48 protein-coding genes are annotated in these 46,358 nt (G+C 30.0%); 15 read left to right on the forward strand and 33 right to left on the reverse strand.

Annotated elements, in window-relative coordinates:
* Positions 1 to 181: 181 nt before the first annotated feature.
* On the reverse strand, positions 182 to 901 hold the full coding sequence (locus B5F09_RS09710) for an N-acetylmuramoyl-L-alanine amidase (protein ID WP_239404309.1): 720 nt from the start codon (positions 899 to 901) through the stop codon (positions 182 to 184).
* A 335-nt stretch (positions 902 to 1,236) separates the two neighbouring features.
* Here B5F09_RS09710 and B5F09_RS09715 point away from each other — a divergent pair, with 335 nt between their 5' ends.
* Together B5F09_RS09715 and B5F09_RS09720 are read left to right on the forward strand one after the other, a co-directional pair.
* Positions 1,237 to 1,764: a GNAT family N-acetyltransferase gene (locus B5F09_RS09715; protein ID WP_087300863.1), complete on the forward strand. Its 528-nt coding sequence runs from the start codon at positions 1,237 to 1,239 to the stop codon at positions 1,762 to 1,764.
* A 21-nt stretch (positions 1,765 to 1,785) separates the two neighbouring features.
* Positions 1,786 to 2,151 (forward strand): hypothetical protein, encoded by a 366-nt coding sequence (locus tag B5F09_RS09720; protein WP_204215289.1) that lies wholly within the window; start codon positions 1,786 to 1,788, stop codon positions 2,149 to 2,151.
* Here the strand turns inward: B5F09_RS09720 and B5F09_RS09725 are convergent.
* From B5F09_RS09725 to B5F09_RS09785, 14 genes are all read right to left on the reverse strand, one after another.
* The gene (locus B5F09_RS09725) at positions 2,127 to 2,549 is read right to left on the reverse strand and encodes a hypothetical protein (protein WP_087300860.1); all 423 of its coding nucleotides are present in this window, start codon (positions 2,547 to 2,549) and stop codon (positions 2,127 to 2,129) included. The genes B5F09_RS09720 and B5F09_RS09725 overlap by 25 nt on opposite strands.
* Positions 2,550 to 4,058 (reverse strand): DNA methylase, encoded by a 1,509-nt coding sequence (locus B5F09_RS09730; RefSeq protein WP_087373877.1) that lies wholly within the window; start codon positions 4,056 to 4,058, stop codon positions 2,550 to 2,552.
* A 215-nt stretch (positions 4,059 to 4,273) separates the two neighbouring features.
* Entirely contained in the window at positions 4,274 to 4,678 is a 405-nt protein-coding gene (locus B5F09_RS09735; RefSeq protein ID WP_087300854.1) for a PH domain-containing protein, read from the reverse strand.
* A 187-nt stretch (positions 4,679 to 4,865) separates the two neighbouring features.
* Positions 4,866 to 5,033, reverse strand: coding sequence for a hypothetical protein (locus B5F09_RS15210; protein WP_239404310.1), 168 nt, complete (start codon positions 5,031 to 5,033; stop codon positions 4,866 to 4,868).
* Positions 5,034 to 5,064: 31 nt separating this feature from the next.
* Positions 5,065 to 5,439 (reverse strand): hypothetical protein, encoded by a 375-nt coding sequence (locus tag B5F09_RS09745; protein WP_087373879.1) that lies wholly within the window; start codon positions 5,437 to 5,439, stop codon positions 5,065 to 5,067.
* A 359-nt stretch (positions 5,440 to 5,798) separates the two neighbouring features.
* The gene (locus tag B5F09_RS09750) at positions 5,799 to 6,716 is read right to left on the reverse strand and encodes a YhcG family protein (RefSeq protein WP_204215291.1); all 918 of its coding nucleotides are present in this window, start codon (positions 6,714 to 6,716) and stop codon (positions 5,799 to 5,801) included.
* Positions 6,682 to 6,822: a hypothetical protein gene (locus B5F09_RS15030; protein WP_204215293.1), complete on the reverse strand. Its 141-nt coding sequence runs from the start codon at positions 6,820 to 6,822 to the stop codon at positions 6,682 to 6,684. The genes B5F09_RS09750 and B5F09_RS15030 overlap by 35 nt, the downstream gene beginning before the upstream one ends.
* A gap of 472 nt (positions 6,823 to 7,294) precedes the next feature.
* Positions 7,295 to 8,131, reverse strand: a complete 837-nt coding sequence (locus B5F09_RS09755) for a sialate O-acetylesterase (RefSeq protein WP_087155189.1) — start codon at positions 8,129 to 8,131, stop codon at positions 7,295 to 7,297.
* 372 nt (positions 8,132 to 8,503) lie between these two features.
* Complete coding sequence (rpsI, locus tag B5F09_RS09760) at positions 8,504 to 8,896, reverse strand: 30S ribosomal protein S9 (protein ID WP_087300849.1); 393 nt, start codon at positions 8,894 to 8,896, stop codon at positions 8,504 to 8,506.
* Between the two features lie 17 nt (positions 8,897 to 8,913).
* The gene (rplM, locus tag B5F09_RS09765) at positions 8,914 to 9,351 is read right to left on the reverse strand and encodes a 50S ribosomal protein L13 (RefSeq protein WP_087300847.1); all 438 of its coding nucleotides are present in this window, start codon (positions 9,349 to 9,351) and stop codon (positions 8,914 to 8,916) included.
* Between the two features lie 352 nt (positions 9,352 to 9,703).
* Complete coding sequence (locus B5F09_RS09770) at positions 9,704 to 12,262, reverse strand: family 16 glycosylhydrolase (protein WP_087373880.1); 2,559 nt, start codon at positions 12,260 to 12,262, stop codon at positions 9,704 to 9,706.
* Positions 12,263 to 12,610: 348 nt separating this feature from the next.
* Positions 12,611 to 13,351: an alpha/beta hydrolase gene (locus tag B5F09_RS09775; protein ID WP_087373882.1), complete on the reverse strand. Its 741-nt coding sequence runs from the start codon at positions 13,349 to 13,351 to the stop codon at positions 12,611 to 12,613.
* Entirely contained in the window at positions 13,351 to 13,593 is a 243-nt protein-coding gene (locus B5F09_RS09780; protein WP_087300841.1) for a hypothetical protein, read from the reverse strand. The genes B5F09_RS09775 and B5F09_RS09780 overlap by 1 nt, the downstream gene beginning before the upstream one ends.
* A 5-nt stretch (positions 13,594 to 13,598) precedes the next feature.
* The gene (locus B5F09_RS09785; protein ID WP_087373884.1) at positions 13,599 to 14,279 is read right to left on the reverse strand and encodes a ThiF family adenylyltransferase; all 681 of its coding nucleotides are present in this window, start codon (positions 14,277 to 14,279) and stop codon (positions 13,599 to 13,601) included.
* Between the two features lie 135 nt (positions 14,280 to 14,414).
* On the opposite strand from B5F09_RS09785, the gene B5F09_RS09790 reads away from it, so the two are divergent.
* Positions 14,415 to 14,651, forward strand: coding sequence for a helix-turn-helix domain-containing protein (locus B5F09_RS09790; RefSeq protein WP_087300837.1), 237 nt, complete (start codon positions 14,415 to 14,417; stop codon positions 14,649 to 14,651).
* Positions 14,652 to 14,691: 40 nt separating this feature from the next.
* Here the strand turns inward: B5F09_RS09790 and thrB are convergent, their stop codons facing one another.
* Together thrB and thrC are read right to left on the reverse strand one after the other, a co-directional pair.
* Positions 14,692 to 15,585 (reverse strand): homoserine kinase, encoded by an 894-nt coding sequence (thrB, locus tag B5F09_RS09795; RefSeq protein ID WP_087300835.1) that lies wholly within the window; start codon positions 15,583 to 15,585, stop codon positions 14,692 to 14,694.
* Positions 15,586 to 15,594: 9 nt separating this feature from the next.
* Positions 15,595 to 17,076: a threonine synthase gene (gene thrC / locus B5F09_RS09800; RefSeq protein WP_087300833.1), complete on the reverse strand. Its 1,482-nt coding sequence runs from the start codon at positions 17,074 to 17,076 to the stop codon at positions 15,595 to 15,597.
* A gap of 330 nt (positions 17,077 to 17,406) precedes the next feature.
* On the opposite strand from thrC, the gene B5F09_RS09805 reads away from it, so the two are divergent.
* From B5F09_RS09805 to B5F09_RS09815, 3 genes are read left to right on the forward strand one after another with little or no spacing between them, the layout of a single operon-like run.
* Positions 17,407 to 18,561 (forward strand): homoserine dehydrogenase, encoded by a 1,155-nt coding sequence (locus B5F09_RS09805; RefSeq protein WP_087300830.1) that lies wholly within the window; start codon positions 17,407 to 17,409, stop codon positions 18,559 to 18,561.
* A 1-nt stretch (position 18,562) separates the two neighbouring features.
* On the forward strand, positions 18,563 to 19,807 hold the full coding sequence (locus B5F09_RS09810; protein ID WP_087300827.1) for an aspartate kinase: 1,245 nt from the start codon (positions 18,563 to 18,565) through the stop codon (positions 19,805 to 19,807).
* 6 nt (positions 19,808 to 19,813) lie between these two features.
* Positions 19,814 to 20,848: an aspartate-semialdehyde dehydrogenase gene (locus B5F09_RS09815; protein WP_087300826.1), complete on the forward strand. Its 1,035-nt coding sequence runs from the start codon at positions 19,814 to 19,816 to the stop codon at positions 20,846 to 20,848.
* A 563-nt stretch (positions 20,849 to 21,411) separates the two neighbouring features.
* Here the strand turns inward: B5F09_RS09815 and B5F09_RS15035 are convergent.
* Positions 21,412 to 21,621 (reverse strand): hypothetical protein, encoded by a 210-nt coding sequence (locus B5F09_RS15035; protein ID WP_204215295.1) that lies wholly within the window; start codon positions 21,619 to 21,621, stop codon positions 21,412 to 21,414.
* 292 nt (positions 21,622 to 21,913) lie between these two features.
* Here B5F09_RS15035 and B5F09_RS15215 point away from each other — a divergent pair, with 292 nt between their 5' ends.
* The 3 genes from B5F09_RS15215 to B5F09_RS09835 all read left to right on the forward strand — a co-directional run bounded on the left by B5F09_RS15215 (position 21,914) and on the right by B5F09_RS09835 (position 25,455).
* Positions 21,914 to 22,375 carry a TVP38/TMEM64 family protein gene (locus B5F09_RS15215; protein WP_239404311.1) on the forward strand — a complete coding sequence of 154 codons (462 nt, stop codon included), beginning with the start codon at positions 21,914 to 21,916 and terminating at the stop codon, positions 22,373 to 22,375.
* Positions 22,376 to 22,666: 291 nt separating this feature from the next.
* Positions 22,667 to 23,371, forward strand: a complete 705-nt coding sequence (locus tag B5F09_RS09830) for a response regulator transcription factor (protein ID WP_087300822.1) — start codon at positions 22,667 to 22,669, stop codon at positions 23,369 to 23,371.
* A gap of 11 nt (positions 23,372 to 23,382) precedes the next feature.
* A complete protein-coding gene (locus B5F09_RS09835) occupies positions 23,383 to 25,455 on the forward strand; it encodes a sensor histidine kinase KdpD (RefSeq protein WP_087373887.1) in 2,073 nt (690 codons plus the stop codon).
* Between the two features lie 15 nt (positions 25,456 to 25,470).
* Here B5F09_RS09835 and B5F09_RS09840 read toward each other — a convergent pair whose 3' ends face one another.
* The 11 genes from B5F09_RS09840 to B5F09_RS09890 all read right to left on the reverse strand — a co-directional run bounded on the left by B5F09_RS09840 (position 25,471) and on the right by B5F09_RS09890 (position 36,239).
* The gene (locus B5F09_RS09840) at positions 25,471 to 26,370 is read right to left on the reverse strand and encodes a DegV family protein (protein WP_087373889.1); all 900 of its coding nucleotides are present in this window, start codon (positions 26,368 to 26,370) and stop codon (positions 25,471 to 25,473) included.
* Between the two features lie 103 nt (positions 26,371 to 26,473).
* Positions 26,474 to 28,174, reverse strand: coding sequence for an ATP-binding protein (locus B5F09_RS09845; protein ID WP_239404312.1), 1,701 nt, complete (start codon positions 28,172 to 28,174; stop codon positions 26,474 to 26,476).
* Positions 28,158 to 28,841, reverse strand: coding sequence for a response regulator transcription factor (locus tag B5F09_RS09850; RefSeq protein ID WP_087300816.1), 684 nt, complete (start codon positions 28,839 to 28,841; stop codon positions 28,158 to 28,160). The genes B5F09_RS09845 and B5F09_RS09850 overlap by 17 nt, the downstream gene beginning before the upstream one ends.
* Positions 28,842 to 28,851: 10 nt before the next feature.
* Positions 28,852 to 29,511, reverse strand: a complete 660-nt coding sequence (gene phoU / locus B5F09_RS09855) for a phosphate signaling complex protein PhoU (RefSeq protein ID WP_087300814.1) — start codon at positions 29,509 to 29,511, stop codon at positions 28,852 to 28,854.
* A gap of 9 nt (positions 29,512 to 29,520) precedes the next feature.
* On the reverse strand, positions 29,521 to 30,276 hold the full coding sequence (gene pstB, locus B5F09_RS09860) for a phosphate ABC transporter ATP-binding protein PstB (RefSeq protein WP_087373891.1): 756 nt from the start codon (positions 30,274 to 30,276) through the stop codon (positions 29,521 to 29,523).
* A gap of 1 nt (position 30,277) precedes the next feature.
* Complete coding sequence (gene pstA / locus B5F09_RS09865; protein ID WP_087373893.1) at positions 30,278 to 31,144, reverse strand: phosphate ABC transporter permease PstA; 867 nt, start codon at positions 31,142 to 31,144, stop codon at positions 30,278 to 30,280.
* Positions 31,137 to 32,069: a phosphate ABC transporter permease subunit PstC gene (pstC, locus tag B5F09_RS09870; protein WP_087300808.1), complete on the reverse strand. Its 933-nt coding sequence runs from the start codon at positions 32,067 to 32,069 to the stop codon at positions 31,137 to 31,139. Before pstC ends, pstA begins: the two co-directional genes overlap by 8 nt.
* Positions 32,070 to 32,078: 9 nt before the next feature.
* Complete coding sequence (locus B5F09_RS09875; RefSeq protein ID WP_239404313.1) at positions 32,079 to 32,927, reverse strand: phosphate ABC transporter substrate-binding protein; 849 nt, start codon at positions 32,925 to 32,927, stop codon at positions 32,079 to 32,081.
* Between the two features lie 125 nt (positions 32,928 to 33,052).
* Positions 33,053 to 34,048, reverse strand: a complete 996-nt coding sequence (locus B5F09_RS09880; RefSeq protein WP_087373896.1) for a YafY family protein — start codon at positions 34,046 to 34,048, stop codon at positions 33,053 to 33,055.
* A 9-nt stretch (positions 34,049 to 34,057) separates the two neighbouring features.
* The gene (locus B5F09_RS09885) at positions 34,058 to 34,678 is read right to left on the reverse strand and encodes a hypothetical protein (RefSeq protein WP_087373898.1); all 621 of its coding nucleotides are present in this window, start codon (positions 34,676 to 34,678) and stop codon (positions 34,058 to 34,060) included.
* A 193-nt stretch (positions 34,679 to 34,871) separates the two neighbouring features.
* Positions 34,872 to 36,239: a PTS sugar transporter subunit IIC gene (locus B5F09_RS09890; protein WP_087373900.1), complete on the reverse strand. Its 1,368-nt coding sequence runs from the start codon at positions 36,237 to 36,239 to the stop codon at positions 34,872 to 34,874.
* Between the two features lie 271 nt (positions 36,240 to 36,510).
* Between B5F09_RS09890 and B5F09_RS09895 the strand changes: the two genes are divergently transcribed.
* The 3 genes from B5F09_RS09895 to B5F09_RS09905 all read left to right on the forward strand — a co-directional run bounded on the left by B5F09_RS09895 (position 36,511) and on the right by B5F09_RS09905 (position 38,789).
* Complete coding sequence (locus tag B5F09_RS09895) at positions 36,511 to 37,236, forward strand: 6-phosphogluconolactonase (protein ID WP_087300801.1); 726 nt, start codon at positions 36,511 to 36,513, stop codon at positions 37,234 to 37,236.
* A 123-nt stretch (positions 37,237 to 37,359) separates the two neighbouring features.
* Positions 37,360 to 37,932 carry an RDD family protein gene (locus B5F09_RS09900; protein WP_087373902.1) on the forward strand — a complete coding sequence of 191 codons (573 nt, stop codon included), beginning with the start codon at positions 37,360 to 37,362 and terminating at the stop codon, positions 37,930 to 37,932.
* A gap of 68 nt (positions 37,933 to 38,000) precedes the next feature.
* Positions 38,001 to 38,789 carry a MurR/RpiR family transcriptional regulator gene (locus tag B5F09_RS09905; RefSeq protein WP_087373904.1) on the forward strand — a complete coding sequence of 263 codons (789 nt, stop codon included), beginning with the start codon at positions 38,001 to 38,003 and terminating at the stop codon, positions 38,787 to 38,789.
* Positions 38,790 to 38,820: 31 nt separating this feature from the next.
* Here the strand turns inward: B5F09_RS09905 and B5F09_RS09910 are convergent, their stop codons facing one another.
* The 3 genes from B5F09_RS09910 to B5F09_RS09920 all read right to left on the reverse strand — a co-directional run bounded on the left by B5F09_RS09910 (position 38,821) and on the right by B5F09_RS09920 (position 42,915).
* On the reverse strand, positions 38,821 to 41,151 hold the full coding sequence (locus B5F09_RS09910; RefSeq protein WP_087373906.1) for an HAD-IC family P-type ATPase: 2,331 nt from the start codon (positions 41,149 to 41,151) through the stop codon (positions 38,821 to 38,823).
* A gap of 100 nt (positions 41,152 to 41,251) precedes the next feature.
* On the reverse strand, positions 41,252 to 42,424 hold the full coding sequence (locus B5F09_RS09915; protein WP_087300793.1) for an aminotransferase class I/II-fold pyridoxal phosphate-dependent enzyme: 1,173 nt from the start codon (positions 42,422 to 42,424) through the stop codon (positions 41,252 to 41,254).
* Positions 42,424 to 42,915 carry an Lrp/AsnC family transcriptional regulator gene (locus B5F09_RS09920; protein WP_087300791.1) on the reverse strand — a complete coding sequence of 164 codons (492 nt, stop codon included), beginning with the start codon at positions 42,913 to 42,915 and terminating at the stop codon, positions 42,424 to 42,426. The genes B5F09_RS09915 and B5F09_RS09920 overlap by 1 nt, the downstream gene beginning before the upstream one ends.
* Before the next feature lie 192 nt (positions 42,916 to 43,107).
* Between B5F09_RS09920 and B5F09_RS09925 the strand changes: the two genes are divergently transcribed.
* From B5F09_RS09925 to B5F09_RS09935, 3 genes are all read left to right on the forward strand, one after another.
* Complete coding sequence (locus B5F09_RS09925; protein ID WP_087300789.1) at positions 43,108 to 44,142, forward strand: lactonase family protein; 1,035 nt, start codon at positions 43,108 to 43,110, stop codon at positions 44,140 to 44,142.
* A 15-nt stretch (positions 44,143 to 44,157) separates the two neighbouring features.
* Positions 44,158 to 44,835, forward strand: a complete 678-nt coding sequence (locus B5F09_RS09930) for a TIGR00266 family protein (RefSeq protein WP_087373908.1) — start codon at positions 44,158 to 44,160, stop codon at positions 44,833 to 44,835.
* Between the two features lie 75 nt (positions 44,836 to 44,910).
* Entirely contained in the window at positions 44,911 to 45,678 is a 768-nt protein-coding gene (locus B5F09_RS09935) for a Cof-type HAD-IIB family hydrolase (RefSeq protein WP_087373911.1), read from the forward strand.
* A gap of 412 nt (positions 45,679 to 46,090) precedes the next feature.
* On the opposite strand, the gene B5F09_RS09940 is transcribed toward B5F09_RS09935, so the two are convergent.
* A partial coding sequence (locus tag B5F09_RS09940) for an LPXTG cell wall anchor domain-containing protein (RefSeq protein WP_143357496.1) occupies positions 46,091 to 46,358 on the reverse strand: 268 nt, incomplete at its 5' end.

A 46,358-nucleotide genomic window follows, 5' to 3' on the forward strand; every position in this document is an offset into this window, starting at 1 on the left:
AACCTCGCTCCTTCTCTCGAGTGCCCTATTAATCTACCACATCCTCTCTCCTTTGTAAATACCTTTTTTTACTTTTTTTATCCCTTCCCGCTTTTTCTCCCTTTTTATCGCTCTTTTTCCCTGTCATTTTTTATCTCTTTGTTTTTTTGATATAAAACAGCAGTGACTTTCTGCTTTCAGATCATTCAAGCATTTTCTTATAATCCTCCTGATTAATTGTATCTTCAGGGTATTTATTACGATAATTTTCTATACCATCACATATCTGAACCGCCAGTTTTTTATGATATCTGCTGCTTTGCAGCTGGCCCCGTTCGTTAGGATTGGAAATGAACCCGCATTCTATAAGCACTCCTACTGTTTTGGTAGCTCTCAGCACTCTAAAATCTGCCCCTGAAATAACCTTGCTGCTTCCAGTAATCTCTTTCATTGACTCATGGATCTCATTAGCTAATCTTTTCCCTTTTTCACTGTTATTGTAATAAAACACCTGAGAACCCCAGACACTGCTTGAAAGTGCTGAATTCAGATGAACACTGATCAGATAATCACTGTTGAATGAATCTATCTTTTTTACTCTTAGATACATATCATCCTGTTTAGAGTAATGATGATTACGTCTTGTTAGATCCTGCCCATCTTCCCTGGTCAGGTTTACAGTAGCACCACGATTTTCAAGCTCCTCTTTTAACGCAAATGATATTTCCAGATTCAGCTCTGCCTCGTTTACAGATCCGGCACTTGCTCCATTATCCAACCCACCATGTCCTGGGTCTATAACAATAGAAACGTTTTTTAAAGTTTGTTCACTATTTACAGGAATTTCTGTTTTTTTGATAAATAGATTACTTGCTATATATACCATTACTGTAATCATTATCATTAGATATGTTCTTTTCACAAAATCACCTATAGGATTATATGCAAATAGCTACAAATAAATGTATTTTTCTTATAATTGAGAAAAATTTAATTATACCTCTTTTAATAATCTGGCTAACCTTGATATTTTATTATTTATATGCTGTTTTTTTATTTAGACAATTTAATTTATAAAAATACAACGAGTTGTGACTATCACGTAAATCCAGTTGATAATCGCAGCTCGTCTTTTTTTATAAACTTTACTTATTATTTTTACTAATTTATAAATATAAATTATATCTATATAATCACTATTTTTGTTTTATAATAATTACATATTTAAAAATAATAATTTTATACTTGGAGGAATCTATGAAATTACAATATCAAAATATCATTATTAGAAATGCAACCATTGACGATGCTACAATTTTATATCATTGGTGGAATGATGGTCGCGTTATGGCTCACGCTGGATTTTATGATGGATTAAAAATAAGTTTAGATGACGTAATAGAACAATTAAAAACAGAAAATGACCCTAAAGAAAAATGTCGTCTTATTATTGAAATTGATCAACAAAAAATTGGGGAAATGATTTACTTTCATCGTAGTACAAAACTAGCTGAAATTGGTATAAAAATATGTGAATTAACTTATCAAAATAAGGGCTATGGTAAAATCTTGCTATCGATGCTTATTAGCGAACTATTTAAATACAATTATAAACAAATTAAAATAACAACAAATATTAACAACAAACGAGCAAGGCACGTCTATGAATCATTAGGGGCTAAACTGCATCAAATTGAAAAAGATGCTTACAAGGATTCTAGAGGACAATTACAAACAGCCTATGATTATCGTCTAAATAAAGATGATTTTCAATGTTTTAATTAAAATGAAAAGGGGGAAATTTTAATGATAAAAGTATTAGCAAAAAGTATTCGTGAATATAAACGAGCTTCAATTATGACACCTATTTTAGTTAGCGGTGAAGTAGTAATGGAATGTTTAATTCCCTTTATTATTGCAACACTAGTAAACCAGGTAAAAAGCGGCGCTGATTTGGATTCAATATTAAAATATGGTTTAATTTTAATACTAATGGCTGGTTTATCTTTAATGTTTGGAGCTTTAGCAGGTTCGTCATGTGCCGTTGCTTCATGTGGTTTAGCCAAAAATTTACGCAAAGATATGTTTAATAATATTGAAAAATTTTCTTTAAAAAAAAGAACTAAAAAAGTTCTTTTAATTAAGATTTATTTCATAATTTCTATTATATAAATATCATCAATGTTTATCTTTGTTCCATCAATCAATACTACTTTTTTAGTATATTCATCGATTTTTTTTACTTTTTCTATTTTTTCAATATACTTACCTCCTGTTTTTCTTAAATCTTTTTGGAAGTAAACTATCTTAACTGTTGGTTGTAAATGAATATTATTAACGATTAGTTGTAACTTTCGATTAATTATTTCTATTTGATTTTCATCTAAAATCTTTTTGTTAGTAGTCAAACGTTCGGTTTCTTTAATCGCATCTTTATGACCGGTTAAAGCTGCAAACGGTGCAAACTGAGCCGCCCTTTCATACATAGTCATTGGTTGATGAACTTTTGAAACATGATGAGGTTGATCGATAATATCACTATAATCATGAATATTATTTTTATTTGCCATTTAAGCCTTATGACCTCCTATTGTCTTATTTCTTTGGCGCCCTGTCGCTCCCTCTTCTAGATTCATTCCTTTCAATACCGCATTTTTACCAAATTTCTTTTTAAGAGCTAATGTTGTTTCCTGAAGTTTTTTTTCTTTTTTAAGCTTAGCTTGCAACTGCTTTTCTTGTAGCAAGAGTTGATCATAATCAGTAAACATATCCATTTGCATAAATGATTCTTGATGTTCAATTGTACTTTCATCAATAACATGATTAGCCGATAAATTAAAACGTCTAATTGTCAAAGATTTATTAATTTTTTGATCATACCACTCTAATACCTTTTCTCGAATAATTATTGATGAAGAAGTATAACATTCTAAATTAATTGTACCATGTCCATGCTTAGGAATTTTTCTACCATATCGATCATCCATTAAAGCTCCACTATAATTGTTAGTTAAATTACCACGATCATACCCTACAGTTACTACAATTTGATCTGTAACTAAATGCCGATCAACCAAATCTAACGCTAAAGAATCGAGCATTTCTTTTAATACCAAACGTCCTTTTTTAAAATCATAAGGACAACTTAAAACCTGGCCTGAACCAATACTGTTATGTTTAGGTTTATATGATTTTATATCTTTCATTGTACATGGTTCATAACCCCAGGCATGATCGATTAATAATTCAGCATTGACACCAAACATATCATAGAGCAATTCTTCGTTATAATAATCATCTGCTTTTCCGACTGAACATTTAGCTATATCACCCATTGTATATAAACCTACTTCTTGTAATTTTTGTTTATAGCCACGTCCAACGCGCCAAAAATCAGTTATTGGCTGATGGTTCCATAAATATTTTCGATACATCTTTTCATTTAATGAAGCAATCCTTACCCCATCTTGATCTGGTTTTATGTGTTTAGCAACAATATCCATAGCAACTTTACATAAATATAAATTAGTACCGATTCCGGCTGTTGCTGTAATTTTAAATGTATTATAAATATCTTGAATAATCATTTTCGCAAAATCTTTGGGATGAATATCAAGATTTTTTAGATAATGCGTTGCATCAATAAATACTTCATCAATTGAATAAACATGAATATCTTCAGGTGACACATATTTTAAATAAATTTTGTAGATTTCAGCACTATATTCTAAATAAAAAGCCATTCTGGGCGTTGCAATGATATATGATAATTTTAAATATGGATTATTTTTAAGTTCGTCATCATTATATGATTCACCTTGAAAACAACGACCTTTAATCTGCCTTTGCCTTTTAATATTTACTTCTTTTACCTTTTGAATAACTTCAAAAAGACGCGCCCGTCCTGGCAAGCCATACTGTTTCAATGAAGGTGATAAAGCTAAGCAAATAGTCTTTTCAGTTTTACTACCATCAGCAACTACTAAATTCGTTGTTAACGGATCAAGATTACGTTCAACACATTCAACAGATGCATAAAATGATTTTAAATCAATTGCAATATATACCTGTTTGCTCATCACGACCACCTTCCTTGATAATTTAAGTATATACCATTTTACTACAGCTAATCTTTTACTATCAACAATAAAATAAAAAGAAGGACGATAATATCCTTCAAATATCTAAACTATTTTATTTTTATAATATTAAAATAAGTTTCCAATTAGTCAATAATGCTTTATCATTTTTTATATACGATAATTTTATCAATTAATAACTATATAAATATTTTTTATATAATTCGCTGCTTTATTTCATTAATAAAATCATCATTATCCTTTAAAGAGATGTAAAAATCTTTATCTTTTGTCACAATATGAATTCTATCTAATGAATTTGCACTTGAAGCAATAGGATTACGACTTCTATTAATTTCTAATATATCTTTTATAACTATTTTCTCTTTCCCAAAGCCATAATAAAAAATAAAATAATTATCAAATAATTCTACTCTATTTCTTACAAAAACAGGAATCCAGATCAAATTAAGCCCATAATAAAACACCCAAAACAAAAGCCACCAAATATTTGTAAACAAATCAGAAACTTCATATAAAATAAATACCAGTGGCAAGATATTATATATTACAAAAATCAATATTATCCACCAGCTATTTTTCCCTTCATATTTTATCACACTTAACCATCTCCAATTTATAATAATATTTACCAGCGTTTCATATTCTTTTCAAATTTCTTTATATATGATTGTTTAAGTTCATCCACACTAATTCCATAGCATAACATTACATCATTATAATACATAAGAACATCTGCCATCTCTTCAATAAGATTTTCTCGTAACTTAGTATCACTGCAAGCTTTTAAATCACCATTTTTTTAATAATATCAATGACTTCCCCTATTTCACCTATCATCCATAATAATTTATTTTTGCCATTTTCTGGTGTGATTGGTTCCCATATATTTTTATATTTATTTTGTAACCTTTTTTGCATTTCCTGCATTTCATTTATACCAAAATCACTCATCAATCCATCCTCCAAGTCGCTTTTTTTAAAACTAATCTTTTCCTGTCATAATAAAATCTATCAATTTTTCCACATCATCAAAATCATCATAATCACCATACACTCCCTGACGATGATACACGATACCTTTTTTCTCATTTGCTTCTAAACACTCTAACAACTTATCTTCTCCATACCTTTTTACAAATAAAGTAAATGCATATGGTTTAATTTTTCTTAATATTCCTTTTTTACAATCCTCTTTACACATATAACAATGTGTAATCCCCTTTTCAATTGAACAAATTCTATTTTCACAACTGCCACTACCTAGACATTCATCAAACTGACAACCATGACACTGATCATTTTCACTGCATAAACAACATGCTAGTCCACATCTGGCAATTCCTAATTCTCTTTTCATTATTAGCATCTCCCAATAAATAATTTATCTAAAAAAATTATCTCACTTTTGTTAATCCAATACAACCACACACTATTATTCAAATAATTTTAGATTGTTAAAACAGTAGTATTTCTAGCATAAAAAGCATCAACCAATTAATTTAAATTGATTCTTCCATTTTAATAAATATTAGCTAATTAACTAATACTTATATTTTAAAGTATACAAAAAAGCTCCAAGATAAACTTGAATCTTTTTTTGTATTTGTTTGAAATTATCTTTTTGAGAATTCCGCAACCTTATAAAATAAGGGTTTTAATGCCTTTTTGTCTCTTACTTGTCGCATTGCCATAACCATTCACAAAACTTATATCCACTTATTCTGTATTATCATTAGATGATAATACAGCTTCAACCTGAGCAATTAATTGTTCCTTATCAGGCATATATGTTACATATTTTGAAGCAAAAATATTATTACTCAAGCCTCCTAATGCATACTGTATATCAACATTGCCTTTATCAGTGCATAAAATCAATCCAATTGGTGGATTATCATTTTCGTCATTAATTTCTGCTGTATAATAATTCAAGTACATATTAAGTTGCCCAACTGCTTCAGGCATTAATTTAATAGTTTTTAATTCTATCAATACATAAGATTTTAAAATCTTATTATAGAAAACCATATCAACATAATAATGAGTATTCCCGAACGTTACTCTTTGCTGAGTTCCTACAAACATAAATCCTTTTCCAAGTTCCAAAAGAAACTTTTCAATTTGTCTAACAAGAGCTTCTTCCAAATCAGATTCCATCATTGGTTTATTTTCTGGCAGACCTAGAAATTCAAAAACATAAGGATCTTTTACTATATCTTTTGGTTTGGCAATTTCATTTCCTTTTAACGCTAATTCAAGAACCTTCTTTTTATTAGTCTCCCCATTTGATAATAACAACCTTTCGAATAATGAAGAGCTAATTTGTCTTTTTAACTCTCTTACTGACCAATTTGCATTAATTGCTTCTTTTTCATAGAAACTACGTTTGTCATCATCAGATATATATAATAATTCGCAATAATGAGTCCAGCTCAATTTTCCAGTCACTGACTGGAAAATTGGATATTTCGTATAGAACATTTTCATGTTATATAAATTAGATTGTGAAAAACCTTTTCCAAATTTATTAGTAAGATTTTTTGAAATAGCAAGTAATTGTTTTTTCCCATATTCACCACGATTATTTTTCAATTCATCTTCAACAATAACACGACCAATAATTCCAATAAGCATTTAAAAGTTCATTATTTACTTGTTTTGCGACATTATTTCTAGCATTTGTGATAATACTAGCAATTTCATTTACTAATGCTTCATTGTTTAACAAATTATTTTCCACAATCAACTACTCCTTTCAATATTAATTATTCTTATTATACCCTTATTTTAAAAAGAAAAAAAGAAGCATCTAAACTTCTTACAAAGTCTAAATACTTCTCTAATTTTCTCACAACAATTATTATTAACGTTTTGAGAACTCCGAAACCTTATGAAATAAGGGTTTTTAAGCCTTTTTGTCGCTTACTTGTTGCATTGCCAAAACGACATATCACACCTATTTACGTTATAGCTAGTATTTTATAGTTTCATAACTACTTTTCAACTCAAAGAAATACCTGTTTTTCTTTATATTGATATAATTTCGATTTTCATACTCTACAAACTGGAATTTGCCAGTCAATTACTTATCTTTTTCCAAAGAAGTAAGAATAGCAATCCTCATTACAACAATCGCTTTATTCATACAATTACACTTCTTTGTAAAATTCTAATTCTTTTCTTTATTTTATTTCCATTAGTCAGATTGAAAGTTAGAGATTTTTCATTTTTGTTATGAACTCTTCATAACTACATTTTCCCATTGTCAAATCCATCATAGCTAAATATTTCATTTCATTCTGAGTATATGGAATATTAATACATGACTCTAATAATTTTTCTTCGTTTTTCAAAGGTGTTATCACATTCTTTTTGTTTTTGTAGGCATAGTAATAACGAACCCCAAATTTTCTTTGAGAGACAGCATTTAAATGTATGCCATCTGGATTTGCTGACAACCCCTGGGCAGTTACAAAATATACATGATTATGATCATTGGCATATCGTAATAATTCTTTATTCACCAAGTCATACTCTGTACAATTAAAACCAAAGCCTATCTTTCCTAAATAGTCACCAAGTCCTCCAATAATAAACGGTACATCATCTAAATTAAGTTCATTTTTTAAAGCCTCAAAAATTGTATGTAATTTTTCATAATACGTTTTGTAGTTACCATTATAGCTATCATTTTCTCCTTGATGCCACAGAATAGCAATCAAATTACTATTTTGCATTGCAAATTTTGCCTGAATAATTGCATTTTTAAATAATATTTTCTCTATAGACCAGTCATCAATGGAACTGCCACCTTCCGCACATGGAATCAAGCCGATTTGTTCTTCTTTGTTTTCCATGCACCACATTGCAGCAAATGAACCCGCAAGACTTACTCCTGATATAGGACGATCGTAGTTAATTGGTTCTGTCATCATTTGCCATTTTCCATTTCTTAACATCTGGATTCTCTCATTACAAATCATCGGTACTTCGTTTATGAATCCACGTCCAGCCATGTTGGACTGTCCAATCATTAATACACTTTTCATTCAACACCTCCACAAATTCTAATTTATCTAACTAAATTATCTCATGTGGAGTTTTTTATTACAAGATAATTTAACTTACATGCTTATTTTTCACAATAGGATGTTTGCTGAGATAATCAGATAGAGTAATACTTTTTGTATCATGAAATACGATATCCTTATCTTCATCTACATCTCGATACACAAGATGATTTTATTCATCTATCACATCATAGAGAAATAGAGAAATATGGTTAGTTTTTTTGTATCTTACTTGTCGCTTACCGTTTTTAATTTATAAATATACAAAAAAACTCAAATCGAGTTTTAGCCGATAAATAAAGGCTTTTGCTGATTTGAGTTTCTTTGAATTGTTCTGGGCATTCCCAAAAATTAACGTTTTGAGAATTGTGGAGCACGTCTTGCTTTTTTAAGACCATATTTTTTACGTTCTTTAACACGTGCATCACGAGTAAGGAATCCAGCAGCTTTTAAAGTTGGTCTATAATCAGAACCAGCTTCTAATAATGCTCTTGAGATACCATGACGGATAGCTCCAGCTTGTCCTGAATATCCACCACCATAAACATTTACTTTTACATCAAATTGATTAGTTGTATTAGTTAATTCTAATGGTTGATTAACAATCATTAATAATACATCTGATGGTAAATAATCTTTTGCTGGTTTATCATTAATTGTAATATTTCCTGTACCAGGTGTTAAAATAACTCTAGCTACAGAAGTTTTTCTACGTCCAGTTCCACGATATTGTACATTTGCCATTGTTCTCTCTTACCCCCTTACCCTTTGATTTTTAACTCTTCAGGATTTTGTGCTGCATGTGGATGTTCACTTCCAGCATAAACAAATAATTTCATACCTTGTTTTCTACCTAATGTATTATGTGGTAACATACCTTTTACTGCTGCTTCAACCCAACCAGTTGGATTTTTTTCTTTGAATTGGCGTGCAGTTTTAACTTTTAAACCACCAAGCCAACCTGAATGATGATAATATTTAACTGAATCTAATTTTTTACCAGTCATTACTACTTTGTCAGCATTTACAATAATCACATAATCACCAGTGTCTACATGTGGTGTATAAGTAGGTTTATGTTTACCTCTTAACACTTTTGCTACTTCTGATGCTAAACGTCCTAAAGTTAATCCTTCAGCATCAACTACGTACCATTTTCTTTCGATTGTGGCTGCATTAGCCATAGTTGTTTGTCTCATTTTTTCTTCTCCTTTATCCTTACCGGGGACTTAGGTTCATAAGAACATTCTCATTATAAACACTTCATAATCCAATGTCAATTATTTTTACAAATTATCTTGTTATTTTCATAGATTTTTTGTCTTTTTCTAGTTTTAAAATAAACCCTATTTTTTATTGTAGTCAAGATAATTTTTTTATTTAATATTTTTGTTCAAATTAAATATTTTCTATATAAATTATAACCCAATATCATCCATCATAAATATATTTACCTTGTATAATAACCATAAAAAATGCCGGCACTGAGCCGGACATTTTTTATTTTAGATAATGATATTATCAGCAGTCTATCATATCTATATTTTTATATTAGCATCTTTTTCTTTTTTTGAATAATACTACTCCTGCAGCAGACATAGTTAATACAAATAATGCTGTACCAATTGCTGCATCATCACCTGTTTTTACTGCAGTTGATGAATTTGATCCTGAATTTGAATCTGAAGGTGTTACACCAGGATCAGTTGTAGTATCATTTTTTACCAATCCAGCGATAGCTTCGTTTAATCTAGCATAAGAAGATTGAATTGCTTCTTTATCTCCAGATTCTAATGCTGATTTAACATCAGCTAATGCTGCAGATAATTTATTTAATGAATCCTTTGTATAAGCATCTGTCTTACCTACTAAAGAATTACCTTTTTCGATTAAATCATTAACATCTTTTTCATCTACATATTTTTCTAGGTTTGCAATTGCATTATTTAATGCTTGAATAGCATTTGCAACTTCTTCTTTTGTTGCATCAGCATCTTCGAACACTGCTCTAGCTGAAGCTATAGCTTTATCTAAAGCCGCTCTTGAAGCTTTAGTGTATGTGGCATCTTTTCCTACTTCTGCAACTGCATTATTTATTGTATTTTCTAATTCTGTTTTATCAACAGCAACTGCATTTACTGTTACAGTTACAATTTTTGAATATGATCCATTTACAAATTGTACTTCATATTCACCAGTTTCACTTTCAATAACTGTTTCTGGATTTACCCATGACCATCCTTCTGGTAGTGCAATACTTTCTAATTTATTTCCAATAACTCCATTTAATTCAAAGTCACTTGGGAAAGTTCTATCAACTACTGTTAAGATAGCTGTTTTACGAGTAAATTTATAATCAGTATCACGATTTACTCCTCTAACATCATCATATTCGATACCGTTAGGAATTGCAGTATAATGAATATTATATTTACCAGCAGGTAAATTTGCTAAACTTGCTACATCATCTTTACCAGTACATAATAAATCAACAGAAGTTAATCCACCAGTATTTTTAAACATATGTTCATTTTCTACTGAGAAATCAACAAATGTATCATTAGTTGATGTAACTCCTTCTAATAGATCTGGAGTATCTCCTTCAACCATTGTAACATCGCTTACACCATTAAGTTCAGGGGCAGAAGCATAATATTCTTCAGCAGCAGCTTTTTGTTCTGCGTTTTGTGCATAATATACATAATCAATTTGGAATTCAGTTCCTGCTAAACCAGGTACTGTATCACCAGGCCAGTTACCACCCATTGCAAGATTTAATTGAATATATTGTGGGCGATTGAAACATTTTTTAGCTGATTCTCCCCATTGAGGGTTAGTTAAATCTAATGTGTTGTACACAACACCATCTACATACCATTCAATTTTATCTGGAGACCAGTTAATACCGAATACATGATAATCATCATTGAAATCAGTATCATTTGTATACATTTTACCACCTGAACCAGTAGTATCTTGATCCCATTGATCACCGATATCTGGATCATAGAAATGAGCAGTACCCCATACTTGTTTATTTCTATCTTCACCTTCATGACCACCTAATAATTCCATGATATCGATTTCTCCACAACGTGACCATCCATATCCTTGTTGTTTATTAATTTTACCATCAAGTGTGAAATCTGCACCTAAAGTCCAGAATGCTGGGAATGCCCCACGACCTTTAGGTAATTTTGCTCTCATTTCGATTCTTCCATATAAGAATTCTTGTTTACCATGAGTACGAACACTTCCTGAGTTATAAATAACTTTTCTTGATCCGCGAGGATTTGTATATTGATCTTCTTCAGCACGATCAGTAGCTCTTAATACTAAGTTTCCATCCCGCATAAATACATTTTCTTCGCTTTTTACATAATGTTGTTGTTCAACACCACGAATACATCCTAATTCATAGCCCCAAGTATCTGTATCTAATTCATCTTCATTAAATTCTTCAGCCCATACGATGTCATAATCTTCATCTCCAGATGAACTAGCAACTTCATGCATTGAAACATCATCTACATAAATAGGTGCTTCATAAATAGGTCCACTTGCTGAATCAGCCCATTTCATAGCACAAAGTTGAATTTCAGAATAATTTCCTGTATTAAATTTGATTTCTACTTCTTGATAAACTCCTACTTGATCTTGTGAGTTACAAGAAACTGTTGTTCCCTCATTTACTGTTGTTGCTAGGTAGTTAGCTTTTACATTAAAGAAAACTTGCCCACCAACTTTACCAACAGCAATTTTAGCTTTTGCAACATAATCTGTGTTAGGTTTTACCTTAAGTGTTTGATATAATACTGAATCATTTTGGTTTTCTTTTAATAATCCATGATAATTTCCACTAGCTGCAGTTTCTTTTGAATTTAAAACGTCTGAATTTTTAAATTGCCAACCAGTTTTATTATCTTCAAAATCGCCATTAGTAATTAAATCTGCTTCAGTAGCTTCACCTGTGTTCAAATCTACTAAATCATATTCTGTGTCAATTGAAGCTGCATCTACATTTACAATATTAGCAGTTGCAAACATGCTACTAACCATACCAAATGTAGCCACCAATGAACACACTTTAGTCATTCTCTTTTGTTTCATATGCTTTTCCCTTTCTCTATAATAGTACCAGTTGTTTTTGATTGATTTGACATTTTATGCTGACTTAAATATCTTCAAAACACATCAACCTCAACGAATACGCTTACATTATATAATGTCTGATATTGTTTGTAAAGATATTTTAGTAGATTTTTACTTATTTAATGTGACAAAATTAAATAAATTATGATTAAATAAGCAGTTTTTTAATTATTATTTTGTTATTATATTTAAAATTACGTTTAAAACATATCTTAATACCGTCTTTATGATTTACTAAATTTTTAGTTAAAATATATAACTTCTTTATGATAAAAAGAAAAGATCGCCTAAGCGATCTAATATAGTCTATTTAGAGAAAAATTCCAGTGATAATCTTAACACTTCTTTAATTTGATCAATAGTATCAAAATTATGATTTCCACCTTCAATAGTTACAAACTGCAACTGCTTTCCAAATTTAGGAATATAAATTTTAGAAATATCATATGGAACTGTTTTATCTTCACTTCCATGAATTACTAACAAATCATTTTTATATGTATCTAAATTTTGATAAAAATCACGTGCTAAAATATCATCAACAAAATCTTGAGATATTTCAAATCCACCATGATCATAAAGCCCTTCTTGATTAGGCTCCATTTTTCCTGTTAAATAATCCAGAGCCGCTGGTAAATTAAATGCCGGAGCCCATAAAACCATTTTCTTAATTACATCAGGATATAGCTTTGCTAGTTCGCTAGCAACTGCTCCACCCATTGAATGACCCAAAAGATAAATTTCCGTGCAATTTTCCATTTTTAGTGTTTCTTCTAAAATAATTCTAGCACAAGCAAGTTCATCTTTAAAAGTCATATCCTTAAAGTTTAAATCACTTTCGCCACTTCCAAGAAAATCAAATCTAAAAGTTGCAATTCCTTTAGCTTCTAACATTCTAGCTAATTGTACATAAGAAAATTTTGTCCCTGTTTTTTGACCAGTAAAACCATGAAAAATTATACAAACCGGATGTTTATCAACATTTGGCTTATGAAAGAAACCACGCATAGTTCCTTTAAATGTTGGAATTTCACAATAATGTTGCATTAATAAATACCGTGCGCTTTTTTAAAGCGATGAATTCCTTTATTGTCTAAATATTGTTGAGTTATAAACCGAATACTATCTTCGTTATAATCGCCTCCGATTTGTACACATGTATCCATAATTTCACTTGTTAAAGCTAACCAGATTTCATCACTAAAATCTTCTGTTGTCACCATTTCTTTTACAATCTTTAAACATTGATCAATATAATCATCTTTATTAATTTCTACTATACCTTCCATTTCATCTACTCCTTTACTAATTCTTTCATCACATAACCCGCAATCATCAATCCTGCTACCGATGGTACAAAACTCATACTTCCCGGTGTACCGCCAGCAACTTTTTGCGGTATTTCTGTTGAATATAAAACCGGACATTTTTTTATAGCGCGTTTTTTCAATTCACGACGCATTACTCGAGCGAGCGGACAAACACTAGTTTTATATATATCATCAATTTTAAAGCTGCCAGGATCCAATTTATTACCAGTTCCCATTGAAGAAATAATTTTTATTCCTCGTTGATTACACTCTTCAATTAAAGCTATTTTAGCCTTAACAGTATCAATGGCATCTACAACAAAGTCACAATCACTAAAAATATCTTCATCACCATTTCCAGGCAAATAAAATTTTTGATATGTGGTAATTTTAAGCAGCGGATTAATATCTAAACAGCGTTCTTTAGCCACTTCTACTTTAGCTTTTCCAATCGTGGAATGTAAAGCATATAACTGACGATTAAGATTAGTTATATCTACAATGTCATGATCAACTAAAACCAAAGCCCCAACACCACCGCGTGCCAAAGCTTCTACTACATAACTACCAACACCACCAAGTCCAAAAACAGCTACTTTTTTATTTTGAAGTTGTTCTACCCATGATGAACCTACCATTCTTTCTATCCTTGAAAATTGTTCCATAACACACCTCGCATTTATTATAAACTAATCTCCATATTTAATAAAGAAGAGTAAATATTTTTTTATAGTCCAATTAGGTCTAAAAATGTATAGACCAATTCGGTCACCACTATAATAAACTAAGGTGGTGGTTTTATGCGATACAAAAGGATAAGAGATTTACGTGAAGACAAAGATCTAAAACAAAGAGAATTAGCTGAATATTTAAACGTATCACAAAAAACATATTCACGTTATGAACGCGGTGAACGAACCATCGATCCTGAAATCTTAGCTAAATTAGCTACATTTCATGAAACCACTGTTGATTACTTAATCGGTCGTACCGATGATAAAACTGATTATACCAAAAAGAAATCTAATAAACGTTAGATTTCTTTTCATTTTAAAAAGCATTTGAAAAATCAAATGCTTATTCATAATCTGCTGTATATCCTCGCTGATCTAATTCTAATTTAACTACTTGCCAATCATTAATTAAATCACCAAGTTCTTCTTTTATTCTAACAACACCCATCTTATCTTCTGCTCGAATCAACGCCATAATAGTTGGTCCAGCCCCTGATAAATAGGCACCTAGTATTTGCTCATCTTCTTCTAAAACATCCATGATTTCACAATATCCCGCAATCAAGTCACCTCGATAAGGCTGATGTAAACGATCTTTAAAACCAAGTTTTAAGCCATCGTCAAAACCATTGATCAATGAGGCAACCATTAAAGCTAAATGCGAAACATTTTTTATAGCATCTGCTCTTGGTAAAACCTGTGGTAAAACTGAACGTGATTGTTCTGTCGATAAAGTAAATGGTGGTATCAAAGCCACAAAACGATAATCATGTTTAACCGGTATATTTAAAGTTAAAACATTTTCTTCTTCCATTACCGAAACTGTAAGTCCCCCAAAAATAGCTGGAGCCACGTTATCAGGATGCCCCTCTATTGCTGTCGCTAATTCAAGAATTTCTTGACGATCTTCAGCTTTATCTTTAAATGCAAAAGCACCTACAATTCCAGCCACAATACAAGTCGAACTACTTCCCAGTCCTCGAGTATATGGCACCTCACCACTGCATTCAATTTTTAATCCTTGATAATCCAAATCACATTTTTTGGCTGCTTGTTTAAAAGCCTGATATGTTAGGTTGTTTTCATTACAAAACTGTTGCGGACATCCAGTAATTTCTAAACCTTTTTCCATCAATTCAAAGGTAAAGGTATTAAACATTGTCAAAGCTACTCCCGCAACGTCAAAACCAGGACCAAGATTAGCACTTGTTGCCGGCACTTTTACTTTTACTTTCATAAAAACCTCCTACATCGCTTCTATTTCTGATTTGATAAAATCAACGATTTCACTTTTATCAATTGCTTGTTTATGCAATACTTCACGATCTTTAATTCCTACTAATGGTTTAGGAATCATAACCCCTGTTTTTTCATGCAATTTATCAATTGCATCATAAACATTTAATTCCTCACCATAAATAGCTTTATATACAGATTCAGGGAATTTATATGGTGAAGCAGTAGCTAACAATACTGTTTTAGTATCATCACCACTTTCATGTTGATATCTTTTCAATACTCCATAACCAACTGCTGTATGAGTATCTAATAAATAACCCGTTTCATTATAACAAGACTTAATAGTTTCTAATACTTCTTGTTCATTTAAGCACCCTGCTTTAAATTGATCTTTAATTTTTTCAAAAACTTCTTTATCTACTTCATAAACTCCATCCTGGTTAAGTTTATCCATATAACTACGAACTTTATCCCCATCTTTAGTCATAAACCATACTAATCTTTCTAAATTACTAGAAACTAAAATATCCATTGCCGGAGCATTAGTTTTATAAAACTCACGATTAGCATCATATTTACCAGTAGTAAAGAAATCAGTTAAAATATTATTTTTATTTGAAGCGCAAATAAATTTATTAACTGGCAATCCCATTTGTTTAGCAAAATATCCAGCTAAACAATTACCAAAGTTACCACTAGGTACACAGAAATTAATTTCATCCCCTAATTTAATTTCATTATTACGCACCAATTCAAAATAACTATGGAAATAATAAACAATCTGTGGAATTAATCGCCCTACATTTATTGAATTAGCTGATGATAAAAAGACATTATGTTTATCACTTGCTTCTTTTAATTCTTGTGATCCAAAAGCTTTTTTCACTGCAGTTTGTGCATCATCAAAATTACCATGGATCCCAATTACTTTAACATTATTTCCAGTTTGGCTAACCATTTGCTGCTGTTGAATCATAGAAACACCATCTAATGGATAAAACACTTTAATGCAAGTTCCTGGGACATCTTTAAATCCTTCCAAAGCTGCTTTACCAGTATCTCCACTAGTTGCCGCTAAAATCATAACTTCTCGTTGTTCATTTAATTGTTTTAATGAAAGTGTCATTAAATAAGGTAATAGCGATAATGCCATATCTTTAAAAGCTGCTGTTTGTCCATGGAACAGTTCAGCCACAAAAACATCGCCAGCTTTTTTTACTGGAACTACATTTTTAGGAAATAATCCTTTCCCATATGCATTTTTACAAGCTTCATGAATTAATTCTTTTCCATCTTCTGGAACAAAAGTACTTAAAACTTCTGTTGCTAAATCAACATAATCTAATTTCATCAATGCCTCAAGATCCATTTTTGTAAAATCAAAATCCGGCACTAATAAACCACCATCACTACCAATACCTTGAACAATTGCCTGATAAAAATTTATTTCTTTTTGCTGGTTTCGTGTACTTATATATTTTTTTTCCATCCTAGAATCCCCCTATGTGATTTAAATTATTGTATACAATTTATTTATATAAGTCAACATATACTTTATTATAACATAATAAGTAAAATTACTTTGATTACTTCAATTATTATCGTTAATCGTTGACTTATTGTATACAACCGTGGTACTATGTCATAAATCAAAGAATTGGAGGATTAATTATGTTATCGATAGGCATGAATGTAATTGGTATTTTAATAATGCATACCATTATTATGCCTACTGATATATAATTGGTCCTAGTATTAATTTCAAAGATGTTAGGGCCTTTTATTAAAGGCCAATTTTTGTTATATAAGGGGGAATACAATGAAAATCGGAGTAATTGGACTAGGCACAGTTGGTTTTGGAGTTGTCGAAATATTGACTAATGAAAAACAACGCTTAGAACAAGAAATTAAAGAAGAGGTTGTTATCAAATATGGTTGTGGTCTTGAAGAAGTAGATTTGCCTGAAGGAATTATTTATACTAATGATTTTCACGATGTCATCAATGACAAAGAAATTGATGTTGTTGTTGAATTAATTGGTGGTATCAACGTTGCTAAAGAAATTATTCTTGGCGCTATCAACAACGGTAAACATGTCGTTACTGCCAACAAAGCTTTATTGGCTCATCATGGTAAAGAAATTTTCACTGCCGCTAGAGAAAATAATGTCCATATTTTCTATGAAGCAAGCGTTGGTGGCGGAATCCCTGTTTTAGTTGGTCAAAAAGAAAGTTTAATTGCTAATAATACCAAAGAAATTATTGGTATATTAAATGGTACTACAAACTTTATTTTAACATTAATGGAAACAGAAAATCTTGATTTTAACGAAGCATTGACAATTGCCGATGGCTTAGGATATGTTGAAGCGAACCCATCATTAGACTTAGATGGTATCGATGCAGCACATAAAATTTGTATTTTAGCACAAAATGGATTTAAAAAATTCATAGATTTTGATAAAATTTCTGTTAGCGGTATTCGAAATGTAACTAAAGTAGACATGGATTATGCTAAAAAACTAGGTTATCGTTTTAAAATGATCGCTCAAGCAAAAGAAGTCAATAATGGAATTGGAATAGATGTTGCAGCAACCTTAGTTAATAAAAAAGAACTAGTCGCTAATGTTATGGATGCATATAATGTAATAGAGATCGACAATGATTATGTCGAAAACGTTATTTTCTATGGAAAAGGAGCTGGACGTTATGTTACAGCATCTGCCGTTGTTAGTGATATTATTAAAACAACTCAAAAAGAGTACTGGAACCATGATTATCAAGATTGTCAAAACATTTATCCAATCACTAAATCAAAATATTATCTTCGTTGTGACCGACCTATCGATGTAGACTATGAATTATATTTTACCGAAAAACAAGATCATATCTATATCACTCACGAAGTTGAATTAGCAAAGTTGACAACTAGTCTTGGTAATTTAGATTATACAATTTTTAAAGTGAGGGGATAAAATGAACATTATTGTCCAAAAATTTGGCGGAACATCAACACGTTCCCGGGAAACACGTTCAGTGATGTACAACAATATTATTCGAGAAATTAATAACGGCAATAAAGTTGTTGCAGTTGTATCCGCAATGGGTCGCTATGATGATCCTTATGCTACTGATACATTGTTATCAATTGTTAATACTAAACAGTTAACCGATGAAGAAATCGATCGTCTAACTAGTATCGGTGAAACAATTTCTACTTTAGTATGTAAAGGAGAAATGGCCAGTCTTGGTTACAAAACAGCAACTATTACTAACGATGAATTAGGAATTGTAACTGACTCGACTTTTAATAACGCTACAATTAATCAGGTAGAAGGAAAAGATATTATTGAAAAATTAAATTACGCTGATGTCGTATTCTGTCCTGGCTTCCAAGGTCATTCAATTCATGGTAAAATTACTACCCTTGGCCGTGGTGGCAGTGACTTATCAGCTGTTGCAATCGGTGTAGCCGTAGATGCTAGCGAAGTTGAAATTTATAGTGACGTCAATGGTATTTATACAGCTGATCCTAGAATCGTACCTGATGCCATAAAATTAGATTATATTAGTTATGCTGAAATGCTAGAATTATCTAAAAATGGCGCTAAAGTGTTAAATCATCGTTGTGTACAGCTTGCCGCTAGTCACAATATTGCAATACATGCCCGTTCTTCATTCGAAGATATCAAAGGGACATATGTTATAGGAGATGAACTTATTATGAAAGAAAATCTTAATCAATTAATTATATCAGGAATTACTGGTTCACAAAACGAAGCTAGAATCACACTTGTAAAAGTTGATGCTACAAACAATAGCGCTGGTAATTTATTCCAGAGAATTGCTGATGCTGGTGTTAATGTTAACGTATTTAACCAGGCTTTAGTTGGTGGCGGTAAAATGGATATTTCTTTAGTTATCAATGACAAAGATGTTCCTGCTGTTATTGAAGTAATGAATGAACTTAAATCACAATTAAATGCTGAACGAACAATTGTCCGCGGTAATATTGGAAAAGTATCGGTAATTGGAGTGGGAATCAAAAATAATCGCGGTATGTTCCAAAAAGCATATAATACTTTAATGGAAAACGAAATCAATGTCGAAATGACATCTTGTTCAGAAATTAATATTTCATGTTATATTGATCGTGATGAAGTAAAAAAAGCTCAGGTTTTATTACACGAAGCTTTTTTAGGAAAAAAAGAAAGGAAGTAATTTAAAATGAAAAAATATAAAGTTGCAATTGTCGGTGCTACAGGTGCAGTTGGAAGAGAAATGCTTAGATGTATTTTTCAATTCAACTTCCCTTTTGAAAGTATCAAACTTTTAGCATCTTCACGTAGTGCTGGAAAAGAAATTGAATTTGAAGGACATAAATTTATTGTTGAAGAATTAACAGAAAATAGTTTTGAAGGTATTGAAGTAGCATTCTGGTCAGCTGGTGGCAGCATTTCTGAAAAATATATGGAATATGCTGTAAAAGCTGGATGTGTTAATATCGATAATACTAGTCATTTTAGAATGGATCCTGATGTTCCATTAGTAGTACCTGAAGTAAATGGTGAAGCTTTAAGAAATCACAAAGGAATTATCGCTAATCCAAACTGTACTACAATTCAAATGGTTAGTGCTTTAAATCGTTTAAATGAATATTTTGATATTGAACGAATCATCGTTTCTACTTATCAAGCAGTATCTGGTGCTGGAGTAGCAGGAATGGAAGAATTATATCGTCAATCTCAAGAAGTATTAGACGGTAAAGAACCGATTGCTAAAACGCTTCCTTGTGCTAGCGATAAAAAGCATTTCCCTATTGCATTTAACTGTATCCCTCAAGTTGATAAATTTGATTTAGATAATCACTTCACTAAAGAAGAAATGAAAATGGTTAATGAAACCAAAAAAATCTTCAATAAAGATATTAAAGTAAATGCGACTTGTGTTCGTGTTCCAGTTTTACGTGGTCATTCTGAATCAGTTTATATCGAAACAAAAAAACCAATTGATATCGATAAAGCATTTGAACTATTAAGAAATTCTACTGGTGTTGAATTATATGATGATGTTGAAAATCAAATCTATCCAATGGCTAACCTTTTTGTTGGTGATGAATTAGTTCATGTTGGACGTGTTCGTAAAGATTTAGATAATCCAAATGCTTTAAGCTTATGGATCGTAGCCGATCAATTAATGAAAGGTGCTGCCTATAACTCAGTTGATATTGGTCTTAAAATGATTGAAATGGGTCTATTATAAAAACAAAAATCCACTATTTGGTGGATTTTTTGTTTAAATAAATATATTAATTATTTTGCAAAGTCAGCTCTCTAGTATAACGACGCATATAATATATAACAATTACTGCTACAATTGCTTCAGTTATCAACATAGCAAACCAGATACTATCACCACCAACAATTGCTGGTAATAAATCATGATTCCACTAATAACTAATCCTCTTAATACCAAAATAAAAAATGAAATTCATGGTTTCATCAAAGATTAGAGATAAAATAATATATTGAAAAAATATTAAATGGTAAAAAACAAACGATAAACCATACCTTCTCATAATTGTCGTATCTATACCAAAGAAATAATCTCCAAAACATTAAATACTCCACCAGCTAATATTGTAATTGTCGCTAGTCCTGTGGATTCATAAAAAAGCTAGCTACATTTTATTAAATAAAAATAATAGCAGAATAAATTTAATTGATATTAAATATTGTTTAAATAACAGCATAAAACTTACCTCACCACCAAAAAACATCAACATTGGCTCATCAAAAAAATAATTACTAATCTTATCATTCCAATTAACAAAGCCAAAAATTTTTTTGTCCCTTCTTATTATCCTCTTTGCCTTTGACAATACTTAAAATTACAGAACCCCCAATTCCTATCATCACTCCTAAACTATAAATAATTTTCCAGATTGGTCCTACTACAACCAAGGCCACTGCTTGATCTAGATATTGATACTGATTTACTATAGCTATATCGCCAATACTATATGAACTAATCATAGCATTACCAAAAAGGTCACAAATAACTATTTAAAATCCACTTAATTAATTGTTTTCATTAATATACATTTCTTTCAAAAAAGTCCAATAAAACAATAGTATTTTAGCCTCTTACCTTATCTGCTAAAAACAAATAACTTTTTAAGTAAACAAAATTAGTATCCTAAATGATTTTTTCTGTCAAAATTTCATTAAATATAAATTAAATCTACTATTTTCTTTATTTATTTTTTAGAAAAATCACCCGTTTTGTTTTAGATTAGTTGTCTATACTAATATCGAGGTGAAAGAAATGAGTAAAATTACCGAAAATAAAAAAAATATTTTGATTTTTTTGACTATGGTCATTGCCATGGCTCTAATTTGTTTAATTTTATATAAACCATTTTCTAACTACTTAAATGATCCAGCTATTTTAAAAGAAAAATTAGCAGAATTTGGTAATTGGGGCAAATTAATATTAGTTTTTGCAATGACCATTCAAGTTATTTTTGTATTTCTACCAGGTGAAATTATTGAAGTAGCTGCCGGCTTTTGTTATGGTACAATTCCTGGATTAATAATTTGTCTAACAGGTTCTATCATTGGCAGCATCTTTATCTATTGGTTTATTGAAAAATTTGGTTTGAATTTTGTTAAAAAATTTTTTGATTTAAAAAAGTTTCATGAAGTTGCTTTTTTAAAAAAAGAGAAAAATCTTGAATTAATCATTTTTATTATTTTTTTATTCCCGGCACTCCAAAAGATCTTTTAACCTACATTGCACCATTTACAAGAATCAAGCTTAAAACATTTCTTTTACTAACCACTTTTGCTAGGATACCATCAGTAATTACTAGTACGATTGGTGGAAATGCCCTATCCAATCAAAACTATCGCTTTACAATTTTAGTCTTTGTAATTACCGGTCTTATATCTTTAATCGGTTTAATTTGTTACAATTTTTATATCAAAAAAAAAGAATCTTTAGAAAATCTTTGGAAATCATTTCTACTATTCTTAATATATTCATTCTATAATATAGAAGGTGAAAGGAAGTAGAAAAATGACTCAAGATAATATTTTAGTAGTTGAAGATGAAATTGAAATTGCCAAAGCAATTGCTATTTATCTAAAATCACAAAACTATAATGTATATATTGCTCATAATGGTAAAGAAGGAATCGAAATTATCGAAAATAACACTATTCATTTAGCAATCGTTGATATCATGATGCCAATAATGGATGGAATTGAAATGACAATGAAAGTACGAGAAAAACATGATTTTCCAATTATTTTCTTATCAGCAAAATCTGAAGATATTGATAAAATTACTGGTTTAAATATTGGTGGTGACGATTATGTAACTAAACCATTTGTCCCAATGGAGCTATTAGCCAGAGTTTCTTCGCAATTAAGACGATATCATAAATATTTAGACATGGTAAATAAAAATACTGTTGAAAGCAATAAATATGTTGTTGGCGGACTAGAGTTAGATCTTGATACTAAAGAAGTTAGTGTTGATGGTAAACTGATAAAAGTAACACCAATCGAATTAAAGATTCTTGAACTGTTAATGAAACAGCCTGGGCGGGTTTACTCAAGTGAACAAATATATGAAAATGTTTGGCATGAAACAGCTATAAATACCGAAACAGTAATGGTGCATATTCGCAATCTTCGCGAGAAAATTGAAATCAATCCAAGTAATCCACAGTATTTAAAAGTAGTCTGGGGTGTTGGATATAAAATCGAAAAAATGTAGAGGTGATTAAATTGAATAAAAAGAAAATATTATTCAGTATTTTAACGATTATCATTTTACTTATTAGTAGTATCGGTGTTTATTCTTGCTATCAAATAACTAAAGATGGGAATGAAACTGTTGATTTTAACCAAAACTATGTTCTTTATGACATACTAGATACTGTTTATCCAATCAGCTTTGAACTTGATAATGTTGGTAAAGAGGGTATTAATAAATATATTACTGCTAATGAAAAAACGACTAATTCATTTTATCAAAGTAATATTATTTATAATTTAGAAAGAATGGATAGTAAAAAGAATATTATCTATTATGCCACTGGTAATAATAATATTTCATCAAACACTAATGATAATTTAGCTAATATTCAAAACGATAAAAATTTACAAGACAAATATCAATGGTATGTAATGCTTAACTTTGATGAAAACGGAATATTATCATATGATTCTATAGGTAATGATAAATCCGTAAAACAAAATTTTGAATTAATCTGGAATAATTACAAACAATCTAATTTTGATTATCTCTATTATGATGGCAGCGACTGGATCTTAAATAACCCAAGCAATTTTACTATTTATTTAGCGGTCCCTCAAAATATTATTACTGATTCTGAAGATTCTATTGCTTATGAAGCTTCTAATTTAGTAATCGAAAATATTATTCCAATTGCCTTATGTGCCATTGTCGTAGTTTGTATTTATATTCTAATTTATCCATATGAAACCGAAAAAGAAATTGGTATATTTAAATATCCTGCTAAAATCAAACTCGAACCACTAGCTATTTTAATTGCCGTAGCATTTGCCGGGATAATAGTTGTTATTTATAGTTTAATTGTTGATTTTAGTAATGGCTATTATTTATCAAGACTAAATTCTATTGGGTTAACTGATTATAGTGAAGCAATTATTGCCACTATGAATGTTGTTGCCTGGATGGGACTTTTATACTTAGCTATGTTTACAATCTTCTATTTAAAATCTTATTTTAAAGAAGGATTTGTTAATTCTTTAAAGAAAAATACTATCTGTGCCTGGATTTTAAAAACTATAAAACATTTAATTGATAAAGCTGCTAATTTTGATTTTAATGATGATATCAATAAAATAATTCTTAAAATAGTAGTAGTTAACTGTATTATTGTTTCTATTATTTGTTGTTTTTTTACTTTTGGTATTTTCTTTACTTTAATCTATTCAGCTATTCTATTTTATATATTGAAAAATAAATTTAAAGATTTCCAAAAAAATTATCAGGTTTTACTAACTGCAGTAAAAAGACTTTCAAATGGTGATTTTGATGTCGAAGTCCATCAGGATATTGGTATTTTCAATTCTTTAGGACATGAATTTACTAATGTAAAAAACGGTTTTGAAAAAGCTGTTAATGAAGAAGTTAAATCACAGAAAATGAAAACAGAATTAATTTCTAATGTATCTCATGATTTAAAAACACCATTAACATCAATTATTACTTATATTGATTTATTAAAAAATGAAGATCTTGATAAACAACAGCAAAGAGAATACATTAATACTTTAGATCGTAATGCTTTAAGACTTAAAAATTTAATCGATGATTTATTTGAGGTAGCTAAAGTAAATAGTGGCGATGTGAAGTTAAATATAGTTCCTGTTGATATTATTGCATTAATTCAACAAGCAAAATTTGAATTAGAAGATCAATTTAACGCAAAAAATTTAATTTTTAAAACTAATTATCCTGATGAAAAAATCATTTTAAATCTTGATAGTTCTAAAACATATCGAATATTCCAAAACTTATTAACAAATATTAGTAAGTACGCTCTTGAAAATACTCGAGTTTACATTGATATTATAAAAGAAGATAATCAGGTAAGCATCTCATTTAAAAACATTTCTGCTGATGAAATTAAAGTTTCAGAAGCTAAATTAGTAGAGAGATTTGTTCAAGGTGATACTTCTAGAAATACTAGTGGCAGTGGATTAGGTTTATCGATTGCTAAAAGCTTCACCGAACTTCAACACGGTACTTTTAATATAAACGTTGATGGTGATTTGTTTAAAACAACTGTAATTTTCAACCTAAAATAAGGGGATTTTCTCCCCTTATTTATTTTTAAATTTTTTTAATAGACCAACACCAATTGGATATGGTCCTGTATGAACACCAATCGTTGCACCAATCTGACGTAGTGGAATATCACACTCATAATTAGGATCATAAGTTTTTAATTTTTCTATAAACTGTTCTTTAAATTCCTGTCCTTCATCTTTATCGTAGCCAAATCCTACTGCAAATCGATATTCATTTAGATTAAGATTCATTTCCTGTAAATAATTAATTATTTGTTCCATTACTTTAGCTTTAGATTTTTTGCGGCCACGAGTAATACCATTATTAAAAATTTCACCTTCTTTTAATAAAATCAATGGTTTTATTCCTAATGCTCCAGCGGCAATACCCGATAATTTACCAACACGACCACCATGAATCAAATAATCCATACTGCCAATTGTAAAAAAGATTCGTCCCGTACTTTTTATATCATTAATAAAAGCAACTGTTTCTTCAAAAGACGCTCCACTGTTTTTCTTAGCAACTGCTTCTTCAACTAGCATTCCTTGTAAAACAGTATTAACAGTTGCATCAATAACTTCAATTTTTACATCTGGATAGTCTTCTAATAAAATTTCTTTAGCATTAATAGCTGAATTATATGAGCCAGAAAATTTTGTTGTAATACAAATACAAATAATATCAATCTTTTTAGCAGCTAATGGTTTAAATGCATCTAAATAATCTTGAATTGATGGCATTGAAGTTTTAGGAAATACTTTAGGATTATCAACCATAAATTGATAAAACTCTCTAATTCCTAATTCTGCTATTTCTTTTTGATAATTAACTCCATCTAAAGAAATATAAAATGGTACGACATCTACATCCAGTTTCTTTGTTAAATCGGTACCTAAATCACAAGATCCATATGTTACAATTCTATACATTTTCATCCCTCATCTCTATATTAGTATAATTATACTACTAACTTATTAAGAAATGATGAATTTTTATAATAAAAAGCAATGAATGAACATTGCTTTTTAAATATTATAGAATTTTATCAACCATTGGTAAAACAATTTTAAATGTAGTCCCCTCATTAAGCTTACTAGATAGATGAATATTACCATGATAGTATTGTACGATATGTTTAACAATAGCTAACCCTAGTCCAGTACCACCTGTTTCCTTATCGCGCCCTTGATCGCATCTAAAGAATCTTTCAAATACTCGACCTTGATCTATCTTAGAAATACCTCTACCAGTATCACTCACTACAATAATAATATTTGTTTCAGATTGATGAGCTTCGATTGTTATACTTCCATTTTCAACATTATATTTAATTGCATTAGTTATTAAATTACTTAATAACTGATACATATGCTGATGATTAGAAATATAAGTTATATCTTCTACATTTTTAGTCACTGTTAAATGACGCTTGTCGATTTCAACTTGCATTGTATCAACAATTTCATCAACTAACGGCATTAAATGAACTGGATGTTTAATAACATCAATATCTTTATTTTCTAATCGAGAAATCATTAAAATGTCATTAATCAAATTAGACATATTATCGACTTCGTCATGGATTTTATCTAATGCTTTCTTTTTAGCGCCCTCATCATTGATAACTCCAGCTTCCAGCAATTCACTATAACCACGTATAGAAGTAATAGGTGTTTTTAATTCATGAGAAACATTAGAGAAAAATTCCTGTCTCATTTTCATAGAGTTATGTTGTTCTGTAACATTAACAAACAATAATGTTACTCCATAATCTACTTTAGCTACATAGCAGTTATAAAATTCTTTTTCTTTTTCAATTTCCACTATTTGTCTTTCAGTAGATAAATGATCTAAAGCATTTATTATTTTAAAATCAAAGATAAAATCCTTTATTGAACGATTTAATTTAATTGTATTACCATATAATTTTTGTGCCTTACGATTCACCATCAAAACATCAAAATTACTATCTAATAAAATAAATCCTTCTTTCATTTGATCAAGAATGCCGTTTATTTTAATTCGTTCTTCTTTTAATGTTTTCATAGTATCATGAATTGTTTTGGCCTGTTCTTCCAATTTATAAGCAATAATATTAAATTCATCATATTTATAATCGTCGAATTCTAATTCGCGATAATCTTTCATTTTCATTACTTGAGTTGTAATTTCTTGAAGTGGTGCTGTTAGCGTATTAGCAAAACGCTTTGATAATATTAAAGCAATTACTAACGATATTACAGCTCCTATTCCAAGTGGTTTGATTAAAACTGGTAAATAATCAAAAATCCCATCATAAGGTAACGACAAACGAACAATATAATCATCATTAAATACAGCCACATAAAGCATATTTTGATGTGTTGTTTGTGAATAACGAGTTGCATAACCTACCCCATCGCTTAAAGCTTCTCTAACTTCTTCACGACCGCGATGATTTTCTTCAATTGATTCTTCATCACTATCAGCTAAAACATCGCCATCTGTATCAATAATTGTTAGACGGGTATTATCATTATATGCCAGGTCATTTAAAGGAACAACTTGTTCCTTTAAATCCTGTTTATCATCTAATTGATACTCTATTAGTTTTACTGCATAAAGCATATCATGCTCAGTATTTTCAAGTAATTGATTGGATAAAATGACCATTGATACACTACTTGATAATATTAATGTAATTAATAAAACGGTTAAAAAATAGCGAAATATTGTCTTATTCACTATCAGCATCCTCCTCGTAGAAACGATATCCAACACTACGAACCGTTCTGATATATTTATGACCATCATCCTTTAATTTACTTCTTAAAGCACGAATATGAACATCTAGTGCTCGTGATTCACCGATAAAATCATATCCCCAGATTTCATTTAATAATTCTTCTCTTTCTACAACACGGTGTTTATTATCCATTAAGTATACTAATAATAAATATTCTTTATTAGTTAGTTCTAAATTTTGACCATCTAATTTAACAGTTCTTGTCTGTTTATCAACCATTAAATGTTTAGTTTTGATTACATCGCTAGTTTTATGCCGTCTTAGCAGCGAACGTACTCGGGCTTGTAATTCAAGAATTCCAAATGGTTTGGTCATATAATCATCAGAACCACTATCTAAACCATTTACTTTATCAATTTCACGATCTTTAGCACTAAGAATTAAAATTGGTAATTCATTATTAGTTTCTCTAATCTTAACAATTGCATCAAGTCCACTCATTTTTGGCAACATTAAATCAAAGATTGCCAAATCCGGTGCATTTTTATCAATTTCTGCTAATGCATCAATAGCATTATCAAATTGCACTACTTCATAGCCATTGCTTACAAGTGCTAAATTAATTATTTCGCGAATATTTTCATCATCTTCAATTACAAATATACGTTCTGCCATTTTATACCTCCTAAATCAAACGATAATTGTCTACTGACCCTGTTTGATTAAATTCAACCCATTCACAAATATTAACAGCATGATCACCAATTCTTTCGAAATATTTAGCAATCATTAAGAAATTAATTACTAAATCAATATTTTCTGCTGTTTCATTAACTATTTGAGTTAATTCTACCTTAACCTCTTTAAATAGTCCATTCATTTTTTCTTCCATATTCTTGATTTCTTTAGCTTTTTCTAAGCTAGATTGATGGAAAGCTTCAACTGAACCTTTTACCATCTCCTTAGCTAAAGCAGCCATATTAGGTATATGTTCTACCATTTTGTATGGACATGTTACATCAGTATCTAACAAGATTTCGGCAATATCAGCACCTTGATCGCCAATTCTTTCTAAGTCAGTTACTACTTTTAATGCTGTTGAAACATTTCTTAAATCACTAGCAACTGGCTGTTGTTTTAAAATCAGTGATAGACAACGTGCTTCAATTGTTCTTTCCATATCATTAATAACTTTGTCGCCTGAAATAATATCACGACATAGTTCACGATCACCGCTTTTAAAAGCAACAATACAATTTTCAATTGCTAAAACAACTAAATGACACATTTTATCTAAATCAACGTGTAATTTATTTAAATCATTTTCAAAATTACTTCTTAACATGTTAATCTCCTATCCAAATCTTCCGGTAATATAATCTTCAGTTCGCTTATCTTTTGGCATACCAAAGACATCTTTTGTCTTACCATATTCTACCATTTCTCCAACCAAGAAGAAAGCAGTATAATCAGCAATACGACTAGCTTGTTGCATATTGTGAGTTACAATTGCAATAGTATATTTATCTTTTAATTCTAATAATAATTCTTCAATTTTCAAAGTTGAAATTGGGTCCAAAGCACTAGTAGGTTCATCTAATAAGATTACTTCTGGTTCAACAGCTAATGCTCTAGCAATACATAAACGTTGTTGTTGCCCACCGGATAAACCTAAAGCACTTGTATGCAAACGATCTTTAACTTCATCATATAAAGCTGCAGCTTCCAATGAATCTTTAACGATTTTATCTAATGTCTTTTTATTTTTAATACCATGAATTCTTGGTCCATAAGCAATGTTATCATAAATACTCATTGGAAATGGATTTGGTTGTTGAAATACCATACCAACTTTTTTTCTTAATACAGTAGTATCAACACGACTATCATAGATATCTTCACCATCTAAAGTAACATTTCCTATAATTTTTACATCTTTAACATAGTCATTCATACGATTTAAAGTCTTTAAAAATGTAGACTTTCCACAACCTGAAGGACCGATAAAAGCAGTAATTTTATTTGTTTTAATATCTAGATTAACATTTTTTAACGCATGTTTTTCACCATAGTATAAATCTAGATTTCTTGCTTCGATTTTATTTTCCATTCTAATCCACCTTATTTACATCAAATTTATTTGAAATCCATTTTGCTAGGAAGTTCAATCCTAAAACAATTACAATCAATACTAACGCAATTACAAAAGCAACTTCATAACTTCCTTTAGCCATTTCTAAGTATAGCTGAATTGTTAATGTTGCACCAGAACTAAATAAGTGTGTAATCACATTAGTTGGTAAAATACTAAGTGATCCAGCTGTATATAGAAGTGCTGCTGATTCAGCAACGATTCTACCCATACCTAGAATAATTCCAGTTAAAATACCAGGCATTGCACTAGGTAAAAGAACTGTTCTAATCATATACCATTTAGTTGCTCCGATACCTAAAGCAGCTTCACGATAACTTTTAGGAACCGCCTCTAAAGCAACTTGAGTATTTCTTGTAATGATCGGTAAAATCATTATTGCTAATGTAAAAGCACCAGATAAAATTGAAAATCCTAAACGGCATAATTCACCAAAGAATAGCATCCCAAACAAACCATAAATAATTGATGGAATACCGGCTAAAACTTCAGTAGTAAAAGAAATAACACTAACAAATTTTTTATTTTTAGCATATTCATTTAAGAAGATAGCGCCCCCAATTCCAATTGGACAAGCAACTAATAAAGTTACAACAACTATATATAAAGTATTAATAATATTTGGTAAAATTCCTACAGTATCATTTAATATACTTGTTGTATTAACTAAATACGAAAAATCAAAAGCTGGTATACCACGATATAAGATATAGCCAATACAAACAACTAATACTAATACTGAAAGGGCACTTGCAAATTGAATCAAGAAATATAAGACTTTATCACTAACTCGACTTTTTTTGTCGAAAATACTTACACTATTCATTTTCGTCTCCTTTCTTGATAATAAATGTTAAGATTAAGTTAATTGCCATAATGAAAACAAATAGAACTAAACCGATTGTAAACAATACTTGTCGATGAGTTCCAGCTGCATACCCCATTTCTGATACAATTCCAGTTGTTAAAAAACGTACTGAATTAAATGGTAATGGCGCATTAACTGAGTTACCAGCAACTAATAAGATTGCCATCGCTTCACCAATAGCTCTTCCTACCCCAAGGACAATTGCTGAAACAATCCCAGATTTCGCACTAGGTAAAACAACTTTAAAAATTGTTTGGATTTGGCTTGCTCCCAAAGCCAAAGAACTTTTACGATAATCATCAGGAACAGTATTTAATGCTGTTTCTGTAATATTAATTAATGTTGGCAAAATCATAATTGCCAATACAATAATTGCCGAAATTAAGTTAGCCCCACCAGTAAATTGATGAGTAGTAGATCCTTCAAAAATCCACATTTCAATTTTATACATAAAAGGACATACAATTAAAATACCTAATAGCCCATATACAACAGATGGTATCCCTGCTAGTAATTCAATTGCAGCTTTAACTATTTTTCTTACTTTTGGGTTAGCAATTTCAGCTAAATTTATTGCTGTAAATACACCAATTGGTACCCCAATTAAAATTGCTAAAAAAACACCTACAATTGATGTCAAAATAATCATCAAAATACCATATTGCGGGTCAGCTGCTGTTGGTGCCCACACACTGCTAAAAAGAATATCAGCAATACCAACTTCAAATAAAGCTGGAGTACCAGAAATAATCATATAACCAGTAATAGAAACTACAGCAACGATAGATACAATAGCACAGCCACGAAAAATTATCGCGGCTGCCTTTTCTACCATAGACTTTGTTTTTCTATTACTTATAATAGATAACATGTCTTTTTTCATAACTTACTCCTAATTTGGACTAACTAATCCACAAGATTCAACGATTTTTTGTCCTGCTTCACTATTAATGAATTCAAATAAAGCTTGTACTTGTTCGCTTTGTTCACTTACTTCACCTTTAGTTGCCATTACGAATGGTCTTTGTAATGTATATGAACCATCTTTAATTGTATCAGTAGAGATTTCAACGTCATCTAAAGTTAAAGCTTTAACAGTATCATTGTCTTGGATTGCTTCGAATGATACGTAACCAATAGCACCTTCAGTTTCAGCTACACGTCCCATTACTGCTCCAGTTTCATTTAACTCTTGAGCGTAATTACATTGATCTTCAATACCTAAGATTTCTTCAAAAGCTCCACGAGTACCTGAACCAGCTTCACGTCCAATAACTACGATTTGTTGATCAGGTCCACCAACTTGTGACCAGTTAGTAATTTGACCAGTATAGATTTGTTTTAATTGATCAGTAGTTAAGTTACTAATTTCATTGTCTGCATGAGTAACAATAGCGATACCATCAATTGCAACGATATTTTCAACTAAACCTTGATTTTTTTCATCATCAGTTAATGATCTAGATGAATTACCAATATCAGAAGTTCCATCAATAGCAGCTTCAATACCAGCACTTGAACCAGTGAATTGTGGTTCTAATGTTAAATTAGGATATTGTTCTTTAATTCCTTCTGATAATGCGTTAACGAATTCTTCCATTGAAGTAGAACCGTTTAATGTGATTTTACCACTAATGTCGCCTCCGTTTGATGAATCACCTGATCCACCACCGCATCCAACTAATCCTAAGCATAATACTAATGTTAATAATGCTCCAAATACTTTTTTCATACTTTTCATAATTCTTAAATCCCTTCCTTTATCTTTCTTAAGACACATATATAATAATCAAATTAACACTTGCGTTATATCAAAAATCTGTATTAATTATGTTAAGTTTATGTAAAGAAAAGAGAGAATTGCCACTAATTCTCTCTTAAATACATCTCTAACATTGTTGTTAACCTGTTTTTAACATTTGTTCGTAAACTTTCAGGACTAGCTACTTCTACTTTATCTTGAAGCATCATTAACCAGCCGATTAAACCATCTGACATTGCTACATTATAAATTTTAGCTGCCAGTCGCTGTTTATCCACTTTTTTTACTTCAATATCTTTTCCAAACTGGCTAACGACCTCCCTAATTACTTGCCGATCAAAAATTATTGTTAAATCAATATGTTCATTACTAAAATACATATTAACATTATTTTCAAATTCTTTAATAATATCATAACTTTCATGGACATCTTCATAACGCCCACGATAATTCATAACTAATCGCATTCGGTCAATTCGATAAACCGATAAACTATCTTTTCGTTTATTAAAATACCCAACTAAATAATAAATTGAATTACGTACTATGATTTGATATGGCGATACAACATAAGTTTCTTCATTTAAATTTCCATTAGTATGATAAACTTCTATTAAATGATTATCCCTAATATCATAACTAACATATTTAAAAGCAATATTTCTTTGATTATTGATAGCTTTAATAATTGTTGTAAGATTTACTAACAAATCAAATGTTAAATCCTGATGCTGCCCTTTTTCAATATATAAACGATCTTTCTGGTTATTTGAACTTAATAATAATAATTTATTAACAAGTTTATTAGCTGCTTTTTGATCTAAATTACTATTAGATATAACATTATCAACTAAAAACTGTAATTCACCATCTTCAAAATAATCACCAGCAACAATAAATCCCTTACGCCTAATAGTCTTTATCAATTGCTTACCAGTCAAACATTGATAAAAATCATTAATTCTCTCAATTAAACTATAAACAGTTTTAATATCTACTTTAATACCATATTCTTTTAATGCCGTTACAATATCCTTACCACTAATAGGTTCTTGACTTTCTTTTATCACCTTATAAACATAATACAATTTTTCTCCCATATTATTCTCCTACTCATTTATTAATTCTAAAGGTACATACATCATCTTAGCATATTTACGATATAAGCGTGGACTATAATTATATAAAGATGGCAAATACCGTTCTATTCTTTCATCAATACTAATATATTTAAAATAATGGTATACCTTTTTATATTCTTTTTCTAGTAGTAAAATATAACATGTTAAATAATAATATTTTTCTTTATTAATATTAAGGCGTTTACATACCGATAAAACAAATGGTTCAATAACTTTGGGAGAAAATTTAATTAAATGTCTTAACAAACAATATGTTTCAACTGAAAAACCGCCTAACTGCAAAATATGATTTAATAATTTATATTTATAAATAAGTAAAGGATAAAAATGTTGTTCGATTAAAAGATTCATCATTACTAGATCATATTCCATTTCCTGTAAACTAACCGCCCGATCGATCAAACGCTTAATTCTTGTAAAAACTAAAATCTCTAATTCTTTATTTTTAGCAATCTTCTTTTTTAAAATATAAATATCCATACTTTGATTAACCAGGTCATGTACTTCATCAATGTCTTCACACACTGTTAATAAATATCTTTTTACATCTATAATATCCCGATCAACTACTTGCCAATAACTCTGCATCTTTTCATCACTCCTTTATCTATCATTATTATAGTATTTTTTTATAATTTTATACCAATATCACCTATTATTTTAAAACCTAAAATACGGTTTTAAATAAAAAGTATTCCCTAAATGCAAAAAAAGCGAGATAAAATCTCGCTTAATCTATTCAGTTGTCAAATGTGTGTAAGTGTTGATCAACTCAATTGATTTAATTAGTTTCTCCTGCTTCTTCTTGAAGCTTTTGTTTTTCTGTTAATTTAAAGAATGGGTAATATAATAACATATCTAATAATATTAATCCGATTACCATAATTCCAGCTTTAACATCCATACAACCTAAAGCTGCTCCTAGAGGTGCCGGTGTCGTCCAAGGTGTTTCAATTACCCCCTTACCTACAACATTCAATGCCATCAATGCGTAAGCAATAATTGAATTGACGACTGGTACAAATATAAATGGTATCATCATCAATGGATTTAACACCATTGGTAACCCAAAGATGATTGGTTCGTTAATATTAAAGATAGCTGGTCCAATTGATAAACGTCCTAATGTCTTTAATTCTTTAGATTTAGAACGAGTTAATAAAATACATAATCCTAAGGTTGCTCCCCCACCACCTAAAGTAATTACATATGACCAGAATGGTTGCGTAAAGAAATGAACAATAGTATTTCCTTCACTAAATGCTGTAATATTAGCAACTAGATACATTTGCATAAATGGTAATCTAATTGGTTGCGTAATACTTGCCCCATGTAATCCAAAGAACCAGAATACTTGAGCAATTATTGTAATTAAACAAATTCCTACTAATGAGTCTAGTCCAGAAACTGCTGGCGCTAAGATTGTCATTAACATACTTGGTAATAATTCACCACTTAAGTTTTGAATTATTAATGAAGCACCATAGAAAACAATTACACAAGTAAATAATGGAATAATTGCATCAAATGATGAAGTAATTGCTGGTGGTACTCCTTCTGGTAATTTAAAGCGAATATTTTTCTTCAATAATAAACGCATTATCTCAACACAGCCTATAGAACATAAAATACCTGTAAATATTCCCTTGGCATCTAAATATGTTGTTGGAATATAAGATCCTGCTTGAGCTAATAAATCTGAAGCTTTTGCCCCTTCACTAATAACACTGCTTGGTACTGCAGAAATTGAAGGTGCTGACATAATTAAAAAGACTGCAGTAGTAACACAAGCCGCATTTAAGCCAGGCATTTCATATCTTTTAGCCAAATGATAAGATATTGAAAAAGTAACAAATAGTCCCATTAACGCCATTGTCATGTTATATGGAACTTGAAGTGCAGCTTTATAGGTCTGAGCCCAATTATACCACCCCATTAACATGTCACTGAAAAATCCCCAATCAGGTAATGTATCAGGTGTAAATGGTGGTGTTGAAATAATTAAGCAAACCCCACCTAAAATAGATAATGGGATCGCTACAACCATACCATCACGAATTGCTGCTAAATGTCTTTGGTTTCCCAGTTTAGTTGCAATAGGGACCAAAGTACGATTGGCAAGTTCGTTGAACTTATCCATGAAATTCATATATATCTCCCCTTTCTTACCTGCAAGTATAGTAATTTTATTGACAAAATTCATCAAATTTCCAAATCTTTGAATATATTTCCATATTTTAGAAATAACTTGTTATTTAAAAATAAAATGTAGTAAAATATAAAATTAGCCTAATTTACAGCAAAAAATTAATTTATAAATGCTATTATTTTGAGTTGACTTTCACATTTTTCTTACTATAATTACAAATGTGTAAGTGTTTATCTCCTCAATGATAAATAATCAATGACGGAGGAGTACTATGAAACTAATTATTGAAGAAACTGAAAAAGAAATGAGCGAAAGTGCAATGCACATACTACTTGGAGCTATGATGCAAGATAAACGTGTCAACATTTCATTAACTGCTGGTGAATCACCAAAAACATTATATAAAATGATGGCTCCTATTATTAAAGATAAAGAACAATTTAAAAACGTTCAATATTATCTATTTGATGAAGCTCCATATAAAGATAAACCATATGGACCAAACTGGGATGAAATGCATGAATTATTTTTCAATGATGCTAATATTCCAGATGAAAGAATTCATACAACTACAATGGAAAATTGGGAAAAATACGATTGGGAAATTCGTCAAGCTGGAGAATTAGATGTTATGTTAATCGGTTTAGGTTGGGATGGTCATTTTTGTAGTAACTGCCCACGCTGTACACCAATGGATAGCTATACATATATAATGGATCGTGCTACAAAAAACAAAGCAAACCCTACTTATCCACCAAAACCTGATCTACCATTTACTTTATCAATGGGACCTAAGAGTTTAATGCGTGTTAAACATTTAGTAATGATCGTAAATGGTAAACATAAAGCTGAGATTTTGAAAAAAATGATTGAATCTCCTATCAGTGATGAATTACCATCTACTATCTTAAAACTACATCCAAATTTCACAGTTATTTGTGATAAAGATGCCGCTTCATTATTAAATTTAGAAGATTACAAAGAATATCGCTTATAATCTTTGTTGTTTCTAGCCCTGATGCAAAATCAGGGCTTTTGTCTTTTCCAAGATTTGGAAATTAATTGAAAGAAAAAAAGTGCCCTTGATATAATTTAACTAAGTTAAAATCAGGAGGAAATTATGGCAAAGAAAAAAATCAACCGTCAACAATCAAAAAATGTAATTGTCGAAACAAGAATGCGTCGTTTTCTAGCGATGATCATTGACTGGTATCTTACCCAAATGATTTCAGTTATTCCAATAACTTTTTATCTTCGTGATGGTGATTATTTAAAACCACATATGTTTGAATATACTAATTATCCATTCATGACAGGTTTAGGTTTAATAATTTTTGCTTTTATCGTTGGTATAATTTATTACTGGGTCATTCCTAGTTATTTGTTTAAAGGCCAAACACTGGGTAAAAAAATATGTAAAATAAAAATAGTTACTGAAGACTATCAGCCAGTAAATGCTAAAACATTATTTATTCGTGATATGATTGCAAGTACCTGGATTGAAGGAGGTATCATTATCACTGCAACAAGTATCCATAAACTAGTTGGTTTAGTTGGATATTCACAAATAGCAACTTATTGGCAATATCTTACTTATATAATCACTATAATCTCAATTATTTACGCTTATTTTAATAAACAATCACAATCATTTCACGATAAGATTGCTAAAACAATAGTTATAAAAGATTAATATTTATTGTCAAGTAAAGAAATCCCATGATATAATACAAAAAATATTATATAAAGTGGGTGATGATCATGTTTAATTTAGTTATTATTTTATTATCTACAATCAATAGCGAACTAAAAGATTCAAACAACTATAAAATTGCTAAATATCTTTTAGAAAATTTACATACTCTTGAGGATCTATCGATTAGTGATTTAGCTAATAACTGTTTTGTTTCTAATTCTAGTATTTCACGTTTTTGTAAAGAAATCGGCTTAGATAATTATAATACATTAAAGTCACAAATTATTAAAATACCTTTGGAATACCGATATGCCCATAATAAATTTAATTTTACCCCATCTAAAAACGAAAACATTTTACAATCATATGTTTTTTCGATCATTGATAATTTAAAAAATCTATATACCGATAAACTAGACTCTCAAATCACTGCACTAGTTAAAGACATCTATCAATATAAAGAAGTTGGGGCTTTTGGTTATATGCATTCTGAAAGTATCGCTTTAAACTTACAATACGACTTACAAACAAATGGAAAATTAATCTTTACACATATAAAATTCACAAACCAAAAAGAATTTATTAACAATGCCGATGAAAATACATTAATTATCATTTTTTCTGAATCTGGTTCATATTTTAATCGAGTTTATCCACGGACAACTCCATTTACTAACCAGAAAAATAAGCCAAAAATTGTTTTAATCACATCTAACCTTAATGCGACATTTCCATATGTTGATGAATATATTACTTATAGTTCTAGAAATGACTATGCTAGTCATCCTTATAGTTTAATGACAATTGAATCAATGATTGCCCTAAAATATCTAGAATATATAAAATCACAGTAAAAAAGATATCTTTAAATAGATATCTTTTTTACTATAAATTATGTTGTTTCATATAATTAGTAATTAATCGATAAATACCTCGTTCAATTACTACACCTATAGCTGATAAAACTAATCCCATTAAAACAATATTCAATGATACACTTGCTAAATGTAAGATATCACTAAAGAATAAAATTGCAAAGATGAAACCAAATACCATCATTAAACAAATTAAAATTCTTAATTTAGTAAACGGATAACATGAACGAATTACAGCGATCATTGAAATAATAACTAAAACATAATACATCAATGTTACCGATTCTAAATGATCTAATCCTAAATTACTTCCAAATAACATAATGAAAATAAATAGAATTACCACAGACACTGCATTCCCTGTTGCTTTAGAAAATACTTTTGGTAAAAAGTGTCCTGTAATCTTTCGAGTATCCGATTCAAAAATTGTTAAGAATGAAGGCATTGCTTCAATTAATAAATCAATCAATGTTATCTGCAATGGGATAAATGGAAATGGTGTATTTGTTAATACACAGAATATAGATAATAACACTGTATAAATAGTCTTAATAAAGAATACCCCAGCTACACGAGTAACGTTATTAACTACTTTTCTACCTTCTAATAATACATCTGGTAAACAAGTAAAATCAGAGTTTAATAAAACAACTTGTGAAATCTGTTTTGAAGCATCACTACCATCTGCAATTGCAATTGAACAATCAGCTTCTTTTAAAGCTAATAAGTCATTAACACCATCACCTGTCATCGCTACATGATGTCCATCTGCTTGTAAAGCTTCAACAATTAATTTCTTTTGACTTGGTGTTACCCTTCCAAAAACAGTATATTTAGTAACTATATCTTTTATATCGTCATCGCTTACTTTGCTCATATCAATACAACGATCATAGTTAATTACACCGGCCTTTTTAGCAATAGCCATAACGGTATTAACGTTGTCGCCTGAAATTATTTTAGCCTCAATTCCTTCTTTATGGAAATAAGCTAAAGTTTCTTTTGTTCTATCACGAATTGTATCTGATAAAATAACAGCCATTAATGGTTGTAATTTTGGCAGTTCCTGATTATCACTAACTGTTTCTTTAGTATATCCAATAGCAATAGCTCGCATTCCTTCAAGCATCAATTCGCTAATTTCTTCAGGTAAAGGTCCTGGAATAATTTTTTCAGCTGCTCCTACAACAATTGTTCCTAAGTCTTTAAATTCAATAGCACTCCATTTACGAAGTGAAGAAAACGGTATTTTTTTTGTATGCTGATATGTATCATTTTCACCGAAGTACTCATCAATCGCCTGGAATGTAGCATTATTATCATCACTTGCTTTCAGATAAGAACCCATGACTTCTTTTAAATCAAAACTATCATTAGTTTCTAAGGTAAATGTTTTTTCTACTTTCATTTTACCGTTAGTTATTGTTCCGGTTTTATCCAAACAAAGAACATCAACATGTGATAGTGTTTCTAATGAATATAAATTTTGAACCAATACTTTTTTCTGTGCTAATCTAGCTACTCCATTAGCTAAAGAAACACTTGTAAGTAATACTAACCCTTTAGGAAGCATTCCTAATAATCCAGCTGCTGAAGAAACAACAGCTTCAAATAAAACATCTTGACGTAACCACAATGCTTCAATAAATAAAATAATTCCTAAAGGAATAATCATAAAAGTAGTTACTTTAGTAACTTTTTTCATTGATTCCATCAATTCAGAATTCTGTTTTTTTACTTGTTGAGCTTCTTTAACTAATGTAGTTGCATAGTTATCATCACCAACATTTTTTACCTTGGCATAACATTTTCCAGATACAACACTACTACCAGATAATAAATTAGCACCAACACTTTTATTTATCGGATCTGATTCTCCAGTTAATAATGATTCATTAGCTTCAATCATCCCATGAATAACTGTAGCATCATTACAAACTTGATTACCACTTTCTAATACTAAAACATCATCTAAAACTACTTCATTTATATCTACAACTGTAGGTTTCCCATTACGAACTACAGTAATTGTTGGTTTAGTTAAAATTGATAATTGATCAACTAGTTTTTTTGCTTTAACTTCCTGATAAATACCAATTAAGATATTAGCAATAATAATTAAAATAAAAACTAAATTTGACCATGCCTGGACCAAAACCAAAGCAATAAAGATTAAAAAGTTTAATAAGTTAAATAAAGTACAAACATTATCCTTAACTATTTGTCCATAACTTTTACTTGCAGGTTTACTAACCCCATTTACTTTCCCTTCAACTATTCTTTCATTAACTTCTTTATCATTTAACCCTGTTTTATAAAATAAGGAATTATCATTTTCCAATTAAGTCACCTCCAGATTTTCCTATTATATTATATTTTAACAACTAGTCATACATTCTTAACAAACATTTAACAAAAAAGTCAATCAAACGATTGACCTTTTACTTGCTATTTAATTTATCCAAGAATTTTTTAATTCTTGAAGTAGCTTCTTTTATTTGTTCAATTGAATAAGCATATGATACTCGAATATATCCCTCGCCAGCTTGACCAAAAGCATTTCCAGGAACACATGCAACTAATTGATCTTTTAATAACTCTTCACAAAACTGTTCTGAAGTCATCCCAGTTGACTTAATACATGGAAAAACATAGAAAGCCCCTTGTGGAGTAAAAGTATGCAATCCCATATCATTAAAAGCCTTAACGATATAATTTCTTCTTAACATATAAGCTTGTCGCATTTTTTCGATTTCATTATCACAATGACGCATTGCTTCAATTGCTCCATATTGAGCTCCAGTTGGCGCTGACATAATTACATATTGATGAATTTTATTCATTGCATTCGTTAAAACTTCATTAGCTAAAACATAACCAAGTCGCCATCCAGTCATTGCATAAGCTTTAGAATAACCACTTACTAAAATAACCTGATCTTTTATTTCTGGAAAAGCAGCAATTGAACAAAATTTTTGCTCATATGATAACTCTGCATATATCTCATCAGTAATAACAATAATTTCGTGTTCTTTGATAATCGGAACTATTTTTTCATAATCCTCTCTTGTCATAAATCCACCAGTAGGATTACTTGGATAGTTCAATAAAATTGCTTTAGTTTTTGGTGTAATAGCAGCTTCTAATAATTCAGGTGTTAATTTAAACTGATTATCTTCTTTCAATTCAATATTAACAACCTTTCCACCAGCTAATTCAACCCCAGGTGTATAAGCAACATAGCTTGGCTGTAACAAAATAACTTCATCACCAGGATTAATTAAACTTCTAAATGCTAAATCAATAGCTTCTGAACCACCTACCGTTACAACACATTCTTTTTCATAATCATAATCTAAATTAAATCTTCTTTTTTGATAACGACAAATTTCTTTTCTTAACTCTGCAAGTCCTTTATTAGCCGTATAAAATGTTTTACCTTGTTCAATAGAATAAATTGCAGCTTCTCTAATTTTCCAAGGAGTATCAAAATCAGGTTCACCAACTCCTAAAGAAATAACGCCTTCCATTTCACTAGCTAAATCAAAAAACTTACGAATACCACTAGGGGGAATTTCTCTAACAGTATTATTTAATACTTTATTAAAATCCATTATGGTGTTACCAATAGCCTTTCTGCACTATCTTTATCGTTATCATCAAAACTAATTCCATTATTTTTATATTGTTTTAAAACAAACATCGTCGCTGTACCAATAACCCCCTCTAATGGTGCTAATTTAGACCCAACAAAATGAGCAACTTCTTGCATTGTATGCCCCTTTACAATTGCAACAAATTCAAAGCTTCCACTAAGTAAGTACATTGTATCTACTTCAGGAAAAGAATAGATTTTTTTAGCGATACGATCATAACCATATTCTCTTTCTGGTGTTGCGTTGATTTGAATCATTGCCATTACATTATCTACATTAGTACGATCCCAATTAATAATCGTATGATATCCACAGATAACTTTATTTTTCTCTAACTGGCTGATTGTCTTTTCGACATTATCTTCAGTTTCATTTAGAGCCATTGCTAAATCAGTTACTTCCATTCGCGCATTATCATGAAGTAATGTCAATAATAAGTTCTCATCCATAATTTCTTCCTCCAATTTATTTTAATTATTATATAACATTTTATAACATTGGTAAAGATACTAATATTTATTAACATAATTATTTTTTATTACATTTTTTTATAATAATATTACTAAATATTTATTAAAAAAACATAATATCATCCCTTTACTAGATAGATTATGATAAAATAATAACAAGGAGGTTTTACAATGCTAACATTCTATGTATCTAGCTACGGCAAAAATGATGATAAAGGAATTTATATAGTCAATCTTGACGAAAAAACACAAAAATTTTCATTAGTGCAACATATAGTTACTCAAGATTACCCATCTTATATGATCACTAAAAATAACACTTTATTTCTCAGTTATAAAAACGCCGGCAAATTTAATGATGGTGGAGGAATTGGCAGTTTTTCCATCTACAAAGATGAATTAATCCCTAATAATAATTATAATTCAAATGGACGTTCATATACTCACTTATGTGTCAGTGATAATTTACGCTATTTATTTGCTGCAAATTATCATGTTGGTTCAACTGCATCTTATTTATTAGAAAACAACTATATTAAACAAAAAATAAACGCTGTTCATCACACCGGTTTAGGTCCTGATTTACTAAAACGACAAACAGGCCCTCATTGCCACTGTGTTGGAATTACCCCTGATAAAAAATATGTTTACGCAGTTGATTTAGGTGCTGATAAAGTTATTATGTATACCTATGAAGATGGTAAGCTTGAAGAGGCTAGTAACCATAATCTAAACGTTGTTCCTGGTTCCGGACCAAGACATATGATTTTTTCAAAAGATGGTCGCTATGCTTATTTAGTAAACGAAATTGCTAATAATTTGATGGTTTTTAAATATAGTGATGAATATTTAAATTTAATCCAGGTAATCCATACTACTCCTCGTCATTTCCATGACTTTTCAAGTGCTAGTGCAATTCGCCTAAGCGATACTGGGAATCATCTTTTTGTATCAAATCGTGGTCATGATAGTATTGTTTTATATCGGGTAAATAAAGAAACCGGTAAAGTCAGTCTATTATATATGGTTCATACTGGTAGAAGTCCTCGTGATTTCAATATAATTGATAATAAATATTTAATTGTTGGCGCTCAAGATGATGACGAAATAGAATTATTTACATTCGATGAAGAGGAAGAACAATTAGTTAGAACAGTTTATACTTTAAAAATTCCTGCCCCTGTTTGTATTGCTGTAAATAAATAAAAGGAGAATATAATAATGAGATATGAAATTAAAGGTGATAATCTACCTGTAGTTATTTGTCATTTACAAAAAGATGAAACGATGATTACTGATAGTGGGGCCATGAGCTGGATGGATCCTGTTATGAAAATGGAAACAACTAGTGGTGGTTTTGGAAAAGCTTTTGGTCGGATGTTTAGTGGTGAGACAATGTTTCAAAATCGCTATACTGCTATTGATGACGGGATGATTGCTTTTGCATCATCATTTCCAGGTTCAATCAAAGCAATTAATATTGATCCTGATCATGAAATAATAATCCAAAAATCAACATTTTTAGCTTCTACTCAGAATATTGAAATGTCAGTTTTTTTCAATAAAAAAATTGGTACCGGCTTTTTTGGTGGTGAAGGCTTTATCATGAATAAAATCAGTGGTCATGGTCTAGTATTTTTAGAAATTGACGGTACTGCAATTGAATATGATTTATTACCTGGTCAACAAATGATTGTTGATACTGGATATTTAGCAATGATGGATGCAACATGTAAAATGGAAATTCAAAGTGTTAAAGGTGTTAAAAACAAGCTATTGGGTGGTGAAGGATTTTTCAATACTATTGTAACCGGTCCTGGTAAACTTGTGTTACAATCAATGCCAATTAGCTCTGTTGCTTCAGTTATTTCACCATTTATTCCAACTGGTGGAAATTAATAATCATGATTAATTGGAATATGCTTTGCATATTCCTTTAATTTTGTTAAAATACTATCGAAATGAGGTATATTTATGAAACCAATGATATTTTTTGACGTTGATGGAACATTACGTGATAATCACCATCATCAAGTTTGTCCTTCAACAATAGAAGCATTAAACAAATTACATGAATATGGTTATAAAATCGGTGTTGCTACAGGTCGTTCTGTAAATTCATTAAAAAGAACTGGTATCCCTGATCTAATTAAATGGGATGGCTATGTTTGTAATAATGGTCAAAGTATTCTTGATCAAGACTATAACTTAATTCAAGAATTAATTATTGATCCAAAAGTTGTAAGACAATGCATTGAAACAGCCAAAAAACATAATATTCCATTAGCTTTAAAAACCGAAAATCGTTTTTTAACACAAGACCCAGATGAAAATGTGCTTACTGCCATCAAATACTTCAATTCTCAAGTCCCACCAGTTGGAACATATCATGACGAAAAAGTAGCTGCGATGATTGCTTATGGACCATTAGGTTATAATTATGTCCCTTTTAAAGCAATTAGTGGCATTCATGTTTTACCAGGAGTATCTACTTATTGTGATATTACTCATGCCGATGCTACAAAAGCAACTGGTATTAAATATCTCTTAAATAAATATCAGCTTGAAGAATATGTTTGTTTTGGTGATTCATTAAATGATGTTGAAATGTTTAAACACGCAAAAATCTCTATCTGTATGGGACAAGGTGATGAATATTTAAAAAGTATTGCTACATATGTAACAGATAGTATTGATGATGATGGTTTATACAATGCTTGTAAACAATATCAATTTATTTAAAAAGGAACGATGATGCTAAGTTAGTATCATTGTTCCTCTCTTTTTATTACCCTTGCAACTTGTTATTAAGCGATAAATACTATCTCCATTGCATATTATCAAGCTTCTAATATTTGTAAATCTTCTAACTTACTATTCGCTATTTGATTGATTACTTATTTATCTACTTTATTATAAATAATCTACAATAATCATAATACCTAATGGAATTTTAACTATTAATAATAAAGTATAAATATGGATTATTTAATTTTAGCATTTTATTACATTCACTTTTTAAAGAAATTCTTATATTAATTATATAAGTATATAGTTATTTTTCTAACAACTTATTACCTCTTTGTTTCAATCTTTAAACAAAAAAAGATCAGGTAACTGATTATTCAAATTACCTAATCTTTAGCCAATTAAATTAATTATATTTTCTTCTTACTGCAACTGTTCCTAATACAGATAAAGCTACAAGTCCACCTAATAACATTAAGTCAGCATCATCACCAGTTTTAACTGAATTAGCTGGTTTATTAGTATCAACAGGAGTATCAGGTTTTGTAGTTGTTTGAGCTGGTTGATAATTAGCAGCCCATTGCCAGATATGAGTTCCATCACTATCTTGTGGATTATTATTTAATGTATAAATCCATGACCAGTGATTACTATATTCTACTAATGTTTCTACT

This window comes from Erysipelatoclostridium sp. An173, assembly GCF_002160495.1.
GTDB lineage: Bacteria > Bacillota_I > Bacilli_A > Erysipelotrichales > Coprobacillaceae > Thomasclavelia > Thomasclavelia merdavium.

What these genes read in the sequence shown, in the direction of transcription:
- B5F09_RS09715 (WP_087300863.1), top strand. Translation starts at nt 1,237, where the DNA reads ATGAAATTACAATATCAAAATATCATTATTAGAAATGCAACCATTGAC.
- B5F09_RS09720 (WP_204215289.1), top strand. Translation starts at nt 1,786, where the DNA reads ATGATAAAAGTATTAGCAAAAAGTATTCGTGAATATAAACGAGCTTCA.
- B5F09_RS09725 (WP_087300860.1), bottom strand. Translation starts at nt 2,549, where the DNA reads ATGGCAAATAAAAATAATATTCATGATTATAGTGATATTATCGATCAA.
- B5F09_RS09730 (WP_087373877.1), bottom strand. Translation starts at nt 4,058, where the DNA reads ATGAGCAAACAGGTATATATTGCAATTGATTTAAAATCATTTTATGCA.
- B5F09_RS15210 (WP_239404310.1), bottom strand. Translation starts at nt 5,033, where the DNA reads ATGAGTGATTTTGGTATAAATGAAATGCAGGAAATGCAAAAAAGGTTA.
- B5F09_RS09745 (WP_087373879.1), bottom strand. Translation starts at nt 5,439, where the DNA reads ATGAAAAGAGAATTAGGAATTGCCAGATGTGGACTAGCATGTTGTTTA.
- B5F09_RS09750 (WP_204215291.1), bottom strand. Translation starts at nt 6,716, where the DNA reads ATGCTTATTGGAATTATTGGTCGTGTTATTGTTGAAGATGAATTGAAA.
- B5F09_RS09755 (WP_087155189.1), bottom strand. Translation starts at nt 8,131, where the DNA reads ATGAAAAGTGTATTAATGATTGGACAGTCCAACATGGCTGGACGTGGA.
- rpsI (WP_087300849.1), bottom strand. Translation starts at nt 8,896, where the DNA reads ATGGCAAATGTACAATATCGTGGAACTGGACGTAGAAAAACTTCTGTA.
- rplM (WP_087300847.1), bottom strand. Translation starts at nt 9,351, where the DNA reads ATGAGACAAACAACTATGGCTAATGCAGCCACAATCGAAAGAAAATGG.
- B5F09_RS09770 (WP_087373880.1), bottom strand. Translation starts at nt 12,262, where the DNA reads ATGAAACAAAAGAGAATGACTAAAGTGTGTTCATTGGTGGCTACATTT.
- B5F09_RS09775 (WP_087373882.1), bottom strand. Translation starts at nt 13,351, where the DNA reads ATGCAACATTATTGTGAAATTCCAACATTTAAAGGAACTATGCGTGGT.
- B5F09_RS09780 (WP_087300841.1), bottom strand. Translation starts at nt 13,593, where the DNA reads ATGGAAGGTATAGTAGAAATTAATAAAGATGATTATATTGATCAATGT.
- B5F09_RS09785 (WP_087373884.1), bottom strand. Translation starts at nt 14,279, where the DNA reads ATGGAACAATTTTCAAGGATAGAAAGAATGGTAGGTTCATCATGGGTA.
- B5F09_RS09790 (WP_087300837.1), top strand. Translation starts at nt 14,415, where the DNA reads ATGCGATACAAAAGGATAAGAGATTTACGTGAAGACAAAGATCTAAAA.
- thrB (WP_087300835.1), bottom strand. Translation starts at nt 15,585, where the DNA reads ATGAAAGTAAAAGTAAAAGTGCCGGCAACAAGTGCTAATCTTGGTCCT.
- thrC (WP_087300833.1), bottom strand. Translation starts at nt 17,076, where the DNA reads ATGGAAAAAAAATATATAAGTACACGAAACCAGCAAAAAGAAATAAAT.
- B5F09_RS09805 (WP_087300830.1), top strand. Translation starts at nt 17,407, where the DNA reads ATGAAAATCGGAGTAATTGGACTAGGCACAGTTGGTTTTGGAGTTGTC.
- B5F09_RS09810 (WP_087300827.1), top strand. Translation starts at nt 18,563, where the DNA reads ATGAACATTATTGTCCAAAAATTTGGCGGAACATCAACACGTTCCCGG.
- B5F09_RS09815 (WP_087300826.1), top strand. Translation starts at nt 19,814, where the DNA reads ATGAAAAAATATAAAGTTGCAATTGTCGGTGCTACAGGTGCAGTTGGA.
- B5F09_RS15035 (WP_204215295.1), bottom strand. Translation starts at nt 21,621, where the DNA reads ATGATTAGTTCATATAGTATTGGCGATATAGCTATAGTAAATCAGTAT.
- B5F09_RS15215 (WP_239404311.1), top strand. Translation starts at nt 21,914, where the DNA reads ATGAGTAAAATTACCGAAAATAAAAAAAATATTTTGATTTTTTTGACT.
- B5F09_RS09830 (WP_087300822.1), top strand. Translation starts at nt 22,667, where the DNA reads ATGACTCAAGATAATATTTTAGTAGTTGAAGATGAAATTGAAATTGCC.
- B5F09_RS09840 (WP_087373889.1), bottom strand. Translation starts at nt 26,370, where the DNA reads ATGTATAGAATTGTAACATATGGATCTTGTGATTTAGGTACCGATTTA.
- B5F09_RS09845 (WP_239404312.1), bottom strand. Translation starts at nt 28,174, where the DNA reads ATGCTGATAGTGAATAAGACAATATTTCGCTATTTTTTAACCGTTTTA.
- B5F09_RS09850 (WP_087300816.1), bottom strand. Translation starts at nt 28,841, where the DNA reads ATGGCAGAACGTATATTTGTAATTGAAGATGATGAAAATATTCGCGAA.
- phoU (WP_087300814.1), bottom strand. Translation starts at nt 29,511, where the DNA reads ATGTTAAGAAGTAATTTTGAAAATGATTTAAATAAATTACACGTTGAT.
- pstB (WP_087373891.1), bottom strand. Translation starts at nt 30,276, where the DNA reads ATGGAAAATAAAATCGAAGCAAGAAATCTAGATTTATACTATGGTGAA.
- pstA (WP_087373893.1), bottom strand. Translation starts at nt 31,144, where the DNA reads ATGAATAGTGTAAGTATTTTCGACAAAAAAAGTCGAGTTAGTGATAAA.
- pstC (WP_087300808.1), bottom strand. Translation starts at nt 32,069, where the DNA reads ATGAAAAAAGACATGTTATCTATTATAAGTAATAGAAAAACAAAGTCT.
- B5F09_RS09875 (WP_239404313.1), bottom strand. Translation starts at nt 32,927, where the DNA reads ATGAAAAGTATGAAAAAAGTATTTGGAGCATTATTAACATTAGTATTA.
- B5F09_RS09880 (WP_087373896.1), bottom strand. Translation starts at nt 34,048, where the DNA reads ATGGGAGAAAAATTGTATTATGTTTATAAGGTGATAAAAGAAAGTCAA.
- B5F09_RS09885 (WP_087373898.1), bottom strand. Translation starts at nt 34,678, where the DNA reads ATGCAGAGTTATTGGCAAGTAGTTGATCGGGATATTATAGATGTAAAA.
- B5F09_RS09890 (WP_087373900.1), bottom strand. Translation starts at nt 36,239, where the DNA reads ATGAATTTCATGGATAAGTTCAACGAACTTGCCAATCGTACTTTGGTC.
- B5F09_RS09895 (WP_087300801.1), top strand. Translation starts at nt 36,511, where the DNA reads ATGAAACTAATTATTGAAGAAACTGAAAAAGAAATGAGCGAAAGTGCA.
- B5F09_RS09900 (WP_087373902.1), top strand. Translation starts at nt 37,360, where the DNA reads ATGGCAAAGAAAAAAATCAACCGTCAACAATCAAAAAATGTAATTGTC.
- B5F09_RS09905 (WP_087373904.1), top strand. Translation starts at nt 38,001, where the DNA reads ATGTTTAATTTAGTTATTATTTTATTATCTACAATCAATAGCGAACTA.
- B5F09_RS09915 (WP_087300793.1), bottom strand. Translation starts at nt 42,424, where the DNA reads ATGGATTTTAATAAAGTATTAAATAATACTGTTAGAGAAATTCCCCCT.
- B5F09_RS09920 (WP_087300791.1), bottom strand. Translation starts at nt 42,915, where the DNA reads ATGGATGAGAACTTATTATTGACATTACTTCATGATAATGCGCGAATG.
- B5F09_RS09925 (WP_087300789.1), top strand. Translation starts at nt 43,108, where the DNA reads ATGCTAACATTCTATGTATCTAGCTACGGCAAAAATGATGATAAAGGA.
- B5F09_RS09930 (WP_087373908.1), top strand. Translation starts at nt 44,158, where the DNA reads ATGAGATATGAAATTAAAGGTGATAATCTACCTGTAGTTATTTGTCAT.
- B5F09_RS09935 (WP_087373911.1), top strand. Translation starts at nt 44,911, where the DNA reads ATGAAACCAATGATATTTTTTGACGTTGATGGAACATTACGTGATAAT.